This is a genomic window from Paenibacillus sp. EB106-05-06-XG162 (genome assembly GCF_058791655.1).
This window is the reverse complement of the sequence record NZ_JBYTDT010000005.1, coordinates 346,030-389,640: the sequence shown is the minus strand read 5'-3', so window position 1 is coordinate 389,640 and position 43,611 is coordinate 346,030. Positions and strand designations below refer to the sequence as shown.

The 43,611-nt window shown below is 47.1% G+C and carries 44 protein-coding genes and 1 riboswitch (1 of these 45 only partly in view); of the genes, 17 read left to right on the top strand and 27 right to left on the bottom strand.

The features are described 5' to 3' along the window. Positions 1-116: 116 nt before the first annotated feature. The 4 genes from AC3WU2_RS14735 to AC3WU2_RS14720 all read right to left on the bottom strand — a co-directional run bounded on the left by AC3WU2_RS14735 (position 117) and on the right by AC3WU2_RS14720 (position 2,992). Positions 117-326, bottom strand: coding sequence for a DUF3906 family protein (locus AC3WU2_RS14735; RefSeq protein WP_314588754.1), 210 nt, complete (start codon positions 324-326; stop codon positions 117-119). 177 nt (positions 327-503) lie between these two features. After that, positions 504-1,472, bottom strand: coding sequence for a 6-phosphofructokinase (pfkA, locus tag AC3WU2_RS14730; RefSeq protein WP_314588752.1), 969 nt, complete (start codon positions 1,470-1,472; stop codon positions 504-506). A 37-nt stretch (positions 1,473-1,509) separates the two neighbouring features. Further along, complete coding sequence (locus tag AC3WU2_RS14725; RefSeq protein ID WP_492455296.1) at positions 1,510-2,616, bottom strand: tetraprenyl-beta-curcumene synthase family protein; 1,107 nt, start codon at positions 2,614-2,616, stop codon at positions 1,510-1,512. Positions 2,617-2,677: 61 nt separating this feature from the next. After that, entirely contained in the window at positions 2,678-2,992 is a 315-nt protein-coding gene (locus AC3WU2_RS14720) for a hypothetical protein (protein WP_492455294.1), read from the bottom strand. Between the two features lie 161 nt (positions 2,993-3,153). Here AC3WU2_RS14720 and AC3WU2_RS14715 point away from each other — a divergent pair, with 161 nt between their 5' ends. Further along, complete coding sequence (locus AC3WU2_RS14715; RefSeq protein ID WP_492455292.1) at positions 3,154-4,323, top strand: MFS transporter; 1,170 nt, start codon at positions 3,154-3,156, stop codon at positions 4,321-4,323. 85 nt (positions 4,324-4,408) lie between these two features. Then, positions 4,409-5,056, top strand: a complete 648-nt coding sequence (locus tag AC3WU2_RS14710; protein WP_492455290.1) for a nitroreductase family protein — start codon at positions 4,409-4,411, stop codon at positions 5,054-5,056. Positions 5,057-5,205: 149 nt separating this feature from the next. Here AC3WU2_RS14710 and AC3WU2_RS14705 read toward each other — a convergent pair whose 3' ends face one another. Next, on the bottom strand, positions 5,206-5,403 hold the full coding sequence (locus AC3WU2_RS14705) for a cold shock domain-containing protein (RefSeq protein WP_018755821.1): 198 nt from the start codon (positions 5,401-5,403) through the stop codon (positions 5,206-5,208). 69 nt (positions 5,404-5,472) lie between these two features. Further along, positions 5,473-6,177 carry a class I SAM-dependent methyltransferase gene (locus AC3WU2_RS14700; RefSeq protein ID WP_492455288.1) on the bottom strand — a complete coding sequence of 235 codons (705 nt, stop codon included), beginning with the start codon at positions 6,175-6,177 and terminating at the stop codon, positions 5,473-5,475. A gap of 189 nt (positions 6,178-6,366) precedes the next feature. Between AC3WU2_RS14700 and AC3WU2_RS14695 the strand changes: the two genes are divergently transcribed. The 6 genes from AC3WU2_RS14695 to AC3WU2_RS14670 all read left to right on the top strand — a co-directional run bounded on the left by AC3WU2_RS14695 (position 6,367) and on the right by AC3WU2_RS14670 (position 11,083). Beyond that, a complete protein-coding gene (locus AC3WU2_RS14695) occupies positions 6,367-6,600 on the top strand; it encodes a hypothetical protein (protein ID WP_018755823.1) in 234 nt (77 codons plus the stop codon). Positions 6,601-6,628: 28 nt separating this feature from the next. Continuing rightward, positions 6,629-6,811: a hypothetical protein gene (locus AC3WU2_RS14690; protein WP_083927154.1), complete on the top strand. Its 183-nt coding sequence runs from the start codon at positions 6,629-6,631 to the stop codon at positions 6,809-6,811. Positions 6,812-6,990: 179 nt separating this feature from the next. After that, a complete protein-coding gene (pepF, locus tag AC3WU2_RS14685; protein WP_492455285.1) occupies positions 6,991-8,784 on the top strand; it encodes an oligoendopeptidase F in 1,794 nt (597 codons plus the stop codon). Between the two features lie 109 nt (positions 8,785-8,893). Beyond that, on the top strand, positions 8,894-9,241 hold the full coding sequence (locus AC3WU2_RS14680; protein WP_492455283.1) for a LapA family protein: 348 nt from the start codon (positions 8,894-8,896) through the stop codon (positions 9,239-9,241). Further along, positions 9,225-10,268: a M42 family metallopeptidase gene (locus AC3WU2_RS14675; RefSeq protein WP_492455281.1), complete on the top strand. Its 1,044-nt coding sequence runs from the start codon at positions 9,225-9,227 to the stop codon at positions 10,266-10,268. Before AC3WU2_RS14680 ends, AC3WU2_RS14675 begins: the two co-directional genes overlap by 17 nt. A gap of 35 nt (positions 10,269-10,303) precedes the next feature. Next, entirely contained in the window at positions 10,304-11,083 is a 780-nt protein-coding gene (locus AC3WU2_RS14670) for a hypothetical protein (RefSeq protein ID WP_492455279.1), read from the top strand. 46 nt (positions 11,084-11,129) lie between these two features. Here the strand turns inward: AC3WU2_RS14670 and AC3WU2_RS14665 are convergent, their stop codons facing one another. The 4 genes from AC3WU2_RS14665 to AC3WU2_RS14650 all read right to left on the bottom strand — a co-directional run bounded on the left by AC3WU2_RS14665 (position 11,130) and on the right by AC3WU2_RS14650 (position 15,904). After that, entirely contained in the window at positions 11,130-13,055 is a 1,926-nt protein-coding gene (locus AC3WU2_RS14665) for an ABC-F family ATP-binding cassette domain-containing protein (protein WP_492455277.1), read from the bottom strand. A gap of 153 nt (positions 13,056-13,208) precedes the next feature. After that, the gene (locus tag AC3WU2_RS14660) at positions 13,209-13,826 is read right to left on the bottom strand and encodes a KinB-signaling pathway activation protein (protein WP_018755829.1); all 618 of its coding nucleotides are present in this window, start codon (positions 13,824-13,826) and stop codon (positions 13,209-13,211) included. Between the two features lie 33 nt (positions 13,827-13,859). Next, positions 13,860-14,201 (bottom strand): DUF1516 family protein, encoded by a 342-nt coding sequence (locus AC3WU2_RS14655; protein WP_018755830.1) that lies wholly within the window; start codon positions 14,199-14,201, stop codon positions 13,860-13,862. A gap of 275 nt (positions 14,202-14,476) precedes the next feature. Next, a complete protein-coding gene (locus tag AC3WU2_RS14650) occupies positions 14,477-15,904 on the bottom strand; it encodes an NAD(P)/FAD-dependent oxidoreductase (protein ID WP_492455274.1) in 1,428 nt (475 codons plus the stop codon). Between the two features lie 68 nt (positions 15,905-15,972). After that, a riboswitch (purine riboswitch) is annotated at positions 15,973-16,072 on the bottom strand. Positions 16,073-16,317: 245 nt separating this feature from the next. On the opposite strand from AC3WU2_RS14650, the gene coaA reads away from it, so the two are divergent. Next, entirely contained in the window at positions 16,318-17,238 is a 921-nt protein-coding gene (coaA, locus tag AC3WU2_RS14645) for a type I pantothenate kinase (RefSeq protein WP_492455272.1), read from the top strand. Positions 17,239-17,302: 64 nt separating this feature from the next. Here the strand turns inward: coaA and AC3WU2_RS14640 are convergent, their stop codons facing one another. From AC3WU2_RS14640 to hemE, 7 genes are all read right to left on the bottom strand, one after another. Continuing rightward, positions 17,303-18,118 (bottom strand): DUF92 domain-containing protein, encoded by an 816-nt coding sequence (locus AC3WU2_RS14640; RefSeq protein WP_492455270.1) that lies wholly within the window; start codon positions 18,116-18,118, stop codon positions 17,303-17,305. 51 nt (positions 18,119-18,169) lie between these two features. After that, the gene (locus tag AC3WU2_RS14635) at positions 18,170-18,793 is read right to left on the bottom strand and encodes a fumarylacetoacetate hydrolase family protein (protein WP_492455268.1); all 624 of its coding nucleotides are present in this window, start codon (positions 18,791-18,793) and stop codon (positions 18,170-18,172) included. Between the two features lies 1 nt (position 18,794). Continuing rightward, positions 18,795-19,544 (bottom strand): glycerophosphodiester phosphodiesterase, encoded by a 750-nt coding sequence (locus tag AC3WU2_RS14630; RefSeq protein WP_492455266.1) that lies wholly within the window; start codon positions 19,542-19,544, stop codon positions 18,795-18,797. Between the two features lie 13 nt (positions 19,545-19,557). Continuing rightward, entirely contained in the window at positions 19,558-20,916 is a 1,359-nt protein-coding gene (locus AC3WU2_RS14625) for a CapA family protein (RefSeq protein ID WP_492455264.1), read from the bottom strand. A 106-nt stretch (positions 20,917-21,022) separates the two neighbouring features. Continuing rightward, positions 21,023-22,483, bottom strand: a complete 1,461-nt coding sequence (gene hemY, locus AC3WU2_RS14620) for a protoporphyrinogen oxidase (RefSeq protein ID WP_492455329.1) — start codon at positions 22,481-22,483, stop codon at positions 21,023-21,025. Between the two features lie 9 nt (positions 22,484-22,492). Further along, positions 22,493-23,440: a ferrochelatase gene (gene hemH, locus AC3WU2_RS14615; protein ID WP_492455262.1), complete on the bottom strand. Its 948-nt coding sequence runs from the start codon at positions 23,438-23,440 to the stop codon at positions 22,493-22,495. Between the two features lie 26 nt (positions 23,441-23,466). Beyond that, positions 23,467-24,516 carry a uroporphyrinogen decarboxylase gene (hemE, locus tag AC3WU2_RS14610; protein WP_492455260.1) on the bottom strand — a complete coding sequence of 350 codons (1,050 nt, stop codon included), beginning with the start codon at positions 24,514-24,516 and terminating at the stop codon, positions 23,467-23,469. Between the two features lie 228 nt (positions 24,517-24,744). Between hemE and AC3WU2_RS14605 the strand changes: the two genes are divergently transcribed. Then, positions 24,745-25,956 carry an MFS transporter gene (locus AC3WU2_RS14605; RefSeq protein WP_492455258.1) on the top strand — a complete coding sequence of 404 codons (1,212 nt, stop codon included), beginning with the start codon at positions 24,745-24,747 and terminating at the stop codon, positions 25,954-25,956. Positions 25,957-26,071: 115 nt separating this feature from the next. Here the strand turns inward: AC3WU2_RS14605 and map are convergent, their stop codons facing one another. Beyond that, complete coding sequence (map, locus tag AC3WU2_RS14600; RefSeq protein WP_379349796.1) at positions 26,072-26,818, bottom strand: type I methionyl aminopeptidase; 747 nt, start codon at positions 26,816-26,818, stop codon at positions 26,072-26,074. 73 nt (positions 26,819-26,891) lie between these two features. Beyond that, positions 26,892-27,524: an O-methyltransferase gene (locus tag AC3WU2_RS14595; RefSeq protein WP_492455255.1), complete on the bottom strand. Its 633-nt coding sequence runs from the start codon at positions 27,522-27,524 to the stop codon at positions 26,892-26,894. 106 nt (positions 27,525-27,630) lie between these two features. Here AC3WU2_RS14595 and AC3WU2_RS14590 point away from each other — a divergent pair, with 106 nt between their 5' ends. Beyond that, entirely contained in the window at positions 27,631-28,776 is a 1,146-nt protein-coding gene (locus AC3WU2_RS14590) for a THUMP domain-containing class I SAM-dependent RNA methyltransferase (protein WP_492455253.1), read from the top strand. A gap of 202 nt (positions 28,777-28,978) precedes the next feature. After that, positions 28,979-30,949, top strand: a complete 1,971-nt coding sequence (locus AC3WU2_RS14585; protein WP_492455250.1) for an LTA synthase family protein — start codon at positions 28,979-28,981, stop codon at positions 30,947-30,949. Positions 30,950-31,102: 153 nt separating this feature from the next. Here AC3WU2_RS14585 and AC3WU2_RS14580 read toward each other — a convergent pair whose 3' ends face one another. The 5 genes from AC3WU2_RS14580 to AC3WU2_RS14560 all read right to left on the bottom strand — a co-directional run bounded on the left by AC3WU2_RS14580 (position 31,103) and on the right by AC3WU2_RS14560 (position 33,698). Beyond that, on the bottom strand, positions 31,103-31,789 hold the full coding sequence (locus AC3WU2_RS14580; RefSeq protein WP_492455248.1) for a metal-dependent hydrolase: 687 nt from the start codon (positions 31,787-31,789) through the stop codon (positions 31,103-31,105). An 18-nt stretch (positions 31,790-31,807) separates the two neighbouring features. Beyond that, entirely contained in the window at positions 31,808-32,638 is an 831-nt protein-coding gene (locus tag AC3WU2_RS14575) for an aldo/keto reductase (RefSeq protein WP_492455246.1), read from the bottom strand. A gap of 162 nt (positions 32,639-32,800) precedes the next feature. Further along, the gene (locus AC3WU2_RS14570; protein ID WP_018755847.1) at positions 32,801-33,070 is read right to left on the bottom strand and encodes a hypothetical protein; all 270 of its coding nucleotides are present in this window, start codon (positions 33,068-33,070) and stop codon (positions 32,801-32,803) included. A gap of 77 nt (positions 33,071-33,147) precedes the next feature. Next, positions 33,148-33,381 (bottom strand): YuzB family protein, encoded by a 234-nt coding sequence (locus AC3WU2_RS14565; protein WP_018755848.1) that lies wholly within the window; start codon positions 33,379-33,381, stop codon positions 33,148-33,150. Positions 33,382-33,395: 14 nt separating this feature from the next. After that, positions 33,396-33,698 carry a HesB/IscA family protein gene (locus tag AC3WU2_RS14560; RefSeq protein ID WP_018755849.1) on the bottom strand — a complete coding sequence of 101 codons (303 nt, stop codon included), beginning with the start codon at positions 33,696-33,698 and terminating at the stop codon, positions 33,396-33,398. Positions 33,699-33,909: 211 nt separating this feature from the next. Between AC3WU2_RS14560 and AC3WU2_RS14555 the strand changes: the two genes are divergently transcribed. Continuing rightward, positions 33,910-35,535 carry an MDR family MFS transporter gene (locus AC3WU2_RS14555; protein ID WP_492455242.1) on the top strand — a complete coding sequence of 542 codons (1,626 nt, stop codon included), beginning with the start codon at positions 33,910-33,912 and terminating at the stop codon, positions 35,533-35,535. A 249-nt stretch (positions 35,536-35,784) separates the two neighbouring features. On the opposite strand, the gene AC3WU2_RS14550 is transcribed toward AC3WU2_RS14555, so the two are convergent. Continuing rightward, positions 35,785-36,990, bottom strand: a complete 1,206-nt coding sequence (locus AC3WU2_RS14550) for a M14 family zinc carboxypeptidase (protein WP_492455240.1) — start codon at positions 36,988-36,990, stop codon at positions 35,785-35,787. Between the two features lie 152 nt (positions 36,991-37,142). Further along, positions 37,143-37,958, bottom strand: a complete 816-nt coding sequence (gene racE / locus AC3WU2_RS14545) for a glutamate racemase (RefSeq protein WP_492455238.1) — start codon at positions 37,956-37,958, stop codon at positions 37,143-37,145. A 441-nt stretch (positions 37,959-38,399) separates the two neighbouring features. Between racE and AC3WU2_RS14540 the strand changes: the two genes are divergently transcribed. From AC3WU2_RS14540 to AC3WU2_RS14525, 4 genes are all read left to right on the top strand, one after another. Beyond that, positions 38,400-39,434: a phosphodiester glycosidase family protein gene (locus tag AC3WU2_RS14540; protein ID WP_156826070.1), complete on the top strand. Its 1,035-nt coding sequence runs from the start codon at positions 38,400-38,402 to the stop codon at positions 39,432-39,434. 311 nt (positions 39,435-39,745) lie between these two features. Next, positions 39,746-40,753, top strand: coding sequence for a 2-oxoacid:acceptor oxidoreductase family protein (locus AC3WU2_RS14535; protein WP_379349814.1), 1,008 nt, complete (start codon positions 39,746-39,748; stop codon positions 40,751-40,753). Between the two features lie 28 nt (positions 40,754-40,781). Continuing rightward, positions 40,782-43,091 (top strand): thiamine pyrophosphate-dependent enzyme, encoded by a 2,310-nt coding sequence (locus AC3WU2_RS14530; protein ID WP_492455235.1) that lies wholly within the window; start codon positions 40,782-40,784, stop codon positions 43,089-43,091. Positions 43,092-43,116: 25 nt separating this feature from the next. Further along, positions 43,117-43,413, top strand: coding sequence for a hypothetical protein (locus tag AC3WU2_RS14525; protein WP_492455233.1), 297 nt, complete (start codon positions 43,117-43,119; stop codon positions 43,411-43,413). A 91-nt stretch (positions 43,414-43,504) separates the two neighbouring features. Here AC3WU2_RS14525 and AC3WU2_RS14520 read toward each other — a convergent pair whose 3' ends face one another. Next, positions 43,505-43,611: the end of a YtxH domain-containing protein gene (locus AC3WU2_RS14520; protein WP_492455231.1), read on the bottom strand. It continues 229 nt past the right edge of the window; only the last 107 of its 336 coding nucleotides appear in the window; its start codon lies off the right edge, out of view — the gene reads right to left on this strand; its stop codon occupies positions 43,505-43,507.

The window sequence follows — 43,611 nt, the reverse complement described above, 5'->3', positions numbered from 1 at the left end:
TAAAAAATGCACCCCCTAGAATTTCATCGGATAAACCAGGGGTTTATTCCAATGTCTATTCTAAGGGGTGCACTTCACACCTGAGCGAATGGTATGGAGGGCTCTTGTATTTCAAGTCACTTGCGATGCGTCTCAATCACGTAACCCGCACCCTTATCCAATCTTTTCTTCTCTAGGATACTAACCTCAAGCTGCGCCGGTGATGCTAGGAAATGACGATCCATGTGAGATTCGACATAGGAAAATGCTTTCTCGTCCGTCTCCGCTACGACAATGAGATAGACAAGTTGTTCTTCCAATTCAATTTCAATACGATATAAGTACATAAGATGACTTCCCCTTCCATATTCTTATCCTTATTATCCCGATGAGGATTATATTCATTATATTGAAAAACCTCCCAAAAAGCTTGTACAAAATTTCTCCTCTCCCGAAATGAGAAAAAGACTGCTCCTCCGTCATCTCCAAATGACTTCAGAACAGCCTTTTTTTGTTAAGCTTGATTATTTCGAAAGACGTAGAGCAAGATCGTACAATTCCATATCAAATGCTTTCTTCGTGTTCACAACCGTGTCAATATCGGTCATCACCAATTCACCTTTAATGACACCGCATGATTTGCCTGATTGGCCTTCCATTAACATCCGTACAGCATAATCGCCAAGACGGCTTCCTAGAACGCGGTCATTGTGCGTTGGGCAGCCACCACGTTGAATATGACCCAATACGGTTACACGCGCATCCACGTCAACACGCTCCGTAATGCCTTTGGCGATATCTTCACCGCGGCCAACGCCTTCTGCAACGATCACGATACTATGGCGTTTGCCATGTTCGAAATTGTCTTTCATGCGATTCGCTACATCATCAATGCTGAATGGCACTTCAGGGACAAGAATCGTCTCTGCGCCACTCGCAAGACCAGCATACAACGCGATATCACCGCAATGACGTCCCATAACCTCAACGATAGAGGAGCGCTCATGCGAGCTCATCGTATCGCGCAATTTATTGACTGCGTCCACTACAATGCCTACAGCCGTATCGAATCCGATCGTAAAGTCTGTGAACGCAATATCATTATCAATTGTGCCTGGTAAGCACATCGTTTTGATGCCAAGTTTGCTCAATTTATTCGCGCCTTGATATGAACCATCTCCACCGATAACGACTAAGCCATCGATACCGTATTCACGTAGAATATCCGCACCTTTTTGTTGGCCTTCAGCCGTCATGAACTCTTTACAACGAGCCGATTGTAGAATCGTTCCACCGCGTTGGATAATATCACCAACACTACGCAAGTCCATCGAACGGATTTCTTTGTTCAATAGCCCTTGGTAACCGCGTTGAATACCGAACACTTCGATGCCGTAATATAACGCACTACGCACGACTGCACGAACAGCCGCGTTCATCCCTTGAGAATCTCCCCCACTAGTAAGAACTGCAATTTTTTTGACTGCTGACATATCCTTATCCTCCTTAAAAAATCCATCTTATCTCTATCTATGATTTATGTTTACGTATCCAAAGACTATTCCCCCAGAAAAACAACCGCGTTAACGGGCTTTTCCGCATGAGACGCTTGGAGACGGACTTCACATGCTGTTGACTCGTCACCTTTGGGTCTGACAAGTATAAAGCAATCAATCCTTCTATCACCATACGATGGAACTGCGAATCAGGCAAGTGTTTCACATCTTCTCTCGCCCTTTCGACCACCATCACCATCCGCTCAATTAAGGTCTCTTGCTCATCATAATAGTTGCAGAAATTCAAATCCCCACCTAAGCGATCTTCTTCTTGGTCAATTAAATAATCGAGCATAATATGCAATCCGCATACATGTGGGAAATAAGCTCTTCGAATATCACTTGCCTCGCGTACGGTCAGATTAGGTCTTGTCGCAGCTGCGAACAGCATGAATACACCTAGGGTCGAACCTGTCGCTGCAGCGAATTCATTCCAATGCAAATGAGGAGATATATTCCGATTCTGCTCCCACCAGGCGGTTAGCTCCGATTCTCTAAGATCATGACGGATATGCTTGTACACTTGCAAATCGACATACAGACCCACCAATTCTTCCAGATAAGGCATCACTTTCCCATAGGACGGAAGCTTCCTGATACAAGATTGGCAAGTCGACACGAGATTATGCAGGTAACCATCGTCTTCATGCTCAGGATGGTAAGCGTAATAATTTTGAAGTGGAGCTTCGGGGTTAATCGCATCCAACATCGACTGATGGAGCTGGCGAAAATCAACCGGATCCATGGAGGTGCTGCGATCACACAGGTTATCCAGATAATCGCTGATCGTCTGAAATGCCACGATGAGTGGAATCAGCACATCTTTCTGCGATATATCCAAAGCTGCGTACACCGCTCCGCCTTGACAATGGAACTGCTTCGTCGCGATGCTCGCAAGCGCTTGTCGGCGAAGCTCTTCATCAGGAATCGACTCCGCTTGTTCCTGCCAATAACCAAGTGATTGCTTAACACCTGGCAAAATAACACGATACACGCGGAACATCAGCTGTATTGGATTTAGTGGTGCAGTGAATTGTCGCTGTTGTGTTAGACTCAATACGGGGTGCCTCCAAAAATGCATTCATTTTCATGTGAATCATTCCTATTATAGTACGATCAGTCATATTGCACAAACCGCTACATTAGGCATGCATTCTCGTACGTACCTCTTGATTCGTGCGGTACCACAAATGCAAATCATTAATCTGACTAGCAATCTCGGCGATCTCCGAATTCAGCTGGCAGCTGACCTCGAAATTTTCTTCATCAAATAATTGTGACTGTTTCTTATTAATGACGCGTTCAAGCGCTATGACTCGGTTCGGGATTTTTCCTCGGATCCATTCCCATCGAACAAGAATAGCTTCTCGCTCTACAACACTATATTGTTCCCACTCTTGAGCAAGCGCAGGCACATGAATACCTAACCGATCATCGAATTGAAAGACATTCTCCATCTCTATCTCCTCCATGAAAAAGAGTCCAATAGTAAATGTACCACTCACAACGAAGGAAATCTATAATATTCAGCACAGTTCCAAAAGAGCATTCCAGAACCCTGAGGCTGGTGCTATACTAATAGTTATTTCGATACCCATTCTAGATTGGAGCTCTCAGCATGTTGTTCAGACGAAATGGATCCTCTATGATGCAAGATTTTCATTGGCTGCGAATGTTCGTATTCTCACTGTATACGACCACGTCACTCATTACAGCCTTTTTCCCGCTCTATTTCAGCGGCATTGGCTTCTCGAATGTCCAGATCGGATTTATTTATTCGATTGGACCCTTAATCTCGATTTTCTCGAACCTCATCTGGGGAATTGCTAGTGATAAGTTCCGTACGATCAAGAAAATCGTTCTCATCCTACTCGTTGGCCAATTATTCATGGTCTTACTATTAACCCAATCTACCTCTTTTGCCGTCATTTGTATTCTGATGTTCGTGTTTAATTTCTTTTATTTTCCCATTAACCCATTAGCTGATACATGGGCGATCATGACGATGCAGAAGCGCGGTAAAAATTTCATGAGCGTGCGAATCTACGGGTCATTCGGATTTGCCATCGCATCACTCGTCCTCGGGTTTATTCTGAAGCAAACCGGGGCCCATATTACGCTGTGGGTATGCCTTCTCCTAACCGGATGTTCGCTGTTAATTGCCCTATTCGCAACGGACCAACAGGGCGCAACAGCCAAGAAGATGGAACTCGGAGGGCTACTGAAAATCCTGAAGCAGCGCGAAATCGTCTGGTTCTTCCTGTTGCTGCTCTTAGTCGCGGTATCGCATCGATTCAACGATGCCTTCATCTCCCCTGTTCTACGAGGAATGGGCGCAGATGAGACAATTATCGGATGGGCATTATCCGCTTCTTCGTTAAGTGAAATTCCCGTCTTCTTCCTTCTTAGCAAATACGGCTCGAAATTCAAAGAGCTTCCGCTCTTGTCGATCGCCAGTCTCATGTATGCCGTTCGTTTCTTGCTGATGAGTGTCGTTACGGATCCGGCGTGGGTCGTTGTCATACAGCTTATGCACAGCGTCACATTTGGCATCTACTTTTTTACCGCTGTTCGTTACGTAACCAATATCATCCCGGATGAGTATCGCGCGACAGGACTGGCATTCTTCACGATCATCTGGTCCTCGCTCGCAGGCCTCATCAGCGGATCTGTCGGCGGAAGTCTGCTCGATATCAGCAAAGGAACCTTATATATGGTCGCAGCAAGTCTGGCATTGATCGGTGCCATTGGCTTTATGACACGTTATTTGATCGCCAGAGATCAATAACCGACGCGAAATTCCTTGCTTTTTCCAATCTTCGGGCTATAATGAGAAAAGGATTTAGGACCAAGTAATAAAGGCGGGGAAAATCATGGATTTCGAACAACTCAAAGCAATTATTCATGGACGTCGAAGCGTCCGTAATTACACCGATCAATCAGTCGCGATTGCAGATATCGAAGATCTCATTGATTGTGCGCGTTATGCTCCAAGTGATACGAATTCACAGACTTGGGAGTTCATCGCCATTACGAATAAAGACCTGATCAAACAAATTGAGGGATTGACATGGGATCAACTTCATGCGCTTGCAGCCGTATCGGAGACGAGAGGTCTTAACCGTGAAGCACGCCTACTCGTGAAGTCTTTCGGACCTTATGCGACAGCCTTCTCCAATGCTCCTGTCTTGATCATTTGTCTAGCAACACCATACAACTCGAAATTCCGTGAGAAAATCTTCGACCCGATTGAACTTGCCTCGGAGAGCGTTTGGGCGGAGGAAGGAATCAAGAGCAGCTGCCTTGCAACACAGAACCTCATGCTCGCAGCGCATGCCAAAGGGCTTGCTACTTGTCCTATGACAGGACCTGTCCTGCTCGCTGAACATCAGCTGAAGGAATTGCTTGAGATTCCTGATGATCGTCAAGTCAACATGGTCATCTCACTTGGTTACCCGGCCGATCAGCCGAGCAAGCTGCCGCGTAAAGACGTTCAAGACATTCTTCGTATTATTGAATAAATAACGTGCAAGACCCCCGTTATCCTATGATCGCGGGGGTCTTGTTTTTACAACAAATGAAGCTGTTAGAAATACAAAAAAACAGATCCCAGAATGAACTGAAATCTGTGTGATGAACATGCATGGCGCAATTTATAATGAATAGTTAATTATAATTTCGTTACGCTAGCCGCTTGTGGTCCACGGTTACCTTGTGTAATTTCAAATTCAACCGATTGGCCTTCTTCTAGAGTCTTGAATCCTTCGCCTTGGATCGCGGAGAAATGAACGAATACATCGTCGCCGCCTTCCACTTGAATAAAACCGTAGCCCTTCTCAGCATTAAACCATTTTACTGTTCCTTTCAAATGAACAACCTCCTAATATGCCGCCTTTAATGGCGATTATTTATATTATATCCGAAATATTGGAAATGTTCAACGAATCTTTTTGATCTCAAGAAAGTCGGACGAGCCTGGTATGAAAGGCAATTGACTGGACTTGAAGGATACCTGATGGCCTGCTTGTTCAAACTCTTGCATCATGGTCGACATCGCTGGGTATCCTGCCCACCGTAGTGATTTCAGCGGATAGATGAGCACCCTTCCACCCACCGCGCAAACGCGAATTAATTCCTTAATTGCTGCCAAGTGAAATGCATAATCGAATTGATCTGCGTATAAGAAAAGAAAGTGACTGCAGAAAACATGCTGAAATGTATGATCATCGAAAGGAAGTTCAGGCAGCTTCGCAAAGATATAATGCGACGGATTGCCTTGATAATCCGCAATAAATTGCTCTGAGGATCTTATGCGTCTATCGCGGTGCTGAGCTGGGTCCCCATAGAAGCTCCAATCGAACGTCTCCTGAATCTTCGTAAGCTTGGCTGTTGAGGTCTCAATCTCCTCCGATGCATAACGCGCTAAATACGCCGCATCGTAATGGAATATCGGGTCTGCCGCCACAGCCTTGTACCCGCGTGATTTCGCTTCCGCCGTGAAAGACGACGCACCGCCTGCCACATCCAAGATACTCCCTTGTGCCAAATCTGCCTCCGTAAGAGCGAACATTCGCATATATTCCTCATACGAACGACATGTCATGGCTACACCTTGCTGTTCATACGCTGGATAAAAACTCATCTCAACCACACTCCTCAGCTCATCTCAACTCATCTCTTCAGCCTCAATCGGCTTTGTTATAAATTACCACTTAATCCCATACAGAGCAAGATCAAATTATGACTTAATATTTGCTTTATATCGCGCTGTACGTTATCATTTTACACAAAACAACGTAACAAGAACTTACCTGAAGAACGGAGCTTATAAATGATTAAAAAACATGTAATATACAAAAAAGACAACTGGAATATGATTACGGTAGAGGTCCAAGGCAAGTATATTGTCCTTCGCGAAATTTCGGACCAATGGGGCGAAGAGACTCACACCTTCTTAAGTCGTCCTGCACTCATGAACTGGGTTAATAACCGCTTCCCCAAATCGGAGTATATAGATAACTTGGAAGAGTGGAATGACATGATGGCGAATTTCCGACAAGTCTAAGCCAAGCTCGCGAAATGAGGTGATCCCCATAGACTCAACCAGTATTCTCATCTTTATCATTCTAGCCTTCTCGATGGGTGCCATCCTTATTATGAAGAAAGATTCAATTCCTGCGCCTCTGCGCCGGGTCATGGCTATCATTACGATTCTTCTCGTGGCATTCGCCTTTTTCTTAATCGTATACAGCTCATTTCAACTAGGTTCAGCTTAATTGATAAATGACAGGCATCAGGGTCATACTATTGACAAATTTTACGGCGCAGGAGTGATCTTGTGAGACGAGGAATTTGTCTTTTATTGATTACATGTCTTTTGCAACAGACTGTCATCCCCATCGCGGCCAGCGCTCCTGCTGAGTCCGCGCAATCTATCAAACCTAGGAGGGTTCCAATGAGTCAAATCGTTAAGCGTCAAGATGTACCGCAAGAAGATCAATGGAAATTAGAAGATTTATTCGCATCTCAAGGGGCTTGGGATCAAGAATACAAGCTGGTGAAAGAACAGCTCGGCAAAGTATCCGCCTATCAAGGTAAATTAACCGACGCAGCTGCGGTCAAAGCTTGCTTTGACCTGGAAGATGAGATTTCACTACATACAGAACGTCTTTACGTCTACGCGAACATGCATCATCACGAAGATACCGCTGAACCTACATACCAAGCATTATCCGAGAAATCCAAAAAGCTCAGTGTCGATGTTGGTGAAGCATTATCATTTATTACCCCGGAAATATTGTCATTATCTGATGAGCAGCTTGACAGTCTTATTAACAATTCAGAGCTCAGCAAATATAAATTTACGTTGACTGAAATGAAACGTCAGAAGGCGCATGTACTCTCGAAAGCAGAGGAAGCATTGCTCGCACAAGTCGGCAATATCTCACAAGCGCCGAATACCATCTACGGGATGATCAACAATGCCGATATGAAATTCCCGAAAGTCAAAGATGAGAAAGGCGTGGAACGTGAATTAACACACGGCAGCTACATTCAGTTCCTCGAGAGCGATAATGTGGAGGTACGCAGAAATGCGTTCAAAGCCGTCTACGAGACCTATGGCAAGCAAAAGAATACGATCGCTGCAACACTCAATGCGAACGTCACCAAAAACATCTTCTATTCGCGTGCACGTAAATATCCATCCGTGCTGGAGATGTCGCTCTATGGCGACAACATTCCGAAAGAAGTGTATACGAATCTCATTGATACCATCCATGAGCACCTACCTCTAATGCACCGCTACATGGAACTGCGTAAGAAATTGCTTAAAGTCGATGAACTTCATATGTACGATTTGTTCGCTCCGCTCGTCGAAGAGTTCAAAATGGACATTACCTATGCAGAGGCCAAGAAAATGGTCAAAGAAAGCTTGAAACCGCTGGGCGATGATTATCTGAACAACCTGCAGCATGGATTCGATGATGGCTGGATTGATGTCCACGAAAACGAAGGCAAGCGCAGTGGTGCATACAGCTGGGGTGCATACGGCACACATCCTTACGTGCTCTTGAACCACAAGGACAATCTCAACAGCATGTTCACGCTTGCACATGAGATGGGTCATGCGCTTCACTCCTTCTATTCCGATACGAACTTGGAATATCGCGATGCACAGTACACGATCTTCTTAGCTGAAGTTGCTTCAACCTTGAATGAAGCCTTGCTCATGAACTATATGCTGAAGAAGGCAGAGAACGATCCAAAAATGAAAATGTATCTGCTCACATACTACGCTGATCAATTCCGTACAACGGTCTTCCGTCAGACGATGTTCGCAGAGTTCGAGAAAATCATGCATGAACGTGCAGAACAAGGCGATGCGCTGACGCCGCAAGAGCTCTCGAAGATTTATTACGACTTGAATCTCCAATATTATGGCAAAGGCATGGTCGTGGATCAAGACATTGAGATGGAGTGGGCACGAATCCCTCATTTCTATACCAGCTTCTACGTCTATAAATACGCTACCGGGTTCTCTGCGGCAACAAGCTTCGCGAAGCAGATTCTCGATGAAGGCGCGCCTGCCGTAGAACGTTATCTTGGATTCTTGAAGAGCGGCGGCAGCGACTATTCCATCAATATCCTGAAGCGTGCCGGTGTCGATATGTCCTCACCGCAGCCGATTCGGGAAGCGATGGACGTGTTCAAGCAATTGATTGAAGACATGGAGAAACTTACGAACTAGTTGGAAACACCCCCACGCAAAGTACTTAACTCTATACGAACGAAATCCCTTGCCTGCTAAGGCAAGGGATTTTATACTATAAGGTACGCTGAAGCTTAGGAGGAGTCATATGAAAATTCAATGGTCTTTAATATTAGGACTCGTATTTGCATTAATTACGGCGATCTTCGCTGTCATTAATGTAGATCCTGTCCAAGTCAATCTGCTATTCGGAGTCGTCCAAGTTCCGCTCATCCTACTTATCTTGGGATGCACCTTGCTGGGTGGCTTAATCGTCGGTTCTTACGGGATTTTTCTGCAATATCGACTACAGCGCAAGCTTAAGGCGACCAAGGCGGAGTTACAACATATTATCGATGCAACAGGCTATACATACCCAGTATCACAAGATGCGCTATCATCCACGCATCCATCTAACCCAGACGAGGAGAAATCGAATCATGAACCTACCCTTTAACCAAGATTATGTCCTTGATTTTCTCGAAGAAATCCTAAATACCCCTAGCCCTACGGGCTATACGCACCACATCATGGAGCGAATTGAAGCTGAGGCACGTTCGTTAGGTTTCGAATTTGAACGTACGCAAAAAGGCTGCGGCATCATTAGTGTTCCAGGAAATGATCCATCTCGGACGATCGGGCTTACTGCACATGTCGATACCCTCGGCGCCATGGTTCGCTCGATCAATGCGCGCGGTACACTCCGGATTACACCGGTGGGCGGTTATATGATGAATGCGATTGAAAATGAATACTGTACAATCCATACACGCGATGGACGCATTTATAGCGGAACGATTCTCACGACACACCCATCTGTTCATGTCTACAGTGATGCTCGCGATTTCAAGCGGGATGAAGCCAATATGGAGATTCGGATTGATGAATTAGTCCATACAAAAGAAGATGTCATGCATCTTGGCATTCGTACAGGCGACTTCGTCTCCTTCGATCCCCGCGCTGTCATCTTCGATAACGGCTATGTGAAGTCACGCCATCTGGATGACAAGGCAAGTGTCGCTGCGCTGTTCGGTATTCTGGAATCGATACATCGTGATCGCTGGACACCGGCCTATAATTTGAAATTGATCATTACCAACTATGAAGAGATTGGACATGGCGGATCCTACATTCCAGCAGAAATCGATGAGCTGATTGCAGTCGATATGGGCGCAATGGGGGATGATCTTGCATGTACGGAGCTGGATGTATCGATATGTGCCAAAGACTCCTCAGGTCCCTATGATTACGGTATGACGAGCAAGTTCATCCGTCTTGCTGAACGTGAGCAGATTCAGCATGTCGTTGATATTTACCCTTATTACGGTTCCGACGCATCTGCTGCGCTTCGCGGCGGCAATAATATCAAGGCGGCACTCATTGGACCCGGTGTACATGCCTCCCATGGTATGGAACGCACTCATATCCAAGCCGTCATGAATACCGCTAAATTACTCGCAGCCTATGTAACGGATATGGAATAGTAAATTTGGCGTTGAGGTCATCAGGAGGTGTCCGGGTGCAATTCCCTATGAAACGGTTCCAGTGTAGCAAGATCAGAACACGCACGCTCCTATTCATACTGGCATTCATACTGATTCTAGCGATTAATATCTTCTACTTCATCCATACCAAGGCGAAGTATACCTATCGTCAAGTTACCGCAACGAACGGGATATCCCTGCATGTACTTCATACGACACCAGACCATATTCAATTGAAGGCAATTGATAGCAATGTTACGGATACTGGAGACGTAGGCATCAATGGCGGATTCTTCTATGGACAAGATATCTTATCTATTGCTGTACAGAATCATATCCCTGTGAAAGATGAGCCGCGTGCCTATGGATCAGGTTGGTATAACATCAAATATGATCGCGGCACCCTGGTCTGGGATGGATATCAAAAACAGTTCACTGTTCAATCTGTTAAATCCGTGGAAGAACTGGATGTCTTCGATCGCAGTCAATATTGGGCACAGGGCGGCGTCAGCATGAATTTGGCCAATGATTTCATCTGGGGCCTTGTGATCTATTATCAAGCACTTCCTGCAGCACATGAGGCCAGGTTGCGCAGTGGACTTGTCTATGACAGTATGAATCAATTGTATCTCGTCGTCACACCAACGCCTTGCACAGCCGATCAATTCCGGCAAGCCATTCAAGAACAGATTGCTCCAGGGCAGTATAAAGAAGGCATCTTCTTAGACGGAGACGGATCTTCTCAACTTGCTTCAAATCAGTCCACGCTCACAGGAGATCATCGTAAAGTGCTCCAGATGATTAGCATTGAGTAGGAAAATGAAGCCATTCGGTGAACGGAAAAATAGCGCAGAGCTTGTCCTAAGACTTGCTCTGCGCTATTTTATCGGCTAATTCGTTCAGATAGGTCCAGCGTTCCATTAACGCCTCAAGCTGTCCTTCCAGCTTCCGCTGCTCCTCTAACAACTCCTGTAGACGAGCGGAGTCACTGAAAGCCTCCTCCATCTGCTTAGCGACCGTTGCCATCTTCTGTTCCGTTTTCTCAATGACACCGTCGATCTCATCAAATTCTTTTTGCTCTTTATAGCTGAATTTCAAGCGTTCTTGCTTCTCTCGTTTCGGCTCACTTGCTTCCTCACGCGTTCCAGCGCTTGCACTGCTATTGCTGCTTTCACTTGTACTCGCGCCATACTTCGCCATGTATTCTTCATACTCGGTGAAATTGCCTACATGATGACGAATCTTCCCATCACCTTCGAAAGCTATAATCTTCTCTACCGTACGATCTAGGAAGAAGCGATCATGCGATACGACAAAGACGACACCTGAGAACTCGTCCAAATAATCTTCAAGTACGGACAATGTCTGAATATCCAAATCATTCGTCGGCTCATCCAGCAGCAAGACATTCGGCGCGCTCATGAGCACACTAAGAAGGTACAGTCTGCGTTTCTCGCCGCCAGACAGCTTGGCAATCGGTGTCCACTGCATCGTAGGTGTGAAGAGGAACCTCTCTAGCATTTGAGCCGCTGTAATCGAACTGCCATCTGCCGTCTGAACGACCTCAGCGATTTCTTTAATATATTCAATGACACGCATCGAATCGTTCATCTCTTGGTTTTCTTGCGAGAAGTAACCAAGCTTCACTGTCGGCCCCATCTCAATGCTGCCTTCATCAGGAGTAATATGACCTGCAATCATATTGAGTAAGGTTGATTTCCCGCTGCCGTTCGGCCCAATAATCCCTACACGATCCTCGCGAACCGCAATGTACTCGAAATCACGAATCAATTGCTTACCATCGATCTGCTTCGACAAATGCTCGATTTCAAGTATCTTCTTCCCTAACCGCGACGATGCCACCGAGACATCTACCTTATTGTTCTGTCTAAGACCTTCCTGCTCCTGCAGCTTCTCGAAGCGATCGATCCGCGCCTTCTGCTTGGTTGTACGCGCCTTTGCCCCGCGACGAATCCATGCTAGTTCATTCCGAAGGAGATTCTGACGTTTCTGCTCTGAGGCTTGTTCTCGCTCTTCTCGCTCGGCTTTGAGCTCCAAGAACCGAGAATAGTTCGCTTCGTAGCTATACAGCTGTCCATGATCGAGCTCGAGCATCCGGCCCACAACACGGTCCAAGAAGTACCGATCATGGGTAATCATGAGCAGCGCCCCTCTGCGCTTCTGCAAATACTGCTCCAACCAGATAACCGACGCATGATCAATATGGTTCGTAGGCTCATCTAGGATTAATAATTCGCACGGCTGAATTAATGCGGCTGCCATGGCAACCCGTTTGCGTTGTCCACCAGATAATGATCCAACCTTCGCCTCGAATGCTGTAATCCCAAGCTTAGACAACACCATCTTCGCTTCGCTCTCCAATTGCCATACATTCAGACGATCCATCTCATGGCTCCAATGAATCAGCTTCTGCTGCAATGCCTCATCGTTAGGCGCTAGCTCCACTTGCTGCATTGTCTCGGTATAGGACCATACGGTCTTCATCTCTGGTGAATCCCCGCGGAATACTTGCTCAAGCACAGTCGCATCCGGGTCGAATGCAGGATTCTGTGCTAAATATTGAATGCGTACCCGATTTCCGATGGCGATCTGTCCTGAATCCGGTTGTTCAATGCCTGCGATCACTTTGAGGAACGTCGACTTTCCTGTGCCGTTCACACCAATGATCCCGATCTTTTCCCCTTCAGAGATGCCGAACGACACGTCTTTGAATAGAATTTTCTCCCCATAACTCTTCGATATATTCTCAATCGTTAGTAAATTCATGCCTCGTCCCTACTTTGTCCGTATTCTGTACTTATGTATTCTACCACAAAACCACGGCCATGAAGAAGTAACGGCCGCATGCCATGATTTCTCCTGTATACAAATAAAGCCCCGACACAGCACGATCCGTGCTCGTCGAGACTTTATTCATGTCTATGACACAACTGTTGTTGTCTTCTTCTGTGGTCCCGTAAGCTTATGAAGCGATAGGATCTGCCAGCTATTGCACACCACGAGCGGAATCAGCATGTAGAGGATATACTCCATCCGATTAACCGATAGCGATGGCAGCAGCTCCAGCACCGTAATCACAATCATGAAGAACATGGTCGGGACGATCGCATTCTTGTTCGTCAGTTTTACTTTCCAGATCGTAATGATCACACCAACAGCAAGAATAAGCAGCGGCAATCCAAGATACCCAAACGCATGGTCACCCTCACCAGCGAACTTCTTGAACCGAATAAAGAACAAATCAAACAGGGTTAGCAGTATAAAGAAAATTTGGATCCCAATCCAGACGTTCATGCGATTCTTCAGGATCCCAAGAATATAATATCTTCCGAATACGAAGGCGATAAACCCAATGATACTCGTGAACGCAATCGAGAAGATACCGAGCATCAATGAGGATAACTCATATCCGCTTAACTCGTCATCAATAAAGATAAACCCTGGATCCAAATATCTGAGTACTGCCCATGTTGCGATACCCGTCAACACGCCAATCAGTGTTGTTGTCCAGCATAAGTAGAAGATTCTCTTAATCATGCGCATATCCCCTAGAGAGCAAGTAAGCGTACATTAGAACGAAATAACGCCGTATCCCATGCACACGATGAGAGCAAGCAGAACAACCAAGATAATCCAGAACATCATCGTTGGTTCATTTCTACGTAGACGCCCCATTATCATTTCCATCATACCGATCAAACCAAGCGCTAAAATCCCCTTCACAATGTACATGAGCGGGAAGTTCAACTTCACGAGCATCCCGATACCGGAGACGAGCATAATGAGGTAGAACAGACGTGTGATCATCGGTGTTACTTTCTGGCGTTTGAAAATGCAGCTAATGACGAACATCAGCACAAGAATCGCCCAAGAACCTGCATGGGACTGATAAAAAATATTAAACACATCCATGTTAAAACCCTCCTATTCTGTATTCGCAATCATTTAGACTATGTATTGTTTACGCATATCATCTAGATTGTACGTTTGATTAATCTGAAAAGCAATTCCATATCCAAAAATGATCGATTTTGTTCACAATATAATGAAGTTTTCATTCAAAACAACCATCGATGCTGTGAAAAAAATCATAGCAAGCCACGCTAGACGAATTGAAAAGGGCTTCTGCCCGGATAATCCGATACAGAAGCCACTTCTTCAATCTATTCATACTTACCGATCTACGATTAAGCTTGACCAATAATGTTTCTTGCAATCCACACGCCTGCTGCGCCTGCTTGCGCTAGTCCACGTGTAATACCCGCACCGTCTCCACCGCAATACAAGCCAGGGATTTCTGTCTCGAAGGACTCCGACAGCTTCGGACGTGCTGAGTAGAATTTCGCTTCAACACCGTAGAACAAAGTGTGCTCGGAAGCAAGACCCGGTGTTACTTTATCGAGTGCCTCGACCATTTCGATCAAGCTCTTCATCGTGTTGTACGGAAGCACCAGACCAAGATCTCCTGGTACAGCTTCACGAAGTGTCGGTTCTAAGAAGCCTTCACGAATCCGGTTCTCTGTCGAACGTCTACCGCGTAGAATATCGCCATATTTCTGAACAATGACACCGCCGCTTGATAGATCGTTCGCCCGTTTACAAATCTCACGTGCATACTCATTCGGTTTATCGAATGGATCTGTGAAACGATGCGACACCAGCAACGCGAAATTCGTATTCGCGGATCCAAGAGCTGGATCCTTGTAGGAGTGACCATTCGCCGCCATAACACCGCTGTGATTCTCAACTACAACGTGACCGGATGGATTGGAGCAGAACGTTCTTACACGTGTACCTACCGATGTGTTGTAGATGAATTTCCCTTCGTACAAATGCTCATTAATTTCACGCATGACAACATCGGACGTCTCCACGCGCACACCGACATCGACTTGGTTATTGAACATTTTGATCTTGCGTTTCTTGAGCACTTCAGTTAACCATGCGGAACCGTCGCGACCTGGCACGATAACAACATGATCTGCTTGATACTCCGTTCCATTCTTCAGCACAACACCGCGAACCTGCTTCGTTTCTTTATCTGTAATAATGTCATCGACTTCGGTCTTGTACATCATGTCAATCTTGTCTTTCAAATATTCAAAGATCGACTTCAGAATCTCAAGGTTCTGCTCCGTCCCCAAATGTCTTACTTGTGCCCGCAATAGCTTCAGTCCTGCAGCATACCCGCGCTGCTCAATATCGCGAACGATATCCGTTGTCGGATCCGTAATGGACTCTGTTGCCCCGTGATCGAGGTTGATCTGGTCCACATATTTAATCAAATTTAATACTTTAGATGGGCTTAAGTAATCAGTCATCCAACCGCCGAACTCTGTCGTTACGTTGAATTTACCGTCACTATACGCACCCGCACCGCCGAAACCGCTCGTGATCGAACAAGCTGGCAAGCATCCTGCGAAATCCTTCTTCCCCGCTGGTGGCGGGCATAGTTGGATTTTTTCCTCCAGAATCGGGCAGCGCCGACGATAAATATCATGACCTTTATCGATTAATAATACGCGAAGCTGTGGCGCCTTCAGTGATAATTCATAACATGTAAAGATTCCTGCTGGCCCTGCTCCTACGACAATTACATCATATTGATTACTCATGTCATCCTCCTAAAGTACATGTTGTCTAAGCTTGGTAACAACACAAAAAACCTGTCCAACGAATGAGGTACGACAAACGCCCCATTCGTAGACAGGAATTTACGGCTCCTTGTAGAGACCCTCAGTCCATATCACTGAGGATATACGAATTGAATCAAATTATTCATGCTGATATGGATATCGTAACGGACAACAACGAATATGTCAAGCGTATAAATTAATTATCGTTCGGATTTAATGGGAATAAAGAATAATCACGATGAAATACACCATCGATATTATCTCCAATTCCGAATATTGCTCTCTCGACAAGGATCTACTTGTTAAGCAAGGGATCTTCATTTCATTCAAGATCTGATATGATAATAGCGAGAACCGCTGAACGAACAATATAATGCTAGCGAGGTACAACCATGCCTAATTACCATCCTTATCTCACGCTAACCCGGCAAGAATGGGCACAATTCAGGTGCCAGGACCGCCCGGTTATTACTCCACAGCACTTGGAGCAATTGAAATCACTGAACGATCAGATCACAATCAATGAAGTGCAGGAAGTCTACTTTCCATTAGCAGCGTTCCTCCATCTTCAAGCAGAGGCTGCGAAGCAGGTAAAGGTTGCCGAAGCTCGTTTCTTGGAAAAGTCTGTATCCGATGCACCTTATATTATCGGGATTGCGGGCAGTGTAGCAGCCGGTAAGAGTACTACCGCAAGGCTTCTGAAGGCTTTATTGTCTACATACGAGGGTTATGCCAATATCGATATCGTCACAACGGATGGCTTCTTGTATCCGAACCATGTCCTCGAAGCTAAAGGAATAATGGACAAGAAAGGCTTCCCACAAAGCTATGATATTCGTAAGCTCATTCAGTTCTTAACAGATATCAAATCGGGGATTCCGGAAGTGACCGCCCCCATGTATTCGCATCTGAGCTATGATATTCTGCCTGACGAAGTTCAGACTGTTCGCAAACCGGCGATCCTCATTATCGAAGGGATCAACGTATTGCAGGTGAATCGAGGCGCATCCGTATTCGTCAGCGACTTCTTCGATTATTCCATCTTCGTTGACGCCGGCGTTCAAGATTTAGAGACTTGGTATCTAGAGCGATTCCGTATGCTTCGAAAGACGGCGTTCCTGAATCCGCAGTCCTATTTCCACCGCTATGCAAGCCTGAGCGAAGAGGAATCCTTACGTATGGCTTCGAACGTCTGGCGCGATGTAAATGAGCTGAACCTCACTGAAAATATTTTGCCAACTAAGGCCCGCGCAAAGCTCATTCTAGAAAAAGGTGCAAGCCATACCGTTCAGAAGATCCATCTTCGCAAGTAGCTAAAAACAAAAAAAACAGGATGTCTTCCGTCATAAACATGACTTCGAAGACATCCTGTTTGTTCTATATACCCGCCAAATACTGTAAGATAATTGCTATTAATCCACCAGCGCAGGAGCTGATCCAATTGACTTGGTCATTGTTCATCCACGAGAGGCCTCGTACTCTATCAGTACGTACACCACAGTGGTCCTTCCGTTCAACCATTTTCCCGCATTTCGGGCAACGGTACATGACCTGGCACGTCGCACCCATGATCGAATCAGTGAAAGCACCTACCGTTCCGCCGATCCATCCCATCAGCAAATACAGATAGACGGGAACGCCTTGATGTATTGGAGATAACCAATCGAACCCAGCAGCGCATAGTCCGATGAAGAGGCCGCCGCACATCGCAGCGAGTGTACCTAGTACCGATACGCCTCCTGAAGTTCCTGTCGGAATTCGTCTCCATGTGAGCACAGAACGAGGCTGTGAGCGGCTTAAGCTGCCGATCTCCGTTGCCCACGTATCCGCCGTCACCGTAGCCATCACACCGACGAAAGCAGCGACGATTACAGGACTAGGATTGATCGCAAATGCGATACATAGCAGCATACCGATACCACCGTTGGCGAACACTTGTCCCGCATCCCGGCGCCCTGTTTTCTCATAAGCCGCTTCATACGTTTCTTTGGCGCTCTTCTTCACATGCGACATCACACTTGAAGAGACAAAAAACGCTAGGAGAATGCCAAACCAGAGCAGACTTCCCATTGCGAAAAAAATAGTCCCCATCGTGATAGCGGCAAGCATCCCTGATAAAGATAGAGAACGCCGCTTATAAGCCGAATAGGCGACAATCGCACTACAACCGAACCCAATCACCCAATTCCACATACGTATACCTTCCCCTTCGTACCCTAAAGACATCTATGATGGCGAGACAAGTTATGCGATGATGCAAGAATCCAGCCGTTCGTTCCCAAAGTAGAGCTCAAGCTTGTCCCCAGTTACTGCAGCACCGACACCTGCCGGTGTCCCAGTAAAGATGATATCACCTTTTCCAAGTCCATAATGCGTCGCGATGAATTCAACAATCGTCTTCAAGTCAAAAATCATATCCCGTGCATTGCCTCGTTGGACTTCCATATCATTCTTCAGCAATACAAAATCGGAATCCTGAAGCGCATCGACACCTGGGAATGCGATATAAGGTGTTATCGGAGCGGAGTTGCGGAAGGCTTTAGCAGCTGTCCATGGGTGGCCTTTCTGCTTACATACCGTCTGAACATCGCGAAGTGTGAAATCCAGTCCAAGTGCCATCACATCAATTAGATCATCCATCGGCATCCCTGGTTCATAATCTCGGCCAATACGGATCACGAGCTCTGCTTCATAATGAAGTTCGCCTTGGTCCTTCGGCATCGTAATCTTCCCGCCGCTCATCGGCACGACGGCATGCGTTGGCTTCATGAAGATCATCGGCTTGGTCGGTACCTCATTCCCAAGCTCTGCGGCATGAAGTCGATAGTTCCGTCCTACACAGTATACATTCTGAATCATAGATTGCATGTTATCCCTCTTTCCCTTCTCCAATAGCCATATTCCACCGATCCGGATAATTCGTACAAATCATTAGTTCCGGATGCAGGTCAGCTACTTGTATAATGTCTTTCGTATGATTGCAAGTCCACGCCATAATCCCAATCCTCTGCTGCACCAAGGCAGCTGCGTTCTGCTTCGTGAACAACGGATAATATAAAGATAGAAAATCAGCCCCAAGAGAACGGCAGACGGTGACGTAATCCGGACTCGGCATCTCCGTAATGAGCCCGGTTCGCAATTCTGGTGCAAGCCGCTTCAAACGTTGTACCACGTTCGGTTCGAACGATGTCAGCACGACATCATGCTGGAGCGTATATCGATAAATATGATCGATGACGGCTTCTTCAAGTCCAGAGTACATATTCCCCTGCGTCTTGAGCTCAATATTCATACGAAGCCGACCACCGGCTAAGTCAAGGACATCTTCTAAGGTTGGGATTTTCTCCCCAGCATAGGCTGGAGAGAACCACGAACCTGCATCCAACTGACTTAGTTCAGCATAGGTCTTTTCCCGTATGAACCCCTGACCATTTGTCGTACGTTCCAGCGTATAATCGTGTATGACGACGGGAATTCCGTCCTTGCTTAACTGAACATCAAATTCAATCCAAGATATGTATGGTTCAGACATGGCTAGCTGTATCGCTGCCAACGTATTCTCTGGCGCTTTGGAAGACCACCCGCGGTGTGCAACACAACAATTCTTCCCTACGTACATTCCGTGCTCCCCCTTACCTCGTACGACCGATCGTACCGATTCGCCCATCTTGACGAACTTCAGCGCCTAATGGATGGGACAATGCTGAGACTCGCTTCAACAGCTTCGAACCCGTCGCTTGATCCATAGGAACAGCTTGCCCGAGGTTCGCATGGAACGGGAACATTTGTAGCGCACAACTGCCATCATGATTCAACGTGACTTGCAGAACTGCTGTCTCCCAAGTCATGGGATTACTCGACTTTGTAAATACAAAATTCCCAAGACTATAAGCGATCCATTTCCCTTTGTACTGTTCAAATCCTTGAAGAACATGCGGATGGCTGCCAATAATGAGATCAGCCCCTGCATCAACGTATTCACGTGCCAGCTGCTTCTGCACAGCATTAGGTTTATCTGCTCTCTCAGCACCCCAATGCACCGTTACAATGACGAAATCAGCCTTTTTCCGCGCTTCCGCAATCTTCTCCCGCGCTTTGGCCGAGCTGTATGTATCTGCTACGCCCGGATTCTTTCCTTTCGCGAACCAACTGGTTTTCGGCAGAACGCGAGAGAATCCGAGCAGCGCAATGCGTTTTCCTTTGCGTTCCACATAGGCAATCTTGAAGGCCTCTTCCTCATCCTTACCCGCGCCAAAATGTTGGATTCCCGCTGCGTCCAGATGCTTCATTGTATCCATCAACCCTGTGACCCCATGATCGAGTACATGATTGTTAGCGAGTGTAACCATATCTATCCCTGCTTTGCCTAGAGCACTCGCTGAGCCTGGTGCTGACTTGAACACAAATTGCTTGTCTTCCGCTGGGACCCCACCTGTCGTGATCGGCGTCTCCAAGTTCGCTACCGTCAGGTCATCTTGCTCGAACATCGATTTAACGTAATGAAATGGGAAATCATCACCGTTCTTATCGATCAATTCAGCTACTTTGCCTGACATCTGGATGTCTCCAACAAAGGATAGCTTAAGTCCATCCTGATCTGGCATCACGACCTGTGAGTTGACTTCTTCAGCAGGCTTCATTGCTGGATTGCCCCCAGCCTGACCCGTTCCCTCATCCCCCACTTGACCACCTGATGGATCACCCGATTCTGCAGATCCGGACGCTGTGTCGACACTTTCAGCTTCATTCACGGGTTCGGGCTCAACAGCATCATCCGTATGCTCTGTCGCAATCTGCTCCTCCACCTGCGTTGAACTGCGATCATGCCCTGCTTCCGCCTCCAGCGGGTCGCCTTGGAACTTAAAGATATAGACCGCAGTTAGCCCAGCGATGATTAATAACATCACCAAGTTCAATGTTAACAACGTTCGGATCTTACGCCTTTTTCTCGCTTTTTGCGCCCGATGGGCATCTGATCTTGAAATATACATAGATTCTCCTCAAGTATGTATTCAGAAAAAAAAGCACTACTCATCCCATTATATCAACAATATGGGATAGAATAGTACTCTTTCAAGAAACATGTCAGTTTATTCATTAATCGGAAGGGTTTTTCATCCAGTTCACCATCCGTGCTGCTGCATCACGGCCTTGACGAATACAGTCGGGCAACCCAACCCCTTCATATCCTGAACCTACAACCTCCACGCCAGGAAGCTGCACAGACAGCTCTTCCCGCAGACGCGCAAGTGCGTTCAAGTGACCTACCGGGTATTGCGGCATCGATTTCTTCAATCTCGTAATCTCGGTGAAGAGCGGTTCTGCCTGGATGTCAAGAATTTCTCTTAAATCTTTGCGAACGAGTGCTGCAAGTTGGTCGTCTGGCAAGTCCACATTCTGCTCTTCGCCTTCACGACCGACATAACAACGAATCAGCACTTTGCCTTCCGGTGTCGAATGCGGCCATTTGTTCGAAGTCCATGTACAAGCGGTAATATTGCGCTTCTCCTTGCGCGGAATAAGAAAGCCCGAGCCATCAAGTGGATTCGGAATATCGGCTGCATCGAAGGCCATCACAACGTTCGCAACAGAGATATACGCCATTTGATCCAGCATGCTCGTATTCACATACGGTGCAAGTAAAGGTCCTGCCGCGAAGGTTGGCGTAGCAACAAAGACAGCGTCCGCTTCAAGCTGCTCTCCTTGATCCAATACAACGCGATAACGTGGAGAAACTCCGTCTTGCGGGTCCAAAGGCTCTATTGCCGTAACACCCGTATTCGGAAGCAGCTCTGCCTTAGCATGCAAATCATGTACGAGCGCATGGACAAGGGACTGCAAGCCTTGACGGAAGGTCAAAAACATACTTTTGCGCACCGCATCGGTCTGGCCAGGCAAGTTAAGCGGCTTCGAGGACGAAACGCTCGACTTCATGCCGCGGATTAGACTGCCGTGCTTCTGCTCAATTTCACCGAACTGCGGGAAAGTCGCCTGAAGACTCAGTTTGAACGTATCCCCAGCATAGATGCCTGCGAGCAGCGGTTCTGCGATATTTTCGAGCACCTCGAAGCCAAGACGCCTTGATAGGAATGAGCCAAGGGATTCGTCGCTTTGATCAGTCCGCTTCGGAATGAATAAATCCATTCCTGCTCTGAGCTTCCCTGGCACCGAGATGAGACCTGTCTTGAGGAAAGGCGTTATTTGCGTCGGAATCCCTAGCGATAGCCCCGGAGGCATCTTGTGCAGCTTCCCTTGATGCATAATATACGTCTGTTTCTTATCCGGACTTGTCGCGACGAGCTCATCCTCCAACTCCAATTCACGAGCCAGATCAATCATCGGCAGTTTGCGAGCAAGGAAGGAATCCGGACCCTTCTCAATGACAAAGCCATCGCGGTGCAGCGTCATAATCTTGCCGCCGAAGCTTGCATCCTTCTCAACCAAGGTAACCTTCAGATCAAGACCTTGCTCTACGCCATATTTATGCAAATAAAAAGCGGAGCTCAGTCCGCTTATCCCTCCGCCAATGACAACAACGTGACGAGACGCTGTGTTCACCATGGACGGTCACTTCCTCTCTAGTTGTTGATGCACTACATCCGCGAGTGTTGCAATGTAGAGCGGATCCGTGTTCAATGATGCCGTACGTTCCAAATGAACCCCTAGTTCGCCAGCCACATGCTGTGCCTCGATGTCTAAGTCGTACAACACTTCCAAGTGATCGGATACGAAGCCGATCGGTGCGACGAGCACCTGCTTTATTTGCTCTTCTTGGACCAAGTTGTGCAGCGTATCGAGCATATCTGGCCCGAGCCAAGGTACAGCTGTCTGCCCGGCACTTTGCCAAGAGAATTGCCACTGCGTAAGTCCGACACGATTCGCAATCGCACGTGAAGTCGCAAGCAATTGATCTGGATACGGATCGCCCATCTCCAGAATTTTTGCCGGCAGACTGTGAGCGCTGAAGAGAACCCGAACATCACGTTTCGCTTGCTCCAGCTCTCCAAATTTCTGCAATGCATCTTCAACGCGTTGTACGAGTGCATCAAGCAGGAGAGGATGCAAGTGATAGTCTTTGACGAACGACATTGCAATGCCCTTCTCTTCCGCTTGTGCTTTCGCGCGTTGAATATATCCGCCTACACTCATAACCGAATAATGGGGTGCCAGGACGACACCGACTGCTTGCGTAATTCCATCTTGCGCCATCTGCTCAACGCCTTCTTCGATCAATGGATGTGCATGCTTCAATCCTTGATAGCAGACGAATTCCATGTCCTCACGACCGAATTCACTGTTCAACATGGCTTCAAGTGCAGCAACTTGACGATTCGTATTCTCACGAAGCGGGAAGAACCCGCCCACGATTTGCTCATAACGGGAAGTTAGCTCTTCAAGCTGCTCTGCAGTCGGCGGATGACCACGGCGAATATGGGTATAGTAAGCTTCCACTTGATCTAGACTCTCAGGCGTGCCATAGGACATCACCAATACACCAATTTTGTTCTGTGACATATTCCTTATCTCCCTCTGTGGCTGCCTTAGCCTCTTGTACGAATCGCTTCGCGCGAATAGGCATGTATATAGTCCGTTAAATGCTTCAACGTATCCAGCGATGCTTCGGGGAACAATCCATGACCCAGATTGAAAATGTAGCCTGGCTGCTGAATCCCTTCGTCAATCAACTGTCTTGCACGTTCTTCAAGGACGTGCGTCGGTGCAGTTAGCAAGAACGGATCCAAATTCCCTTGGACCGCGAATTTCGAGCCTATACGTGCTCTGCCTTCCGTAATGGACACGCGCCAATCCAATCCGATCACATTCGCTTCTAGGTCACGCAGTGTCGGCAGCAATTCGCCTGAACTGACTCCTGGGAAATAAATTTTAGGTACATCTACTTCTTTGAGCGAAGCGAAAATCCGCTTAATCGTAGGCAGTACATAACGTTCGAAATCTTGCGGTGCGAGTGCTCCCACCCAGCTATCAAACAATTGAACCGCTTTTGCCCCATTCGCGACATGCGCTTTAAGATAAGCAATCACCATATCACCTAGCTTATCCATTAGAGCGAACCAAACTTCCGGAGCACTATACATCATTTGCTTCGTTAACCGATAATTCCGTGATGGACGACCTTCGATAAGATAGCTGGCGATCGTAAATGGCGCCCCTGCAAACGTGATAAGCGGTACTTCAAGCTCGCGATCTAGAATTCGAATCGTCTCCAGTACGTGTGAGAGATCCCCCTCTACATCGATCGGACGCAGCTTCGCTACATCCTCTGCCGTTCGTACCGGATTATGTATGACTGGACCTACATTGGCAACAATATCAAAATCAATTCCAATTGAAGCAACTGGATTCATAATATCCGAATAAAGAATCGCTGCGTCAACCCCGAGCTTGTGAATCGGCATGAGTGTCACTTCCGCAGCCAATTCCGGCTGTTTGCAAATTTCGAGCAAGCTGTATTTTTCTTTGATTTTGCGATAATCAGGATCGTAACGCCCTGCTTGGCGCATATACCAGACGGGAAGCTGATCGACCTCTTGCTTCAAGCATGCTCTTAGAAACCGGTCATTCGTTATCATGTGAATTCTCCAATCTAACCTAATGTCAATAAACTCATTATGCCCTTTTTCATATACCGTCTCAACCTATCTCGAATAGCTCCCTATGACAATTCAATGACAATCGTCACGCATACGCGAACCGCCCTGTTTCGTCCATGACTGCACCTTATGCTATAATTTCCAATACAGGATCGTTCGAAACCCTTACAGATTTATCTATCATCTAAGAAAGGAGTGATCCATGCGATGCAACAATGGAAAGTCAATCTCGTCGTCCTCTGGGTTGGCCAATTCCTGGTCAATGCCGGCATGACGATGATCATTCCGTTCCTGTCGCTCTACTTGCAGCATGATCTTGGTCTTACCGATCCGCATCAAATCGGGACTTGGGCAGGGTTCATCTTCGCTGCAAATTTCTTGACATCTTTTATATTCCAGCCGATCTGGGGCAAGTTCGCGGACAAATATGGCCGGAAAATGATGCTCTTACGCTCTGGATACGGCATGGCGATCGTCATGGTGCTGATGGGCTTCGCACAGACGCCATTTCAGCTCTTGTTATTGCGCCTTTTAAATGGAACGATTTCCGGCTTCAATCCTGCAGCTATCTCGCTTGCCGCATCTGCAACACCGAAGCAGCGAATGGGATTCGCCATGGGGATGCTGCAATCTGGACAAGTCGCCGGAACCATCCTAGGCCCATTCATTGGCGGTCTGCTTGCGGATACGATCGGCTATCGTCCGATATTCTACATAACCGGCGCACTCACATTTGCTGCTTCCTTCGTCGCTACCTTCTTGATTAAGGAGAAATTCAATCGTGAGGAAGCAGCGAAGAAACCGGATATCTCCGTAATTGCCGGTTTCATGCAGCTTACCAAATATCGTCCCCTCATGGCGTTATTCGGTGTAACCTTCCTGCTGCAATTCGCGATGATGGGCCCGATGCCGCTCATGCCGCTTTACGTGCAAGAACTGCACGGAACGTCGGTGAATCTCGCCTTCTGGGCTGGGTTTGTCAGTTCCATTACCGGCATTTCGAATATGATCGCTTCCCCATTGCTCGGGAAGCTTAGCGACAAGATCGGCTCCAATGGAATTCTATTCTTCTGCTTGATTGGCGCTTCCGTCACACTGATCCCGCAGGCATTCGTCAGCAGTGTATGGCAGTTGATCTTATGTCGATTCGTTCTTGGCATGTTCATGGGCGGTCTACTGCCTTCGGTGAACTCCCTGATCCGCAAATATACACCTGATGGGATGGAAAGTCGCTCTTACAGCTTCAACAGTAGTACGTTAGCACTCGGGAACATGCTCGGACCGATTATTGCAGGTGCGTTATCCGGAAATATTGGCATCCAGGGCATCTTCATCTCCTCCGGAATCTTGTTGTTATGCAATGGGCTGTGGGTGTGGATAACCTTATATCGCAATCATCGCGTGAAAGCCACTACGTAATACCTTCCCACAAAGTGGTGCATTGGCTTTGAATCGATTCAGAACTTGTAAAAAGGGTTGCCCCTGCAATGTACAAGCCATTGCAGAGGCAACCCTTTTATAATCTAATCGTGGATTATTGCGCTGTAAGAATGATTGGCCCCTCAGCTGTAATTGCGATGGTATGCTCATATTGTGCAGACAGGCCGCCATCCTTCGTTCTTGCCGTCCAGCCATCGCTATCCAGTTTGCTGCGCCAGTCGCCTGTATTCAGCATCGGCTCAATCGTAATGACCATGCCTTCCTTAAGACGTGTACCGCGGCCAGCTGGTCCGTAATGAAGCACTTGCGGCTCCTCATGCATCACCTGTCCGATCCCGTGACCGATAAATTCACGTACGACGGAGAAGTTATTCGACTCCGCATGGACCTGGATCGCATTCGCAATATCGCCTAAGCGATTGCCAATCACTGCCTTCTCAATTCCTTTGTACAGTGATTCTTCCGTCACGCGAAGTAATGTATCGGCTTGCTCGGATACATTCCCAACGCGGTAAGACCAAGCTGAATCCGCCAGCCATCCGTTCAAGTTCACGACCATATCGATGGTCACAATGTCCCCGTCCTTGAGCACTTCTGGTTTCGGGAAGCCATGACAGATCACATCATTAACAGAAGCACACGTCGCATATTGATACCCATTGTAGCCTTTCTGCTCTGGTGTTGCTCCGTGATCGAGAATGAATTTTTCAGCAAATTTATCAATTTCTTGCGTTGTAATTCCAGGTTTAATCATCTTGGCGATCTCACGATGGCACGCAGCGAGAATCTCGCCTGCCGCTTTCATGTTCGCAATTTGTTCTTTTGTCTTGATCGTAATCATCTCACGCGCCTCCTGTTCATTTGTATAGTGTATTGAAATTGATCGATTTTAGCAAATAAGGCTGCCGCACAATTTACTTCACCATGGCAATAGCAAGACCATCATAAGCTGGCAGCATCGTACTCATCAGCCGTGGGTCTTGCGCAATCCGTTCATTAAATTGTCTTACGGCTTGGACCGCAGGACCGCTCCGTGTCGGATCAGTCGTTCTGCCGCGCAGCAATGTATTATCCCCTACAATGAGGGCACCTGGATTCGCAAGCCTAATGGCATATTCAAGATAGTTCAAGTAATTTCCCTTATCTGCATCAATGAAGAAGAAATCAAATCGCTGCCCTTCGGCTTCAAGCTGCTTCAAGCTCTCCATCGCATCGCCAATGCGATACGCAACTTGATGGCCGTGCCCCGCTTCGGTCACATGCTGCTTCGCCACCTCCGCGAACTCTGGCTTCAGCTCCAGCGAGACGAGCTTTCCCTCATCATCTAAGCCGCGAGCAAGACATATCCCGCTATATCCGCCAAGAGCCCCAATCTCTAGAATGCGCTGCGCACGCGAAGTCTTCACAAGAATTGTGAGCAATCTCCCGTAACCCGGGGCAATCGATATTTCGGGCATTTCTGCCTTGCGCGTCCCTTCCATCAAGCGTTCAAGTACCTCATCTTCAGCAAATAATGAATCCATATATTGCTCATCGGATTGCGTCATTTTCTAACCTCCTGCATTCTCATTTCTATTTCAATGTTTGTAACGCCGGTTAAATTCGCCTATACTGGATTGTATCAGAAAATGCTGTTAGGGTGTGAACGATTACATGAGTAAGTATCAGTTAATTGCAACAGCGCCAATGGGACTTGAAGCTGTTGTAGCACGAGAATTAAGAGATTTAGGCTATGAAGATTTGATAGTTGAGAACGGTCGCGTTAATTTCCGCGGTGATCTGATCGATATATGTCGGTGTAACCTATGGCTTCGGACGAGTGATCGCGTTCTGATCAAGATGGGGGAATTCAAAGCCACCACATTCGATGAACTATTTGAAGGAGCCAAAGCACTGAATTGGCCGGATTGGATTCCAGAAGACGGGGAATTCCCTGTCGAAGGCCGTTCGCATAAATCGCAGCTTAGCAGTGTGCCTGCCTGTCAATCCATCGTGAAGAAAGCGGTCGTCGACAAGATGAGTATGACTTACGGGACCGAATGGTTCGATGAAACCGGACCTCGTTACGTGATTGAAGTCATTATGCTGAATGACATCGCGCTGCTGACCTTAGATACAACAGGACCAGGTCTTCATAAACGCGGATACCGCAAAATAGCAACCGAAGCACCACTCAAGGAGACGATGGCGGCAGCACTCGTGCTGCTCAGCCGCTGGACTCCAAATCGCCCGTTCTATGATCCATTCTGCGGCTCGGGTACCATTCCGATTGAAGCTGCCATGATCGGCTGGAACATCGCCCCAGGATTACGACGTTCATTCAATTCGAGCGACTGGCCGATCATTCCCGCCGAGCTATGGGAAGAAGCAAGAGAAGAAGCGTACGATCTTTTGCGGGATGATATTCCGCTCGAGATCGCGGGCTCCGATATTGACCGAGAAGCGATTGACATTGCATATGCTTCCGCAAAGGCTGCCGGGCTGGGCCAAGAAATCCAGTTCCATACCCTGCCTGTCACGAAAATAGATCCTCAAGGGGACTACGGCTGTATCATTACGAATCCGCCCTATGGCGAACGACTCGGTGAAATTGATGAGGCTGAGAAGGTCATGCGTGATCTCGGCTTCGTCTCGAAGAAGCTCCCGACTTGGTCATTCTTCTCGATCTGTCCGAACAAGCAATTCGAGCATTACTTCGGTCGCCCCGCGAACAAGCGTCGCAAGCTGTTCAATGGACGCATTGAATGTCAATTCTATCAATACCTAGGCCCGCTCCCACCACGCAAGCCACTTGCGTAATCCTATAGATAAAAACCGAAACGCCGTTATTCATTCGCTTCCTTTTGGAAAGAATGGGTAACGGCGGTTTTTTTGCGAAGCAGGTTGCTTCATCCAGATATTAACAGAAGTTGAATCCGAATTTATTACGTTTATAATAGTAAAGGTGTCTGTTGACCGCTATGAATTACCATTTTGCTCGAAGAAAGGAGCTGTTTCGACCTTGAATACACCGTACCAGACGGCTCCGCGAGCCAAAAGAGTACCGCTTCATACCTTATTTCGTATTCGTTATGTCGAATGCATTCTGTTTATAGCACTTATCCTGTATAAATTGTTTCTGTTCGATCGATTTATGGATGTTCCCCTCGTCCGGATGGATCGATGGGATTATATCATTGGCGTTGGTTCCATTCTGCTCTGCTCGTTCTGGGTGTGGCTGCTACCGCCGCGAGGACGATGGATTAGCGTGTTCATACTGAATGTGCTGCTCACCAGTGTGTTTTATGCCGATTTGGTCTATTATCGATACTTCCAAGACTTTATTTCCATTCCTGTTCTGATGCAGGCTGGACAAGTCAGTTCTCTTGGACATAGTATTGCTTCCCTCCTGTTCTGGAAGGATATCTTGTTTTTCATCGATATTGTACTACTCCTACCATTAACCATCGCAGCTTGGATCATCATTGGTAAAGAAAAAGCCTTAATGCGTATGGCTCGTACAGGTCGCAGCCGTATCCAGAAATTCATTACTCGTGTCGTGATGAGTGCGATCATCTTCGGTCTCGGTGCAGGTCTGACATTCCTCCCGATTCAACATGCGACGAATACCTGGGCAAAAGGGATCTTCGTCGGGAACTGGTGGAACGTGTCCCTCTATAATGTGACCGGGTTGATCGGATTTCACGGATACGATATTAACCGCTATGCGAGTGAGAATTGGTTCTCGAAACAGACGATTACCGCAGAAGAAGAAGTGGAAGTCAAACAATGGTTTACGGCCAAGCATAACGAACCGCAAGTCACGAATGAGCTGTTCGGTGCTTATAAAGGCAAAAATATAATTGTCATTCAAGCTGAGGCTTTCCAGAACTTCATGATCAACCAGAAAATCAATGGGATTGAAGTCACGCCGCATCTGAACCAATTCGTTCGTGAGAGCATGTATTTCAACAATTATTATCACCAGACGGGACAAGGCCGAACATCCGACGCTGACTTCTCATCGCATACGTCCTTGCATCCACTGCCAACAGGCTCTGTATTCATCCGTTATCCGAATCATGCCTACGATGTCCTCCCACAGATTCTCAAAGATAAGGGGTATTCAACAGGCGTCTATCATGCCTATGATGCGAGCTTCTGGAATCGATACAATATGTACAATCAAATGGGCTACGACCGGTTCTATAGCAAGAAGGACTTTACAATTGATGAACCATTAGGCTGGTCGCTCGGGGATGCTTCCTTCTTCCGACAATCCTTGGATTATATGAAGCAGACGAACGAACCTTTCTATTCCTTCTTGATTACGCTATCCAGTCACCATCCTTATGAACTTCCAGCGAGTAAGCAAGTGCTGGATGTCGGGAAATTCAAAGGGACAATATTCGGAGACTATCTAGAATCCGTTCATTACGTGGATGAAGCATTCGGAGAAATGGTCGAACAAATGAAGGCCGACGGTCTGTGGGAAAATACGATCATTGCGTTCTATGGAGATCACGATAATTCCATTCGCGACAAAAGCGCGATGGAGCAATTTCTTGGCACAAGTATCAGCGACATGAAATTCGAACAGCTGATGAATCAAGTTCCGATGATCGTCCATTTCCCTGACGGGAAACATGCAGGTACCGTCGATCGTGTAGGCGGTCAGTTAGATATGACGCCTTCCTTGCTCTATTTGCTAGGCATCCCAACCGACTCGTATTATATGATGGGAAATAATCTATTCACCGAAGGCGACAAGCTCGTCGTGCTGCGTACAGGTGCAGTGACAGACGGACAGTACTATTACATGCCTGCAGCAGATGGGATCTTCGAGAATGGAACCTGCTATGACGCGAAGACCGGGGACAAGACTGATGTTGCAGGCTGCCGTTCCATTGCAGATCAAGCGAAGAAACAGCTCGAAATGTCGGATAAAGTTATTACCTATGACCTGATCCGTCGCTTCAGAGAGAAGACATAAAGAACCCCACAAAGTGGTGATATTGCTTCGGTGCGATTCAGGTACTTTGCGGGGGGCCCCGAAAAATATTTCATAAAATAACCCCTTGCACAGCATTAGGATTAGGTCATGAACACCATGACCATCCCGATGCTAGCAAGGGGTTTCTTTGTATTAATCGACGATATATCGATCTGATGGATGCATACAAATGCCGTGCAAACGCTTCGAATTGACAGCTGCAACCCACGCTTCCGCATCTTGAACGATAGCTGGGAACGTATCATAATGCACAGGGATATTGGTTTTCGCACCAATCCATTGCGCTGCGAGCAGCGCATCCTCAGGCCCCATCGTGAACACATCGCCGATTGGAATCGCCGCAGCATGAATGTCGTGCAATTCGCCAATGAGCTTCATATCACTGAATAAGGCCGTATCCCCAACATGATAGAAGGTTTTGTCGCCCATGGTGAGCAGAATCCCACCCGCAACGCCGCCATATATAGAGCCTTGCTCGGTATCGAGGCTTGAGCTATGGATTGCTGGTGTAAATTTAACCTTGCCCCAGCGGAAGGTATTGCACCCGCCGATATTCATGCCGAACACGGTGGCGCCTTTGCTCCCAAAATAACTACAGATTTCAAAGTTCGCAATAATCGGACATTGATTTTGAAGCGCGATCTGCAGTGCATCCGCCGTATGATCGGAATGCCCATGTGTCAGCAGTACCGCATCCACTTTGACGTCTTCTACTTTCAATGTTGTGAGCGGGTTGCCCGAGATGAACGGATCCATAATAACTTTGAAATTGTTATGGGATACAATAAAGCAAGAATGACCGATAAATTGGAGCTCCATGCTCTATTCACACCTCACTTAGAAATCGATATGATCTGGATCTGGGCCTACACGTTGTTCCTTGTTCATCGCTTGAATACGTTCCATATCTTCAGTCGAGAGCTCGAAGTCGAAAATATCGCCATTCTGAGCGATACGCTCTGGATTCACGGATTTCGGAATCGTAATGACACCGTTCTGCAAATCCCAACGCAGAATCACCTGGGAAACTGATTTACCGTATTTCGCAGCAATCTCTGTAAGCGTCGGATCGTCCAACAGCTTCCCTTGCATTAACGGACTCCATGCCTCAAGCACAACATTGTGGCTGTTACAGAATGCATGCAGCTCACGCTGCGCTAGCAACGGATGATATTCCACTTGGTTTACGACAGGTACGATGCCGCTTACTTCGAAAATATCCTTCAAATGATGGATATGGAAATTACTCACACCAATCGCACGAACCAATCCGTCGTTGTAGAGCTTCTCCAGCGCTCTCCATGTATCGATATATTTTTTCTCTTTGACAGGCCAGTGAATAAGATATAAATCAAGGTAGTCGAGGGCCAGCTTCTTGCGGCTCTCTTCGAACGCATGGAGCGTCGATTCATAACCTTGATCCGAATTCCAGACCTTCGTCGTCACGAACAGCTCTTCTCTTGCGATGCCGCTGTCTTTGATTCCTTGTCCGACACCAGACTCATTCTGATATACCGCCGCCGTATCAATGCTGCGATAACCACATTCAATCGCTGATTTCACGGCATTAGACACCTCTTGACCATCTGCTGCCTTCCATACGCCAAGACCAAGCCATGGCATCTCGACACCGTTGTTCAGTTTAACGCGATCTGCAATATGTTTCATACAATATCCTCCCTTGATATGTATTCTGAATATTCTCCACACGCTTCCATAAAGTAAGCGACAACATTATCATATCACAGGTATTTTCCACAGCGCAAAATGCAAAGCCACCTGGGAGGAATCAGCTCTCATTCCATTCCAGGTGGCTCTACAACATGCGTATTAATCTGTGGATAATTTATTCAACCGTTCCATTTCATCTCCTAATAGCTCGCGTGCGAACTCCACAGGCTGTTGGTTCCGTCCTGTCTCATTCTTCATCGCCGTATCTACTGCGTTCTGCGCTCGCTTCAATGCGCTATTCGCTTGTCCCACAGATTGTTCCGACGGATGACTGAGCGCTTGAGAGACGGCGTGATGCAGTGTTTCAATTGAATTCTGCGCTTGCGTTATCGGAGTTTGCTCATGCATCGAATCATCATTACGTGTCAATATCCTGTCCTCCCTTTGACCATTATAGCCTCCTTAGGATAGACGAAAAGGTGCGGAACTATCCGCACCTCTTAAGATCACACTTTATTTTTTTTCACGTATTTACTTGCCATCTCAATCGCTTCATCTTCCGTAGGTGCCGTTACATAACGGCCGTTAATGAAGATAAATACCCGCTTCCCGCAAGGACCACAATACGACTTGCATCCTACTTTGATCTCTGCTTCCGGGTCCATCTTCTGAACTTTCGGTAAGAACGTCTTCATCTTAACATGCTTACATTTATCGCAAATGCGTATGTCGTTCGCCATAATTCATCCTCTTTCTAGTGATCCCCATGATTGCCTTTTGATGGATTCGTAATGATAAAACCCTCTTCAGGGAAATATAAATAGTCAATTTTGATTCCATCCAACATTGGCTCGTCCGATTGCAAGAGGACAGAAATCTCCTTGTCTGTCTCCACAATCGTGTCATTATCCTTCGCCTTATCCAGGTCCATGCCATAGTGGGCATGGTTCCCGTGGGAATGGGTAACGAAAACACGTAGCATCAGCCCCGGATCTTTCGCTTGTTCAAGCTCTTGCTTTATCTTTTTCGCAGCGTTGCGTGTAATTTTGCAATTCATGATTCTCTCTCCCATCATGTCCAAATCCATATTCCTTTATTGTAAATAATTGAACCCTTGAAATCAACCTATAAAAACTTCAAAGTTCACATTTTGTACACAAACTAACACTTGATTCCACGCTCATTATACCCTATAATCCAAAAGTGATTTATTTTAGACCTAAAATATTAGAGCGTAAGATTTTCAGAAATTGGAGGTTAGGCCATCTATGCAAGAAGCAATACAAGATTCATCACCAAAAACGATTAACCGGACCATGGTACTCATCGGCTTAATCATCGGGATGCTCTTCAGTGCACTCGAACAGACCATCGTCGGTACGGCAATGCCTACGATTATTAAAGATTTAAATGGATTTTCCATCTTCGCATGGGTAACCACAGCATATTTGATTACATCTACTACCGTGGTACCGATTGTCGGTAAACTCGCTGACATGTATGGTCGCAGACTCTTCTATCTACTTGGCGTCCTGATATTCGTCGCAGGCTCGTTCTTATGTGCTACGGCGATGACGATGGAACAACTGGTCCTCTATCGTGCCGTGCAAGGGATCGGCGGCGGGATGCTCATGCCGTTATCTCAGACGATTGTCGGGGATATCTTCAACGCTGAGCAGCGTGCCAAATGGCAAGGTGTATTCGGTGGTATTTTTGGACTCAGCTCCGTTATTGGACCTTTTATCGGTGGATTTATCGTTGACCATGTGCAGTGGCACTGGATTTTCTTAATCAACGTACCAGTTGGACTCTTGTCCGGTATTCTTATTTTCTTCGGCATGAAGCATGAGCTTGTAGCGAAGCACAAAGCCGTTATCGACTGGTGGGGCATCGTTACATTCGTTCCTGCGATCGTCCTTTTACTCCTTGGACTTACATTCGGCGGTAAAAATTTTGCGTGGACATCCGTTGAGAGCTTCTCGATCTTCGGCGGCGCAATCGTTCTAACCGCTCTCTTCCTCATCATTGAGAAGAAAGCGAAAGAACCGATTCTAGATCTCCCGTTATTCAAAAATCGCGTTTTCGCGACAACAAATATTCTTGGCTTCCTCGTTGGGATGGGGATGTTCGGTGCGATTATGTTCGTACCCATGTTTATGCAAGCGATTCTAGGTGTTAGCCCGACCAAAGCTGGATCAACGATGACACCAATGATGCTCTCGCTGATTGCAGCAAGTATCGTAGGTGGTCAACTCTTGCTTCGGATTCGTTATCGTACCGTTCTTATTTCGGGGATGGTAATCGGTGCCCTTGGGTTCTTCCTTATGAGCACCATGGGGACACATACGACGCAGTTAACTGTGAATATGTACATGATTATTCTAGGTCTCGGTATGGGTCTTGTTATGCCAACCTTAATGATTGCCGTGCAGAACCAATTCCCTCGGGAGCAGCTCGGAACGGTGACTTCAGCATCAACATTCTTCCGCTCCATCGGTAGTACGATTGGCGTTACGGTATTGAACGTTGTCATGAACCATGCGCTTGCTAGCAAAATGGATGAAGCACTAAAGTCCGATCAAGTGACGAATAATCCCGTATTGTCCGGCATCATGAGTAAATTGTCAGAGAAGGTAGATGATTTGTTCAGCATCATGCTCGCGCCTCAAAAGTTACAGCTTGAAGCCGACATCAAGGAAACCGTTCTGAACCTGATCAAAACGGTGTGGACCGAAGCCTTCTCCATCGTGTTCTGGGCAGGACTTATCTTCATCGTATTGGGCGTGCTGACCGCTTGCTTCGTAGGCAACGGCCGAATCTCCAGAGAGCAAATGCCGCAGCGCGGCAAGAAGAAAGCAAAAGATCAGGAGCCAGAAGCTGCAACGGAAGTATAAACATATCATGAATCTGTTAAAGGGCAACCTCAACGTCAAATTATTGACTGCGGGTTGCCCTTTTTGTTGTAATTTACCGCGCTAACTAGCCTGTAGCGCTTGAAATTCCAACCCGAGCAGTTAAATAAAATCAGTTTCATATTCGATCGGACAGAGAAAGGTACGGTATTAATAAGGGATATTGGCATTCGTAGCCTACACTAGTAAGGATTAGCTCTCCCTAACAGTGAAGAGGCGTTATGCTGTTCATCAAGAACAACATAACGCCTCTGTTAATATCCCAGATACGTCCTGGTATATACTCTGGAATTGCTGAATCGGGAGTGGATTCATCCCCATTCCGACTTCAATCGTGAAGCCCGGCTTGCGAAACTCCTGAATGAACCAATCCTTATATCCCGCATCGCTGCCGCTCAGCTTCACAGAACGATAACTGCTTGCTTGTGCAAATCTTCGCGCAATCGCTTCCGATTCTGCCGGTTCATAGTCCCGGTAATTCCAATAAATCTCCTCACCTTGCGAATGGAGGGATAAGACCATATCGAATTGATGCGCTCTCGTGAACTCCGCCAATGCGACCGCTTCAGGTTCCATCAGCGGTCCCTCCGCCGTATAATCCTTCGGACCTGGTCCACGCTTCCCTCTTCGATCTCGTTCTTCCTCCCAATGTGCCGGGAATTGATCATTCAGGTCCACGCCGCGAATATTGGCTTTCCAACGTGTGAACTGATAGGACCCGCCATTCCAATGCAGCAGAGATCGATAATAGGGGTGACTCGGGTTAATTCCTTCTTGCGATAGCTCTACGCCATCCGGGTTCACCATCGGAACAACCCACAATGAATTGCGCTGATAACATTCTTGCGGATCCATGCTGCCCCAAGAACCGCCCGTCCGATAGGCTTTGGCATATTGTTCAATATACTTCATGAGAATGGGCGTCGTGATCCATTCATTGGCATGAACCGCCCCATTCGCATGGACTTTGCGATCCCCCGTGCCGATACGCATGGCAATGATCGGTTTCCCCATCACACTATAGCCAATAATATATCTTCGAACGAATGGATACTGCTCACACAATCTAGCGCTGTCCTCCATCAATTGAGCTGGACCATACTCCGCATCCACGCGAATAATATCCCCGCTCTTCGTCAGCGGAATGATCATACTTTGACCTATTTTCAGATGGCGTGGATCAACGGAAGGATTTGCATTTAGGAGCTGTTGAATCGGCACATGGAATCGCCTTGCAATTTCATAGAATGTATCTCGTTCTTGGATCAGATAGACGTTATCCGGCCGGAACGGAATGTACATAACTTGTCCAGGAATAATATACGGTGCTTCTTGCAGCTGCGGATTCACCATATGAAGCGCTGCGGTATGAATCCCATACCTTGCAGCAATACGAAGCCACGTGTCGCCCTGCTGAACGATATATGGAATAGCCATTGTTCCCCCTCCTAGCTCCATCCAAATCTACTTTTGGTTCCATGAAGTATATGAGAGAGTTGCATCCATTATGTCAACGATCCTTACTGAATCAGCACGAAAAAACCGGCAGCGCTCGTATCATACGAATCCGCTACCGGCTTCTTTTATTCTCACAAAAAATTCGGCACTTGCCATACAACTGGCGCAGTCTCCAAATGCTCTTTTAGCCATTCTTGGGCAATTTGTTGAAATATCTTCGGTTCTCCGCTGCAGAAGAATTGATGAACAGGCAGGTCATCTGCTTTGGCTAACTGTCCGTATTGGTATAGGATCGTACTGATCTCACGCGCCGTCTCATCTGCGGAGCTAATCAGCTTCACATTCGGCCCCATCACTTCAGCGATAGGTTCCATTAGAAACGGATAATGCGTACAACCAAGAATCAAACAATCAATGGGTTTGTAACGAAGATGCGCTAGCGATTCCTTGACGGTCTCCCACGTCACTTCGTCACGGAACATTCCTTTTTCCACGAGAGGTACGAATTTCGGACAGGCTTCACTAACGACCTCAATATGCGGTGAAATCTCCTTCAAGGCTTGAGCATAGGCACCACTGCGAATCGTACCTTCTGTGCCGATGACACCGACAAAACCGGTCTCTGTCGCATTAATCGCGGCTCTTGCCCCCGGATGAATAACGCCTACGACAGGCATATTGACCATCGCTCGAATCTGCTCCAGCGCCACGGCTGTCGCCGTATTGCAAGCAATGACAATCATTTTAGGTTGAAACTGAATAAGATACTCGACAATTTGCTGTGTAAATAACAACACTTCTTCCGACGAACGCGGTCCATAGGGTGTGCGGGCAGTGTCTCCAAAATAAATGATCTTCTCCCGTGGAAGCTGCCTCATAACTTCTTTAACAACGGTTAATCCTCCCACACCGGAATCTAGTATAGCGATGGCTTGCTGCACGAACACACGCTTCCTTCTTATAGAATGTCAGTTACAGGGAATCCCCTCTCATAGAATATGAATCTATCGGTCGAAATGTACCACGTAACTTGAATCCATAAATATTAGCTCAAAACGGGGTTAGGTTCAAGCAAACACGGTGTCATTTCCACCAAATTCCAATAAGATACATCATCGCACACCGCATCTCCTACGGGAGCACAACGTTTTTCAGATTCATCGCATCGCGCCTGCCTATCAAAAAAATATTTACCAAATAAAATGACAAAATTTTAATTAACCTTTTTACCCGAAAATACGTCATAATGATATAATCCCATAATCAATTATGATTTGAAAGGAGTCTTACTATTGAGACAGCAAACTCAGACGGCACAGCGACAACCGCAGCCTGTTGCCCCAAGCCGTCGAGCGAGGAAGCAACAGCTTACAAGCAAAAAGAAACGTATGACCTTTGGTCGTTTTATAAAAAATCTTTTCATTACGTTATTTATCGTCGGTGCGCTCGGTGCCGCATGGCTCTTCTTCACACCATCCGGGACGAACGTCCGAATGCTCATCGCAGATACACTGATCACGACACAACATCGCCACTGGGCGAAATATATTATCGGAGAAGAAGCACTCCAAAACCGCGTTGCGGAATATAACAAAAGGTTTGAAGGTATGGGTGATGAGAAAGACAATCAGAACATTTCCGTTGGCGGGAAGAAATCGGGAGACTTGGTGGAGATTAAGCCGGTCAGCGGTGCGGGCTTCAGCGGGTACCTTATGATTGTGAATGATCCAACCAAGATCCGAATCGGGGTCCCAAATCGCGTCGGACGCGGGGAGAAAGTAACCAGCATGGTGAAACGTACGGGTGCCATCGCAGGCGTTAATGCCGGCGGCTTCGCCGATCCGAACTGGAAAGGGAATGGATTCCAGCCAATTGGACTTGTTATCGCCGACGGGAAAGTTTATTATGACGGCGGGATTAGTAATAAGAAGAAAACCCAGATCGTCGGCATTGATAAGAATGGTCGAATGGTTGCCGGGAACTATACGATCCCTCAGCTTCAAGAGATGGGTGTGAAGGAAGCCGTGACCTTCCAACCCCGCATTATCGTGAATGGCAAAGGTCTTGTGAAGAACGCGGCTGACGGCTGGGGCATTGCACCTCGGACCGTCATGGGACAACGTGCCGACGGCACGATCCTATTCCTTGTTATCGATGGCCGTCAAGCCCATAGTATTGGTGCCAATCTCTATGATTGTCAGAACATCATGCTCGAGAATGGCGCTGTGATTGCAGCAAATCTGGACGGTGGATCTTCTACCGTACTTGTAAAGGATAATGAAATTGTTAACTCCCCTTCCAGCCAGCATGGAGAGCGGTATTTGCCGACAGCTTTCCTTGTCTTCAATGATCCTGAGAAGGTCGACATTCCGAATATTTGGGAAGGACTCGATCCGCATAAAATTGACCCATCCAAGTGGTAATGCACTTATCCGTTATAAAATGATCGAAGAGCCCATAGGATCAAGAATCCTATGGGTTTTTTCGTTCTACTGTCATCGCCTACTGTTCTAACATCGTAGAAATTGTCAATGTGAAAATTTACAGACAACATCCGCAAACATCATTAATATAATAGATTAACGGCGACCTCTACCTTGTACCCGGGTAGAGGTTTTTTGCTCTAAAAGAGGTAGTTCAAAAAGATTCTCAAGGACGATGGAAAAGCTATTGAACACTTGAGAAATACTGGTAATATAAGAGTTGAAATCTTATTCTAGAAGGGAGTAATAGGATGGTTACTTTACCCAAATTAAATGAACTAGGATTTTTCGAGATTAGGCTGGAATCCATCGGCGGTCTCGGCGCGAATTTGGCCGGGAAAATGCTGGCGGAGGCCGGAGTTACAGGCGCCTCACTAAACGGCGTAAGCTTCTCATCCTATGGATCGGAGAAAAAAGGGTCTCCCGTCAAAGCACACATCCGGTTTTGCGACAACCATACGAATATCCGAGATACGTCGCCTGTGGAACGGCCGCATGTTGTAGGCATTTTCCACGAATCGTTATCCAAAACAGTCAATGTCATTAGCGGTATCTATGAAGACAGTCTCGTACTTGTAAATTCGAATAAATCACCTGAGCAATTGAAAGAGAAGATGAAGCTCTTGGGCGGTACGATTGCCGTCGTCGATGCAACAGGCATTTCACTAGAAGAGAAGAACCGCACGAACATGGCGATGTTAGGCGCACTTTTCCGGCTATGCGACTTCCTAGACCCCGAAGCCATGAAATCTGTTATCCGCAAATCCCTCGAGAAGAAGTATCCACAAGCTGTAGGTCCTGCACTCCAAACGTTCGAAAGAGGCTTTAATGAAGTAACTTTCCAGACATTTGAACTGCCTGTTGGTCAGCAAATGCCAGCTTTTGTGCGCCAGGATACACCTATGCTCGGTTACGAGACGCAGCCGATGGGTGGCGTGATTACGAATCCAGGGAACAGTATTCTGAAGGATCTGAGTATCTCGCGTGCAGGGATGATGCCTCATTTCGCCGATGATAAGTGCATCCACTGCGCAGCTTGCGATAATGTATGCCCTGACTTCTGCTTCGTATGGGAAGAACAGCCGGATAAGAAAGGCCGTCCGCAGATGTTCCTACAAGGGATTGACTATCAATACTGCAAAGGCTGTCTTAAATGTGTTAGAGCTTGTCCAACAGATGCGCTCAGCAGTGCCAGAGAAGAAGATGGTTATGCAGACGAGCACCGTACGCCGCATCGTTTTGACCTAGCAGTCCATTAATTTGCATGCCAGAAAGGTGGAATCGACATTGTCTATTGATTTGTCCAAAGAACAAGCAGGACTTGCCAAGGTAGAGCAGCGTGTCGTGTATGAATCCGGCAACGAAATGGCTGCCTATGCGGCGCACCAAATTAATTATCATGTGATGGGTTATTTTCCGATCTCTCCGTCAACGGAGGTCGCTCAATTTCTAGATCTAATGAAGTCGAACGGGCAGCACGATATCGTGTTAATCCCAGCTGACGGTGAACATGGCTCCGCAGGGGTATGCTACGGCGCTTCCACAGCTGGCGGTCGTGTGTTCAATGCAACCAGCGCGAACGGCTACCTCTACATGATCGAGCAAATGCCGGTACAATCCGGGACTCGATTCCCAATGGTCATGAATCTTGTCTGCCGCTCCGTCTCCGGACCGCTTGATATTCATGGAGATCATTCGGATTTATATTATGCCCTCAATACAGGATGGCCCATTCTGATGTGTCGTGATCCGCAAGCGGTCTACGATATGAATATTATGGCACTCAAGGTCGCGGAAGATGCAGAAGTTCGTCTACCTGTGCTCGTCGCATCCGACGGTTACTTCACTTCGCATCAGAAACGCAAAGTTCAGACGTTCGCGAATCGTGAAGATGTACATCAATTTATAGGTGCTCAGCCGCCCGTCGGCTACCCTGACACACTGGATCGCAACAATCCAATTACTGTTGGTCCATATATGAATGAACCGGATTACATTAACAACTGTTATCAGCAATCGATGGCGATGTACAATGCAGAACATGTCTATGACCGCGTGCGCAAGGAATTCGCGGATCTTACAGGTCGTGACTATCCAATCCTCGATCAGTATCGCATGGAAGATGCAGAAGTCGCTGTATTCCTCATGAACTCCGCTTCGGAGATTATCAAGGATGTCGTGGATCAATTGCGTGCGCAAGGGATCAAGGCGGGCTCCATTGCTCCGAACATGATCCGTCCATTCCCGCAACGCGCCATTGCTGAAGCGCTGAAGAACGTGAAGGCGATCACCGTCGGTGATCGTGCTGATTCTTACGGCGGGCACGGCGGCAACATGGTCAATGAGATCAAAGCCGCACTTTTCACCCATGGCAACCGGGATACGCTCGTCATCAGTCGAATTTATGGTCTTGGCGGCAAAGATTTCTATGCCGAAGACGGCCATAATCTGTTCCAATTCGCGATCGATGCCATGAATAAAGGCATGGTCGACAAACCGTTCGATTATTACGGACATACACCAGGGGACCCTGCCAAATCACCGAAGCGTGTGCTGAAGCCGATGAAATTCGAAGATTTGAAGACAGGTCTCATTACGGTGAAGAAAGACGAAGAGACAGGCAAGTTAAGCGTACGCATCCCACCACTCCGCTCGCTGACGAAGAAACCAAAGCGGATTGCGCCGGGCCATGGAGCGTGCCCAGGCTGCGGTATTTTCTCCGGCTTGGAATTGTTCTTCAAGGGCATTGAAGGCGATATCGTCGCTCTATTCCATACGGGATGTGCGATGGTTGTTACGACGGGCTACCCTTATTCTTCGCACAAAGCGACGTATATTCATAACTTGTTCCAGAATGGTGCAGCCACCCTATCCGGTGTCGTCGAAATGTTCTGGGAACGGAAGCGCAGAGGCGAACTCGATCACTTGAACCTGCAGGATGACTTCACCTTCGTCATGATTACAGGCGACGGCGGTATGGATATCGGCATGGGACCTGCGATCGGTGCAGCGCTTCGCAATCATAAGATGATTATTCTGGAATACGATAATGAAGGCTATATGAATACAGGAGCACAACTCTCCTATTCGACACCGATGGGTCATCGGACATCGACCTCTAATATCGGTTCCGTGCGCGCCGGCAAAGTGTTCCACCACAAAGATACGGCACAGATTATGGCAGCAACCCATATTCCGTATGTGTTCACCGGCTCAGAAGCTTTCCCGCAGGATCTTGTGAAGAAAGCGGCAAAAGCGCAGTACTATGCCCAGAATGAAGGTCTTGTGTATGGTAAAATCTTAATCACATGCCCGCTCAACTGGTTGTCCGAGGATGAACTCGGTACGGAAATTATCGACGCAGCCGTAGGTTCATGCTTCTTCCCGCTCTACGAGGTGGAGCATGGCGTTACGACGATCACGTACAACCCTGATGAGAAGGATAAGAGGGTCCCTATCGTCGAATGGCTCAAGACAATGGGTAAGACGAGACATCTTACGAAACCGGAACACGTTGAGACGCTCAAAGCCTTTGAAACTGAAGTGGAGCGCCGGTGGAAGATCCTGCTCGCAAAGCATGAGAATCCGTATCTATAACGAATAACGAGAGGAGTTGCCCTTCGTGCCTTTCGTACTCCACCATATCGCAACACATCAGCTCTATGCATGTCTGCTGCGTAATGGTTATGACTTGATCTATTACGGGGTGAAATATTGGGAAGATGAGGAAGCTGCCAAGGCGGAGCTTCCTGATTTCCTTGCATCGCATGATATGTTGGACGCTGATACTTGGTCGCTGCTGGAAGTCGATGAACAGGTCCTGAAATTGTGTAATGTGAAGTTAAAAAACAATCCAAAATACATCTGTTTCCTTGACGCAGAGGGACGGCCTTATATCGAAGTCCTCGCGCAACAATAACCGTATATACACCAAAGAGCAGCAGTCCCTTTACTAACAGGGCTGCTGCTCTTTTCATATTTCCATTTTCCTGCTTTACGTTCCCCGCACGTTACTTCAGAATTTCATCGAGTTCACGTGTTTCTACTTTGTCGTCTTCTTTAGTTGAAGCGATTTGCGCAAATGTCTCGTCATCCTCTTGACGGCGATTTTGGCGCC

Excerpts from the sequence above, each read along its gene's own strand:
- AC3WU2_RS14535 (WP_379349814.1), top strand. The coding sequence starts at position 39,746 with ATGGTTACTTTACCCAAATTAAATGAACTAGGATTTTTCGAGATTAGG.
- AC3WU2_RS14640 (WP_492455270.1), bottom strand. The coding sequence starts at position 18,118 with ATGTGGAATTGGGTGATTGGGTTCGGTTGTAGTGCGATTGTCGCCTAT.
- AC3WU2_RS14700 (WP_492455288.1), bottom strand. The coding sequence starts at position 6,177 with ATGAGTTTTTATCCAGCGTATGAACAGCAAGGTGTAGCCATGACATGT.
- AC3WU2_RS14630 (WP_492455266.1), bottom strand. The coding sequence starts at position 19,544 with ATGTACGTAGGGAAGAATTGTTGTGTTGCACACCGCGGGTGGTCTTCC.
- pepF (WP_492455285.1), top strand. The coding sequence starts at position 6,991 with ATGAGTCAAATCGTTAAGCGTCAAGATGTACCGCAAGAAGATCAATGG.
- AC3WU2_RS14625 (WP_492455264.1), bottom strand. The coding sequence starts at position 20,916 with ATGTATATTTCAAGATCAGATGCCCATCGGGCGCAAAAAGCGAGAAAA.
- AC3WU2_RS14590 (WP_492455253.1), top strand. The coding sequence starts at position 27,631 with ATGAGTAAGTATCAGTTAATTGCAACAGCGCCAATGGGACTTGAAGCT.
- AC3WU2_RS14680 (WP_492455283.1), top strand. The coding sequence starts at position 8,894 with ATGAAAATTCAATGGTCTTTAATATTAGGACTCGTATTTGCATTAATT.
- AC3WU2_RS14560 (WP_018755849.1), bottom strand. The coding sequence starts at position 33,698 with ATGAATTGCAAAATTACACGCAACGCTGCGAAAAAGATAAAGCAAGAG.
- AC3WU2_RS14550 (WP_492455240.1), bottom strand. The coding sequence starts at position 36,990 with ATGGCTATTCCATATATCGTTCAGCAGGGCGACACGTGGCTTCGTATT.
- AC3WU2_RS14655 (WP_018755830.1), bottom strand. The coding sequence starts at position 14,201 with ATGGATGTGTTTAATATTTTTTATCAGTCCCATGCAGGTTCTTGGGCG.
- AC3WU2_RS14675 (WP_492455281.1), top strand. The coding sequence starts at position 9,225 with ATGAACCTACCCTTTAACCAAGATTATGTCCTTGATTTTCTCGAAGAA.
- AC3WU2_RS14540 (WP_156826070.1), top strand. The coding sequence starts at position 38,400 with ATGACCTTTGGTCGTTTTATAAAAAATCTTTTCATTACGTTATTTATC.
- map (WP_379349796.1), bottom strand. The coding sequence starts at position 26,818 with ATGATTACGATCAAGACAAAAGAACAAATTGCGAACATGAAAGCGGCA.
- AC3WU2_RS14720 (WP_492455294.1), bottom strand. The coding sequence starts at position 2,992 with ATGGAGAATGTCTTTCAATTCGATGATCGGTTAGGTATTCATGTGCCT.
- pfkA (WP_314588752.1), bottom strand. The coding sequence starts at position 1,472 with ATGTCAGCAGTCAAAAAAATTGCAGTTCTTACTAGTGGGGGAGATTCT.
- AC3WU2_RS14665 (WP_492455277.1), bottom strand. The coding sequence starts at position 13,055 with ATGAATTTACTAACGATTGAGAATATATCGAAGAGTTATGGGGAGAAA.
- AC3WU2_RS14555 (WP_492455242.1), top strand. The coding sequence starts at position 33,910 with ATGCAAGAAGCAATACAAGATTCATCACCAAAAACGATTAACCGGACC.
- AC3WU2_RS14715 (WP_492455292.1), top strand. The coding sequence starts at position 3,154 with ATGTTGTTCAGACGAAATGGATCCTCTATGATGCAAGATTTTCATTGG.
- AC3WU2_RS14575 (WP_492455246.1), bottom strand. The coding sequence starts at position 32,638 with ATGAAACATATTGCAGATCGCGTTAAACTGAACAACGGTGTCGAGATG.
- AC3WU2_RS14580 (WP_492455248.1), bottom strand. The coding sequence starts at position 31,789 with ATGGAGCTCCAATTTATCGGTCATTCTTGCTTTATTGTATCCCATAAC.
- AC3WU2_RS14735 (WP_314588754.1), bottom strand. The coding sequence starts at position 326 with ATGTACTTATATCGTATTGAAATTGAATTGGAAGAACAACTTGTCTAT.
- AC3WU2_RS14660 (WP_018755829.1), bottom strand. The coding sequence starts at position 13,826 with ATGATTAAGAGAATCTTCTACTTATGCTGGACAACAACACTGATTGGC.
- AC3WU2_RS14605 (WP_492455258.1), top strand. The coding sequence starts at position 24,745 with ATGCAACAATGGAAAGTCAATCTCGTCGTCCTCTGGGTTGGCCAATTC.
- AC3WU2_RS14725 (WP_492455296.1), bottom strand. The coding sequence starts at position 2,616 with ATGCATTTTTGGAGGCACCCCGTATTGAGTCTAACACAACAGCGACAA.
- AC3WU2_RS14635 (WP_492455268.1), bottom strand. The coding sequence starts at position 18,793 with ATGCAATCTATGATTCAGAATGTATACTGTGTAGGACGGAACTATCGA.
- AC3WU2_RS14650 (WP_492455274.1), bottom strand. The coding sequence starts at position 15,904 with ATGAGTAATCAATATGATGTAATTGTCGTAGGAGCAGGGCCAGCAGGA.
- AC3WU2_RS14595 (WP_492455255.1), bottom strand. The coding sequence starts at position 27,524 with ATGACGCAATCCGATGAGCAATATATGGATTCATTATTTGCTGAAGAT.
- AC3WU2_RS14565 (WP_018755848.1), bottom strand. The coding sequence starts at position 33,381 with ATGGCGAACGACATACGCATTTGCGATAAATGTAAGCATGTTAAGATG.
- coaA (WP_492455272.1), top strand. The coding sequence starts at position 16,318 with ATGCCTAATTACCATCCTTATCTCACGCTAACCCGGCAAGAATGGGCA.
- AC3WU2_RS14710 (WP_492455290.1), top strand. The coding sequence starts at position 4,409 with ATGGATTTCGAACAACTCAAAGCAATTATTCATGGACGTCGAAGCGTC.
- AC3WU2_RS14695 (WP_018755823.1), top strand. The coding sequence starts at position 6,367 with ATGATTAAAAAACATGTAATATACAAAAAAGACAACTGGAATATGATT.
- hemH (WP_492455262.1), bottom strand. The coding sequence starts at position 23,440 with ATGTCACAGAACAAAATTGGTGTATTGGTGATGTCCTATGGCACGCCT.
- hemE (WP_492455260.1), bottom strand. The coding sequence starts at position 24,516 with ATGATAACGAATGACCGGTTTCTAAGAGCATGCTTGAAGCAAGAGGTC.